The organism is Rubrivirga litoralis, assembly GCF_031846415.1.
GTDB lineage: Bacteria > Bacteroidota > Rhodothermia > Rhodothermales > Rubricoccaceae > Rubrivirga > Rubrivirga litoralis.
Window position 1 is genome coordinate 1 of the sequence record NZ_JAVRHT010000018.1, and the last position, 55,995, is coordinate 55,995.

Below are 55,995 nucleotides of genomic sequence, written 5' to 3' on the forward strand. Positions count from 1 at the left end.
CCCGTACGCGGACGCCGGGCGGGGCGGCGTTCCCCCGGTAGCTTGCCGCCGCCGGCACCCGCCCATGCTCACGCGCCTCCACCGCTCGCTGCTCAAGAGCCTGCCGCTCCCGTTCGCGGCGGCGCTCGTGACGCTGCTGTTCCTGCTGCTCATGCAGTTCCTCATCCGGTACCTCCCCGAGCTCGTCGGGCGGGGGCTGCCGTTCGGGGCGCTCGTCGAGCTCGTCGCGTACAGCCTGGCGTACATGCTCACGCTGGCCGTCCCCATGGCGTGGCTCATCGCGCTGCTGGCCGCGTTCGGGCAGCTGGGCGAGAGCCGGGCGTACCTCGTGGCCAAGAGCGCGGGCGTGTCGCTGCCGCGGCTGGCGTGGCCGGTGGCCGTGGCCGGGCTGCTGCTCACGGGCGGAATGATGGTCTTCAACAACCAGATGCTGCCCGAGGCCAACTACCGGATGAGCGGGCTGTGGCGCGACATCAAGGTGAGCCGGCCCGGGTTCGCGCTCACGCCGGGCGAGTTCTACACGGGCGTGAGCGGGTACGCCATCCGCGCCGACGCCATCCCGCCCGACTCGACGGGGCTCCTGGTCGGCGTGACCGTCTTCGAGTCGCGGTCGGCGGGCGGGGGCTCGGCGGTCCTCACGGCCGACCGCGCGCGGCTCCAGACGCAGTACGGCGGGCAGCGGCTGACGATGCTGCTCGAGGACGGCGAGGTCCACCACCGGCGCCCGGAGGGGACGGCCGACGCCTACGAGCGGCTCGCGTTCGGGCGCCACCGCATGGCGTTCGACCTCTCGTCGCTGGGCGGCTTCGAGCGCCGCGAGGCCGGCGGCGGCCGCACCGACCGCTCGATGCGCACGACCGACATGCTCGTCGTTCTCGACTCGCTGAACCGCCTCGTGGACGCCCGCCACGACTCGGTCCGCGCCGCGCTCGCACGGGGCGGGGCGGCCGCCGGCGACGTCACGCCGGACCTCCTCGTGCGGCCCACCGACCGCCCCGCCCTCGGCACGGTCGTGGTCGCGGGCGGGGCGGCGGACTCGGCCGCCGAGCGGGGCGGGGCGGCCGCGGACTCGCCGCCCGACTCGGCGGCCGTCGGCGCCGACCGCCCCGCCCTCTCCGGCCTGGGCGGGGCGGCGCGCGAGGCGGCCTACGACCTCGCGGCCGAGCGCGCCCGCGCCGTCCAGTACGCCGCCGGGGCGGCGGCGGCGGCGGCCTCGCTGGAGGGCCAGCAGGCCGACCGCTACCGGGTCGAGATCTACAAAAAGAACTCGATCGCGCTGGCGTGCCTCGTGTTCGTGCTCGTCGGCGTCCCGCTCGGGCTGTCGATCTCGCGGGCCGGCGTGGGTGTCGTGGCGGCACTCGCCGTGGGCGTGTTCCTGTTCTACTGGGTGTCGCTGGTCCTGGGCGAGAAGCTGGCCGACCGCGAGACGCTGCCGCCGGCGGTGGGGATGTGGGCGGCCAACGTCATCGTCGGCGCCCTCGGCGTCTACCTCGTGGCGCGCGAGACGCGCGACCCGGCGTGGCGCGACCCCATCCGCGCCCTGGCGGGGCGGTTCCGCCGGCGCGGCGGCTGAGCGGGCAGCGGGCGGTGCACCACCCCGCCCGCGACGCGGGGCAGATCGGACGCTGTAGGGGCGACCGGCGGCCGCCCGCGTGGGCGGCGCAGTGTGCGACGGCGGGATCGGGCGCCACGTCACGGGCGGGGCGGCGTCGTCCAGGACCGCCCCGCCCCCGCCGAGCGGCCGGCCTTACTTCTCCGCCCCGCCCGGCGCGATGAGGGAGGGCGGGGCGGCCGGGGGTGCCGAGCCGTCGCCGGAGACTGACGCCGTGCGCTTCGTCTCGCCCCGCCCGTCGCGCCGCTCCGCCCCGCCCGTGGCGAAGCGCTGCGCGAGCGCGCCCAGGTCGACGCCCGTGATGCCGCGGACGAGCTCCGGCGTCGTCGCCATGAGCTGCGCGACGGTGTCGGTCACGCGGCCGGCGCCGGCGCCCGAGCCCGTGTCCACGACCGTCAGCTTGTCGATGGACGCGAGCGGCTTCGAGACCTCGCGGGCCAGCTCGGGCATCATCTTGGCCAGCAGGTCAAGCACGGCGGCCTCGCCGTACTTCTCGAACGCGTCAGCCAGCTTTTCCTTGGCCTCGGCCTCGGCGAACCCGCGCTCGCGGATAACCTCGGCCTCGGCGAGACCCTCGGCGCGGGCGCCCTCGGCGCGGGCGCGGGCCTCGGCCTCGATCTCGAACTGGCGCGCCTCGGCCCGGCGCATCTGGCGGAGCTTGTCGGCCTCGGCCGCCTGCTCGACGGCGTAGCGGTCGGCGTCGGCCTTTTTCTTGACCTCGGAGTCGTACTGCTTTTCGCGCCGCTCGATCTCCAGCTTCTCGAGGTCCACCTCGCGCTGCTTCCGCACGAGCTCGACCTGCATCTGCTCCTCGACGACGGCCCGCTGGCTCGACGCCTCCTGGACCGAGTACGCGAGGTCGGCCGCGGCCTTGGCCGTGTCCTCGTCCTTCTTGAACGCGGCCACCTTCAGCTCGCGCTCCATCGTCGCCTCGGCCACGTTCGTGTCGCGGACGAGCTCGGCCTTCTGGCCCTCCTCGTCGGCGTTCGCCTTTTTGATGCGGGCGTCGCGCGTGGCCTCGGCCTCGGCGATGTCGGCGTCGCGCTTGATGGCCGCGATGCGCGGGCGGCCGAGCGCTTCGAGGTACCCGTTCTTGTCGCGGACGTCCTTGATCGTGAAGCTCACGATCTGGAGCCCCATCTTCTGCAGGTCGCGCGCGGCGACCGACTGGACCTCCTGGGCGAACTTGTCGCGGTTGCGGTAGACCTCCTCGACGGTCAGCGTACCGAGGATGGCGCGGAGGTGGCCTTCGAGCACCTCGCGGGCCTCGACGCGGAGCTCCTCGTCGGGCTTGCCCAGGAACTGCTCGGCGGCCGTCGCCACGTGCTCGACCGACGAGCCCACCTTGATCACGGCCACGCCGTCGGTCATGACCGGGACGCCCTCGGCCGTGTAAACCTCGGGCGTCATGACGTCGAGCTTGTGCGAGAGCAGCGAGAGGTGCTCCCGCTGCTGCACGATGGGGACGATGAACGCTCCGCCCCCACGGACGATCTTGACTTTCCGGGCGCTCTCGTCGGTCAAGACGTTTTTGCCGCCGAGCGCGGCGCCGGTGATGATCATGGCCTCGTCGGGCGAGACCGTCTTGTAGCGGCTCGCGACGAGCATCACGATGAGCACGACGGCGACGACGGGGAGGACGATCGCGAGGAGGGTCGGGTCCATGGGAGCTGGGGGTACTCGGTACGGGGTACAGGGTACGGGAGGCAGTACCGCGTACCCGGTACCCCGTACCTGCGCGTCAGCGCGTCTGGAGGCGGGGTGGAAGCGCCCGCTGCTCGGGCGACGTTTCGGTGTCAGTCCGGTCGAGCGGGGCGACGAGGAGCACGCCGTCGCGGCCCACCTCGACGACGACGACGGCCGTGCCCGACGCTATCGCGTCGCCCGAGAACGAGGCGGCCGTCTGGAACGTGGTGCTCGCCCCCATGCGGACGACGACCTCGCCGAAGCCGCCGGCCGGCACGCCCGTCGTCAGCTCGCCCGTCTTGCCGGCGTACTCGCGGACGGAGAACCCGGTCGAGTTCTCGCTCTGCTTCATCGGCCGCACGTAGGCCACGTGGAGCACGACGGCCGCGAGCACGGCGACGGCGGCGGCGGCGGCCACCTCGGGCACGGGCGCGAGGTCGGCGTAGGCGTCCAGGAGCAGGCCCGCCCCGCCGAACACGGTCACGCCGGCGACGCCCGAGAGCGGGTCGAAGGCGTCGACCGCGTCGAGCGCGTCGACGACCGCCTCCAGCGCCTCGCCGGCGAGGACGAGGAGGAGCGAGACGGCAAAGCCGCCGCCGAGGCAGTACCAGTAGAGCGTCGTCATGGACGCGCGGGCGGGGTGGCGAGTGGGGCAGCGCCGGCCTACGGGTCCGGCGTCCCCCTAGTTACGCACGCCGCCCCGCTCGGGGAACTCTTTTAGAGACCGACCTTCGGCGACCGACTGCGCGCCACCGCGCGCTACCCGTAGACCCGGTCGAGCACGTCGAGCGGGCGGGGCGGGGCGGTCCGGTGGAGGACGAGGAACGAGGCGAGGCAGGCGAGGCCGACGGCGGCGAGCGACCCCAGGCGGAGCAGGGACATGGGCGCGGAGGCGGGCGATGCACGCAGCTCCCCCAAACGTCAAGCCAAACAAGGGGAAGCGTCGCCGCCGCCGTCTTTAGCTGCCCGGACGGGGTCGCACGCGGGACAGCGGACCGCCCCGCCCGCCGAGCGGGGCGGCCACCGCCAGGGCGAGCCGGTGCGGTCGCGTTACGATCGACCCGGGCGGTCGTCGGTGTAGAACGGGTTGGCTGCGCCGCCGCCCGGGTCGGGGCGGTCCAGCCCCAGGTACATCCGGCTCATGCGGACGTAGTGCCGGGCGTTGGCGCGGTTGGCCTCCACCTCGTCGTCGGTCAGCGGCCGCACGACGCGGGCGGGGAGGCCGACGACCAGCGAGCGGGGCGGGACGACCACCCCGCCCGCTACGAGCGCCCCGGCCCCGACGATGCTCCCCGCTCCGATCACGGCGCCGTCGAGCACGACGGCGCCCATTCCGATGAGCACGCCGTCCTCGACTGTGCACCCGTGGACGACGGCGTTGTGGCCGACGGTCACGTCGGCCCCGATTCGGCACGGGTGCGTCCCGCGCGAGACGTGGACGGTCGCGTTGTCCTGGACGTTCGAGCCGGCCCCGACCTCAATCCAGTGGACGTCGCCGCGGAGCGAGGCGCCGTACCACACGCTGGCCCCGTCGCCCAGCGTGACGTCGCCGACGACGGCGGCGGTGTCGGCGACGAACACGGGCGACCCGAGGCGGGGGGAGCGGCCGAGGAAAGCGGAGGTCATGGGGACTGGGGACTGGGGACTGGGGACTGGGGACTGGGGACTGGGGACTGGGAAGGTGTGCGGCCGCCCCGCCCGGTGCAACCGGAGGAAGATCACCACCCCGCCCCGCGGCGCTGGCGTTCCGGGGGCGGGGTGGCTGCCAGAGTCAGGCGCCGACGCCGGGCCGCCCCGCCCTCGGCGCGCCGCCCTTCTCGGGGATGCCCCGACCGCGCGGACCGAACCGTGGGGGCGGGGTGGCGTACGCCCCTCCCCCTCTCCCACCCCGCCCGTCTGTGGCCGACATCGACCTGACCCGCCCGCACGACCTCGGCCTCGACGGCGCACGGCGTGCGGCCGACGCCGTCGCCGAGCGGCTCCGCCGGGAGTACGGCGTGACGGCGGAGTGGGAGGGCGACTCGATCCGCCTCGATGGACGGGGCGTCCGGGGCCGCCTCGACGCCCAGCCCACGGCCGTCCGCGTGACGGCCTCGCTCGGGCTCGCCGCCCGGCCGTTCCGCCGCGCCCTCCGGCGCGAGATCGAGCGTGAGCTCGACGCGTTCGCCCCCTCCGCCCCACCCCCGACCCCATGAACGCCACCGTCCGCCGGTTCGTCCTCGACCGCCTCTACCCGTCCGTCGTCGACGGCCTCCCGTCGCTGGGGACGCCCGCCGAGTTCGCCGCGAGCGCCCGCGCCCAAGGCGGCACGGTCGACGAGCAGGCCGACCGGCTCGTCCGCCGCCACGTCGCGCTCTCGAGCGCGGCCGGCTTCCTGAGCGGGCTCGGCGGGTGGATCACGCTCCCCGTCGTGCTCCCGGCCAACCTTGTCGGCGTGGCCTCGATCCAGATCCACATGGCCGCGTCGATCGCGGCGCTGGCCGGCCACGACCCGCGCCAGGGCGGGACCCGCCAGCGCGTGCTGGGGTGCCTCGTGGGCTCCACGCCCGCCGACCCCGCCCGCGACGCCGAGCAGGAGACGCTCGACCGCTTCGGGCTCAAGCTGGCCGAGCGCGGCCTGAACTTTGTCGTCTCGAACGCCGCGCGTGCGGCCAAGTGGGGCGCCAAAAAGGCGGCCACGCGGACCGTCCGGCGGCGGCTCCTCCGCGGCATCCCGCTCGTGGGCGGGGTGATCGGGGCGGCCTCCGACGGCTACGTGACGGCGAAGGTGGCGCAGGTGGCCCGCGAGGAGTTCCTCGGCGGCATCCCCGAGCCCAGCGGCCCCGACTTCCCCCCGTCCAGCGGCGACGGCCTCCCGGACGGCGTCGTCCCGGCGCCGACGGACCGCGAGACGACGCTCTAGCCCCTCGGGCGGGGCGGCCGCCCCGCCCCTACGAGCGCGCCGGGCGGGGCGGCTCCTTCTCCCTCTCTCTTCTCACCCCCTGATTTCTCCCTAATGGACACCATTCCCAACGAAACCGAAGCCGCTGAAGTCAGCGCCCTCGTCGACTCGCTCGAAGGCGGGCTCTTGCAGATCCCGCTGGCCAAGGCCATCAACCGGATCGACGACTGGCGGCGGAAAGTGACCGAGACGGAGCGCGAGGACCTCCAGCCGATCGCGGCCGGGCTCGGCGAACTCCACCAGTCGCTCGTCGGCGAGGGCGTCGACGGCGTCCGCATCGGCTCGATCTTGGTCCGCCTGGGCGAGCAGACCGAGGAGGCCGCTGGCAACGTGGCCCCGGCGACGACCGGCGACACCAACGAGGACCTCGTCAAGGGGCTCCAGCGGCTGGGCTCGCTCCTCCGCCACGCCGGCGCCGCCATGACCGGCGCTCCCTCCTCGACGACCAACGACCTCTAGACATGCGCGGATCGACACCCGACACCAACCGCGACACGCTCGACCAGACCGCGGCGGCCCTCGACGGGCCGATCACGAGCCTCACGCCGTCCGCCGCCCTCGGCATGGTCGACCTGTGGCGGACGGCCTGCCTGGACGCCGACGGCATGGACCTCAGCGGCGTCGCCGCCGGCCTCAGCGACCTCCGCGACCTCCTCTCGGGCGACTCGCTCGACGGCCGCGCCATCGCCGACACGCTCGCCGGCCTCGCCGACTCGACGCAGGCCGCCGCCGCGCAGGCCGACGACGACCGCCTCCGGCCCACGCTGGAGCGGCTCGCCACGAACCTCGGCCGCGCCGCGACGGCGCTCGGCGCCTAGCGCCCGCCGCCCCGCCCCGCGGCTGGACTGCGGGCGGGGCGGCCGCATCTTCTCTTCCCCCTTCTACTCTACCCTTCTCTACACTATGCCCACCGACCGACCGACCGACGACGGCATCTCGATTTTCAGCACGCTCGACGCCTTCAAGGACGGCCTCACAACGACCCTCTCCCGCTCTGCCGCCGCCGACGTGTGCCGCGGGTGGATGGAGAAGATCGAGGCCGCCGACCGCCCCGAGCTCAACGGCATCCGCGACGGGCTCCGCACGCTCGCCCGCCAGCTCGACGACCAGCAGGCCGAGGGGACGGCGACGGCCGCCGACATCGGCAACACGATGGAACGGCTCGGCGCCCACACCGCCGAGGCCGCCGGCACCGTCGACGAGGACCACCTCCGCGACCCGCTCCGCCGCCTCGGCGGCTACATCAAGGCGGCCGGCATCGCCCTCGGTGGCGGCTCGCGGCCGGACGAGATCCAGGGCATCTCGACCGAGCTCGAGCCCACGCCCGGCGACCCCGAGCTCCGCTCGGTCAACGAGGCGCCGGACCTGTCGAAGCAGGCCGCGGGCGGGGCGGGCACCAAGACGTCGAACGCCCGGCTGGCCGACGACGTCCACGACACGCGCGGCGACGAGACGCCAGGGACGGCGCTCAACCCGAAGTAGCGCTCCCCCGCCCCGCCCTCGGCGGCGGGACAGCAACGCGTGAGCGGGGCGGTCGGCGCGAGTCGGCCGCCCCGCCCGTCTGTCCGGGCTGCCCGCCGCCCCGCCCTCTACGGAGAGTCGACGTCTGGGGGCGGGGCGGCGTCCGCGCGGGCGATGGACACGACGGTCAGCGGCTCCTCCCCGCGCGGCGTCTTCAGCAGGCCCGTCTCGCCGACCGCCTTGCCGATGACGGCCCGGGCGATGGGGGCCGTGAACGCGACCGCCCCGCCCTGCGGCGAGCCGCCGCGCGCGGCCGCCTCGTCCACGCCGACGATCTCGAACGTGCGGCGGTCACCGTCGGCGCCCTCGACCTCGACGGCCGTCCCGAACCGGACGCGGTCGAGCGACACGCGCTCGGGGTCGACGATCTGGGCGGTCGCGATCCGCTCGACGAGCACTTTGAGCCGGCCCGTGACCCACTCCCGCTCGCGGGCGTCGGCGTCTTCTGTCCCCAGTGCGGCCCGCTCGGCCTCCAGGCCGGTCTTTTCGGCGCGGAGCGCGGCCAGCCCGGCCGGCGTGACGTAGTTGGGGACGCCCTGCGGGAGCGGCGGGCGGGGCGGGATGACGAGCGGCGCCTCGGGGGCGCCTTCCTTGACAAAGGCTCGGCTCATGGTGGGCGGGGTGGGTAACAACAAAAGCGGGGCGGCCCCCGAGAGGACCGCCCCGCCACGGGGTCAGACGTCTGAGCCCTACATGCTCATCCGGTTCGTCTCGTAGACGCTGTACTCGTTCTCGTCGAGCAGGCCGTCCGCGTTGGCGTCGTACGTGCCGAAGTCGGCGTCGCCGATCCCGGTGTTGTACTCGTCCTCGGAGATGAAGCCGTCCGTGTCGATGTCGTAGGTGGCGAAGCCGTCGCCGAGGACGTCGGCGTCCGGCTCACCGGGCTCGTCGATGATCTCGCCGTCGCCGATGACGTCGGCGCGGTCGCCGACCGGGGCGCCCTCCTCGTAGGCCTCCTCCGTCGGGCTGTCCGCGCAGGCGGCGAGGCCGATGGGGAGGGAAAGGGCAAGGGCTAGGGTGAATGCGCGCATGGGTGATGCGGGGGGGTGAAGAGTCCCGCTCTTACCTGAGCGTTCCCCCAGATGGTTCCCTACCCCTCTGCTGTTCGTTTTAACTCCGCGAGAGCCATGAGCGCTTCGATGGGCGTCATGCGGTCGGGGTCGAGGGCGCCGAGCCGGTCCAGGACGTCCGTCGCGATGGGGTCCGGGAGGTGGAGGGCGACCGGCGCCTCGGACGGGGCCGGCACCCCGCCGACCGCCGCTCGGGGCGGGGCGGGCACGCCGTCGCCGCCCGCGGGCGGGGCGGCGCCGCGGACGCCGACCTCGGCGGCCACGTCGTTCGCCTCGAGGTGGCGGAGCACGTCCTTGGCGCGCGCCACGACCTCGGGCGGGAGGCCCGCCATGCGCGCCACCTCGATCCCGTAGCTGTGGTCCGCCCCGCCCGGCACGAGCGTGCGCAGGAAGACGACGCGGCCGTCGTGCTCCTGAACGCGGACGCTGTAGCTCTGGACGCGCGCGAGCCGCTCCGAGAGCGCGTCGAGCTCGTGGTAGTGGGTCGCGAAGAGCGTACGCGCCGCCTTCTCCGGCGTCTCGTGGAGGTGCTCGACGATGGCCCAGGCCAGGCTCAGGCCGTCGAACGTGCTCGTGCCGCGGCCCACCTCGTCGAGCAGGATGAGCGAGCGCTCGGTCGCGTTGTTGAGGATGTTGGCCGTCTCGTTCATCTCGACGAGGAACGTCGACTCGCCGGCGGCCAGGTTGTCGGACGCGCCGACGCGCGTGAACAGCGCGTCGACCACGCCCACGCGCGCGCGCGCCGCCGGCACGAAGCACCCGACCTGGGCCAGCAGCACGACGAGCGCCGTCTGCCGCAGGACCACGCTCTTGCCGGCCATGTTCGGCCCGGTGATGAGGAGGACCTGCCCCGCCCCGCCCGCGTCTGCGCTCTTCTCGCCCGCCCCGCCCGCATCGGCCTCGACCGCCCCGCCGTCGCCCTCGGGCGGGGCGGCGTCGCTCGGGCGGGGCGGGGCGGCCAGGCGGACCGAGTTGGGGATGAACGCCTCGCCGGCCGGCAGCGCCTGCTCGACGACCGGGTGCCGCCCGTCGACGACGTCGAGCACGAGGGAGTCGTCCACCTGGGGGCGGGCGTACCCGTTCCGCTCGGCGACCTCGGCGAACGAGGCCAGCACGTCGAGGGCCGCGAGCGCGCGGGCATTTTCCTGGACCGGCTCGACGGCCTCGGCAACGGCGTCGCGGAGCTCGGTAAACAGCCGCGTCTCCAGGGCGACCGACTTTTCCTGCGCCGTCAGGATCGTCTCCTCGTACTCCTTGAGTTCGGGCGTGATGTAGCGCTCGGCGTTGACGAGCGTCTGCTTCCGCGTCCACTCGGGCGGGGCCTTGTCCTTGTGGGCGTTCGTGACTTCGAGGTAGTACCCGAACACCTTGTTGTAGCCCACCTTGAGGCTGGGGATGCCAGTCCGCTTCGACTCGCGCGCCTGGAGCGTGGTGAGGTACTCCTTGCCCGAGCCGGCCGTCTCGCGGAGCTCGTCGAGCTCGGCCGAGTAGCCGGCGCGGATCGCCCCGCCCGCGGCGAGCGTCGCCGGCGGCTCGTCGGCGAGGGCCGCCCCGATCTGGTCGGCCGTCTCGTCGCACGGCGTGAGGCGCTCGCGGAGGCGGCCCAGGAGCCCCGCGTCTTCCCCGCCCAGCGCGGCCTGGACAGCCGGCACGCGCCGGAGCGTGGCGCCCAGCGCCACGAGGTCGCGCGGCGTGGCGCGGGCCGTGCACACCTTCCCGCACAACCGCTCCAGGTCGCCCACGTGCCTCAACTCCTCGCGGACCGCCCGCCGCAGCCGGGGCGACGTGTAGAGGGCGTCGACGGCGTCCAGCCGGGCCGTGATGCGGCCGACGTCGCGGAGCGGGCGCACGAGCCACTGCCTCAAGAGCCGCCCACCCATCGGCGTGAGCGTCGCGTCGAGCACGCCGACGAGCGAGCCGTCGCGGCGGCCGTCCTGCATGGACGCCACGAGCTCCAGGTTCCGCTTGGTCGCCGGGTCGAGGGCGATGTGGTCCTCGGAGCGGTACCGCTGGAGCCGGCGGACGTGCGGGATGCGCCCCTTCTGCGTCTCGCCCAGGTAGTACAGCGCCGCGCCCGCCGCCGTCACGCCGACCGTCAGGTCGTCGACGCCGAACCCTTTGAGGCTGTGGGTCTGGAAGTGGCGGAGGAGCGTCTCGGTCGCGAAGTCGAGCCCGAACACCCAGTCCTCCTGCTTGGTGACGGCGAATGGCACCGCCCCGCCCTGGACGGCTCGGACGGCGTCGTGGAGCCGGTCCACGTGCCGCTTGTCGACGACGACCTCGGCCGGGGCCACGGTCTGCAAGAGCGAGCTCAGCCGCTCGGCGGGCGCTTCGGTCAGGTAGAACTCGCCCGTCGAGGCGTCGGCAAAGGCGAGCCCGACCGTGCCTGCGCCCTGGCCGCGCCGGCCAGACGGCTCGCCCCAGGCCACGGCGGCGAGGTAGGTCGAGCGCTTGGACTGCAAGAGCGGGTCGCGGAACGCGACGCCCGGCGTCACCACCTCGACCACGCCGCGCTTTACGATCTTGCGCGCGTACTTCGGGTCCTCCAGCTGCTCGCAGACGGCGACGCGGTGGCCGGCCTGGACCAGCTTGGGCAGGTGCTGGTCGAGCGCGTGGTGCGGGAAGCCCGCGAGCGGCGTGTCCTCGGCCGCCCCGTTCCCCCGCTTCGTCAGCGTGATCCCGAGCACGTCGGCGACGACGACGGCGTCGTCCTCGAACGTCTCGTAGAAGTCGCCCATGCGGAAGAGGAGGAGCGCGCCGGGGTGGCGGTCCTTGATCTTCCAGTACTGCCGCATGAGCGGCGTCTGCTTCTGGCGCGTCTGGTCCTTCTTGGACAGGAAGAGGTCGTTCTGCTCAGCCACGGTGCCCGGTTGTCGCGTGGGCCGCAAGCTAGCGGCGCCCGGTGCCGCCGTCGTGGCACGCCACCCCGCCCTCGCCGCACGGCGGGCGGGGCGGTCACCCAAACCGACGCCGCCCCGCCCGGAGCGGTCGGTCGGGGCGGTCGGGGCGGTCGGGGATTCTCCAACCCCTGTGCGCCCGCAGGGCTGTTAGGTTCTCCTCTGGCAACGTCCCACCCACTCCGTCATTCCCGCGCAGGCGGGAATCCAGGGGCGAGGGCGGGGCGTGGAGTACCCGCAGGACGGCTTCAGACGGGCGCGGCCGTCGGGGTTGAGATCCCCCGCTTCTCTAACGTAACGGCCCTGCCTGTGCGGCCGGGGGCGGGGCGGCTAGACGTTCTCGGTCTCCGGGATCGGGAACTGCCGGAACACATCGTCGCCCTCCCGGTCGATCGGGAGCGTGCCCAGCCGGTCGTACCGGCGGAGGTCGATCCAGCGGTGGCCCTCGGCGTAGAGCTCGTACCGCCGCTGGCGGAGAATCTCGTCGATCAGCGAGTCGCCGGCGTAGTCGCTGAGGGAGGCGTTGTTGCGGATCACGTTGACGTCCTGGACCGCCGCGGCGCGATCACCGAGTTGGGCGTTGGCCTCGGCGCGCAGCAGGACCAGTTCGGCGTTGCGGACAATCGGGATGGGCGAAACCGACGTCTCGTACACGTCTGTGTCGAACTTCGACGTGAGCCCGTCGAAGGTCCGGGCCGTCTCGCGCTCCTCGACCTTCGAGATCCGCGTGTCGCCGTCCTCGATGTCGTCGACGAACCCGGGCTGGGCGAGGACCCCCTCCCCGCCCCCGCCGAGCGCGAAGAAGAACGGGTTCTGCACGTCGCCGGCGCCGGTCGAGAACACGTGGTAGGCGCCGATCGTGAGCGGGGCCTCGCTGTCAATGAACGAGCCGTCGAGCGCGTCGAGCACGCCCTGCCAGTCCTCGCGGTAGGCGTCGACGCGGGCGGCGAGCGCCCGGTTGATCTGGCGGTACCCGGCGACCGTCTGCGGGACGTCCTGCCCGATCGTCGTCTCGAAGAAGAACTCCTCCGAGCCGGAGGCCAAGTTCTGCGCCCCCTCGTCGAAGAGCGCCGCGATCCGGTCGAGCGCCTCGTCGTACCCCACTACCTCGCCGGCCGCGTCCTCGCCCGGCTCGATAAACCGGATGCCGTTCTCGAACGTGAGGTTCAGGTTCAGGAGGTACTGGTACGCGATCCACGTCTGGGCGAACCCGCGGGCCGCCGACGTCTCGGCGTCCGGGAGCGTCTCGTTGGCGTCGAGCGCGACGAGCATCGTGTTCGCGTTCCGGATCGTCCGGTACCGCGAGATCCACGGGGTCAGGAGGTAGAACGTGTTGTTGTCGAGGACCGACGAGCCGCCGCCCAGGAGGTCCTGCGTCAGGCGCGGGTCGGACGGGCTGATCCGGTAGTACTCGCGGCCGATCACGCCGACGTCCGCCAGGTACGTCCCGAGCCCGGTCCGAGCCGAGGACTCGACGCCGACGGCGACGTTCGCGATGGCCGCCTCGGTCGGGTTGTTGAGGATGTCTTCGAGGGCCGGGCCGTTCGGGTTCGGCCGGTCGTTCACCTCGACGAGGTCGCAGCCCGAGGCCAGGACGGCGAGCGCGAGGGCGGCGGCGGCGGTGCGGGGGGAGATCATAGGACGCAGGAGGGGAGGAGAGCCGGGGGCGGGGCGGGCAACCCCAACGGGCACCTTAGAGGCCGACGCGGACGTGGACGTTGAACGTCCGCGACGACGGGAACGGGGCCACCTCGACGCCCGACGCGACCGGGCTGCTTCCGAAGTTGCTCACCTCGGGGTCGTAGCTCTTGTAAGGCGTGATCGTGAACAGGTTGTTGGCCGAGACCCCGACGCGGAGCGTCCGCAGGCCGCCGGCGAGCGGGCCGAACAGGGACGGGGCCACGTCGTAGTACAGGCCGACCTCGCGGAGCTTGAAGTACGACGCGTTCTGGACGAACCGGCGGGCGCCCGACGCGTCCAGCCGCTGGAGGCCGTCCGCCGTGCCGTCGCCGTCGTTGTCCTCGTCGAAGTCGGGGCTCGTGCCGAGGAGGTCCGAGAGGAGCTCGGTGAGGTTGATGTTGTCGCCCCCCTTTTTCCAGTGCCCAAACACAGTCAGGCGGAGGCGCCGGGCGATGGCGATGTCGTTGAAGAACGACATCTGGAAGTCTGGTGAGACGTCGCCGAGCGCGACGACCTCCCCGTCCTCGTCCGTCCCGACGATCTGGGTCGGGCTCCGGCCCTCCTCGATCCGAATCGACCCGAGCGTGTTCCCAAACCCGCCGCCGATGGCCTGGAACGGGGGCACGGTCAGCTCCGTGATCTCGGCGTCGTTGGCCCAGAAGCTGGTCCGCGAGATCCACTGGACGAGGTCGGTGCTCACGGGGACGAGGCTGAGCCCGAGCTCGACCCCGTTGTTCCGGAGCTGGCCCCCGTTGAACGTCTCGATCGTGAACCCGCTCGACGGCTCGACCTGGCGGTCGAGGATGAGGTTGTCGACGACCTTGGTGTAGGCCGTCGCTTCGAGGTTGACGCGGCCGCCGAAGAGCGTGAGGTCGAGGCCGCCCTCGAATTCCGTCGCCCGCTCAGGCTCGATGCCGGCGAACCCGCGCCGGCCCTCGAGCACGAGTCCGGCGTTGCTGGCGATCGTCGAGGTTCCGAACGTGGTGAACTTGGACCCGAACGGGGCCGTGTTCCCCGTCTGCCCGAACGCCGCGCGGAGCTTGAAGAGGTCGACCGCCCCGCCCTCGAGGACGCCCAGGTTCGTGAGGTTGAGCGCGAGCCCGGCCTTCGGGTAGGCGTAGTAATCGCTGACGTCGCCGTTGGCCGACGACCGCTCGACGCGGAGGCCCGCCGTCGCGATGACGGCGTCGCGGTAGCTGACCTCCTCCTGCGCGAAGAGCGCCCGGTCGTTCTGGAAAAAGCGGTTCTGGTTCGTCTGGATCGACGAGGCCAAGTTCAGGTTCTGCTGGTCCGGGATGAGCCCACGGGACACCGTGAGCACGTTGTCGAACTCCTGGTCGAACGCCGTGAGCCCGGCCTGCGTCGTGAACGAGAGGTCCCGGCCCTCGGGCGCGTAGGCGTGGACGGCGAGGAGTTGGACGTTCGTGTTGAGGTTCGTCGTCCGCCCCAGCGACGACGTCCCGGGCAGCTCGTCGTCGGGCTCGAACTGGAGCTGGACCGGGAACAGGTTGGCCTGGTCGAGCGCGTAGTAGTCGACGCCGCCGACGCCGATCAGCTGGAGCGACTGCGTCGCGCTCGTGAGCAGGTTCACGGTCGCCTTGCCCGACCCGAAAAAGCGGTTGTTCGTCTCCTCGATCGTCGCGAGGTCGCGGGTCTGGAGCGGGTTGGCCGCGTTGAACGGGTTGTCCGGGAACTCGCCGTCGGCGCCCGGCCGGAGGTCGACGAAGCTGGGCGTGGCGAGGAGCCCGACGCCGAACGTGGCCCCCGAGTTGTCGTTGCCGGTGATCCCGCGGTTGGCGACCGAACGGACGTAGTTGGCGTTGGCGTCGACCTCGAACAGGTCGCTCAGCCGGTGCGTCAGGTTGATCCGGCCCGACTGCTTCTCGTAGCCGGTCCCGGCGACGATCCCCTCGTCGTCCTTGACGATGCCGGAGACGTAGAACTGGGTCCGGTCGTTGCCGCCCGAGACCGAGAGGTTCGTCGTGAGGAGGAGCCCGTCGTTCCCGAACAGCTCCTCTTCGAGGTCGAAGGTCCGGCCGCCGGCGGCGTTGAACGCGGCGAGCCCGGCAGGGCCGTACGTGGCCTCGGCGGTCGCGGCGGTAAACTGGCGGCTCCCCAGCGTCCGCTGGATCGAGGCGACCCCGACCGTCTGCGAGAGCGAGACCTCCGTCCGACCCGCCGCCCCGCTCTTCGTGCGGATCACGACGACGCCGTTCGAGGCGCGGGCGCCGTAGATGGCGGCGGCCGACGGCCCTTTCAGGACCTCGATCGACTCGATGTCCTCGGCGGGGAGGTCGGCGATCCGGCTGACGGGGTTGTCCTGGCTCGAGGCGTTCCCGCCGCCCGACGCCTCCGAGACCGCGTTGGTCCCGTTCGAGACCGCGTCGTTCGACACGATCACGCCGTCGACGACGTAGAGCGGCTGGCTGTTGCCGTTGATCGTCGTGATCCCGCGGAGCCGGATGTTGATGCCGCCGCCGGGGGCGCCGGAGTTCGAGTTCACGACGGCCCCAGTGATCTTGCCGTTGAGCGCGCCGTCGAGCGTCTGCGGCGTCGTGACCTCGGAGAGCTCGCGGGCCGAGATGGTCTCGACCGAGATGGCCGAGTTCGACCGCTTCACCGACGTCCCGAGCCCGGTCACGACGACTTCGTCGAGCCCGAGGAGGTCCTCCTCGAGGGCCACGTCGACCACGGTCTGGCCGGGCTCGACGGTCACGGTCTCCGTCCGGTAGCCGACGAACGAGTACTCGAGCCGGCGCTGGCCCGGCGGCAACTCGATCTCGTACCCCCCGTCGACGTCGGTGCGGACGCCGATCGTCGAGGCGAGGACGACGACGGTCGCGCCGGGGATTGGCTGGCCGCTGGAAGCGTCGGTGACGGTCCCGCTCACGGTCTGAGCCGAGGCGAGGGCGGGGAGGAGCACGAAGGCCACCACGAGGGCGGCCCGGTTCGTAGAAAGGATCATGGAGAGTCGGCAGGTAAACCGAGAAATCAGGCGCTAGTCTACGCCATTTCTCCACGGCCGCGTCATCCGATTCCCCACCCCGCCCCGAACTGTCGAGATCGGCGGATGAATGGTCCTCCACCCCGCTCGATAGGTCGTCGCGGCCGGCGTGACCGTCACTGCACGGCCAACGGCGCTCCGGCCGCCGCCGGTGACGTTGCCGAGGTCGCCGGCTTAACGCCCGCCGTACGCGTCCGAGCCGCGGCGCGCGGCGCAGACGTCTCCCCGCCCGATTAGAAAGCCGCTCCCGCAGAGGCGCCCCCGCCTCAAGAAGCCCGATGCCGCCGCCCCGCCCCCGCGGGCGGACTCGCGCGGGCGGGGCGGAACGGAACGGCGCCCGCCGCCAAGGAAGGCAGCGGGCGCCGGTGCGCGCGGGCGGGGCGGGCGCCCGCTCTGGGCGCGCTTACAGGAAGTCCCGGGCGTCCGAGATCACGCCGCAGCCGATCCGGCCGCCCGAGTTGCCGCCGGGGTCGGTTTCGAGGTCGTCGCGGTTCGCGTGGACGACGACCGAGCGGCCCTCGACGGGACGGACGCCGTCGAGCGAGACCTCATCGGTCGCCACGATGGCCGAGACGCGACCAGCCGCGTCGGCCGTCACGTTGCCGAAGTCGCCGGCGTGCTTGTCGTCGGCGTCATCGGTCGGCGCCCCGTGGTCGTTGGTGTCGAGCGGGTCGTAGTGGCCGCCAGCCGCCCCGCCCACTTCGGCGAAGCCGTCCGCGTCGTGGTCGCCCCGCCCGCAGTCGCCGACGGTGTGGAGGTGGAAGCCGTGGACCGAGTTGGGGGCGAGGCCGGCGAGCGCGACCTCCATGCGGAGGACGTCGCCGGTTTGCCGGAACGCAACCGTCCCGGTCACGCCGGTCGTGGTGTCGGTGGGGGCCGAGATCTCGGCCGTTGCCACCCGGTCGATGATGTCGTCGTCGTCGCTGTCGCACGCGGCGAGCGCGAGGGCGGGGAGGAGGACGAGGAGGGGGGTGTATCGGGACATGTGTCGGGGAGGAGTGCGACGGCCCCTCACGCCGCCCCGCCCTCGCCAGTTCGGGCGGGGCGGCCGGTTCGGGGGTGGTCCACCCCGCTCGCCCGTACCGCGCCGGGCGGGGCGCTCAGGAGACGCCCGAGCGGGCGGGGCGGCTGCCCCTCAGCGGAGGCCGCCCGCGACGTCGACGCGGAACTCGTTCGAGACGACGGCGCGGGACTCCGCGGGCAGCCCGCCCTCGACGGCCGTCGCCACGGCGGTCACGAGCCGGTACGTACCGGGCACGGTCTCGGGCGCCGGCCCCGGCAGCCACTCCGGCGCGCAGCGGTCACCCGTGCAGCCGTGGAAGCCGGCTACGTAGTCCACCGACTCACCCGGCGCGACGGCCAGGGGCTGGCTGAGGCAGAGCAAGTAGACGGGGTTGACGGCCACGACCCATTCGCTGCCCACGCGCTTTTCCAAGACCGGCGACTCGGGCAATTGGCACCCTGTGAAGTAGACCGTCTCGTCGGACGCGTTGGTGTAGGTCAGGCCGGCCTCGAACGTGACGGCGGAGCTCGTGACCTGGGCGCGGTAGGCGCGGGCGTCCGTCAGCAGCTCGGCGTCGGACACGGGCGCCCCGTTGGAGTCGCACCCGGCGGCGACGAGGAGAACAGCGGCGAGGGCGGGGCGGCGCATGGGGGCGGAGTCAGGGCGAAGCCCGGCGAGCGTACGGCGGCCGCCCCGCCCCGTTCAAGGCACACCGACCGCCCCGCCCGGGCGGGGCGGTCAGGCCGTGCCGCCGACGACGTCGGTCTGGGCCGCGAGCGCTTCGAAGCCGACGTGGCCGGCCAGCAGCCGGGACACGTCGCGGTGGCGCTCGCGGACGTCGCGGCGGTCGGCGTCGATGGTGAGCGAGTCCGTCGCCCCCTGGAGCAGCGCGTCGGCCTGCTCGCGGAGGGCCTCGCGCTGCGAGCGGTCCGCGACGCGGCCGGCCACCTCGCCGATCGTCGTGAGGGCGTGGAGCGTCGCGTTCCGGTCGGCGACGACGTACGGGCGGAGCTGACTGTAGACGTCCTCGACGAACTCTCCGAAGGTCGTCGGCTGGGCGACCACACGGAGCGCACCGCCCTCGTCGTGGCGGGTCGGTTCGGGGAAGTCGCGGGCGGCCAGGCTCTTGAGCGCCGCGCTCAGCCAGTCGAGGCACGAGACGGCCGTGAACGGGTCGTTGACGCCGGGCGAGAGCGCGCGCGCGGCGATCTCGACTAGCTCGTCGACGAGGAAGCGCGTGTCCTGGCGGGCCGTCCGCTGCGAGCCCCACGCGAACGACGCGCGGACGTCGGCCGCGACCTCGTCCGTCACGCGGTCGGGCGGCCACGCCAGGACGAGCGCGTCGCCGGCGGCCACGAAGTCGCCCGGCCGGTGGCGCACGCGGACGACGAGGTCGTGCGCCGTCGCGAGGTCGAGGAGCGCCTCGGCGTCGACGCCGCGGACGTAGCCGGCGCCGTCGGCCGCGACCCGACGGGCCTCGTCGAAAAAGCCGTCGGGCATCGACGTCTGCGCAGTCGGGTCCCGCCCGGCCTCACGCGTCGTCCCGGCCTCCCCGATCCGCTCGGGGAACAGCGACTCGGTCCGGTCGAGGAGGTCGCGGCCCACGCCGGCCACGAGGTTCGAGACGTGGATGCTCTCGGGGACGTGGTGGATGAAGAAGATGAACACGCCGATCGAGGCCAGCGTGAGCGCGAGCGCCCCCAGGATGGCGAGGTGCGGCACGAACTCGCCCACCCCGCCCGCCTCGTCGGCCGAGCGGACCGTGCGGAGCACGAGGAGGCAGTAGAGGAAGGTGGCGATAAAGGTGCCGAGCGTGACTTGGTTGCCGCGGTCGTCCATGAAGTTGGTCAAGAGCCGCGGCCCGTACTGGCCCGTCGCGTAGACCACGCTCGCGATCGTGATCGAGAACGTGACGCCGGCCACGCCGATCATGGACCCGGCGACGGTCGACAGGAAAGCCCGGGCGCCCTCGGGCCGGGTCCCGTCCTGGAGGAACGAGACGGCCTCGACCCACCCCGCCCCGACAAGCCCGTCCGCGCGCGTGAGGCCCAGCGCGAGCGCCGCCGCCGCAACCGCCATGAGCGACGGGATGAACCAGTAGCTCGAGCGGACGGTGTCCCAGGTGTCGAGGACGCGGGCGCGGATCGGGGGCATGGGCAGGGCGTGGCGGGGCAGCGGGCGGGGCGGCCGTGAGACCGCGCCGGACGCGGGCGAAGATCCCCGCCCCGCTCAGCACCAGGGGCATGCTGAGCGGGCAGCGAGAGCAAGGCGCCCGAGCGGTGGGCGGGGCGGCCACGGGCGGGGCGGCGCCTTCTCTGGCCGCCCCGCTCGCATCGGACACGGCGAGCCGTGTCCCTACAGGTGCCTTCCGGTAGGCGGGGGGAAGCTGTCACCGCCCGCCCCGCCCCGTCTTGCGCGCGAGGCGGACGTCGCTGGGCTCGCCGGGCGACACGAACGGGCTGTCGGTGACGAAAAAGCGGTAGTCGAGGTCCGCCCCGCGCGAGATCCCGATCCGGCTCGACACCGCTACGCGCGCGTCCTCGACCGCCCCGCCCTCGCCGCGCGCGAAGTACAGGGGCGGGGTGGTCAGGTCGGCCCCGTGGAACCGGCTGGCCGTGGCGCCCGGCCCCTCGGCGATCCCCAGCGCCTGCGTCAGCTTGCCCGGGCCGTTCGTGAGGTCGCGCCGGCGGCGGACGGACGGCGGGCGGTTCCGCGTCATGGCCTCCTCGCCCTCGACCGGCTCGATGGCGCGGACGAGCACGGCGCCGGGCTCGCCCTCGGGCTCGGTCACCACGTTGAGCAGCCAATTCGTGTAGTACACGTTGTACACGTAGGCCGTGCCCGGCGCGGCGAACAGGTCGCGCGCGCGGCCCTCGGGCTGAACGCGGCCGGTCGGCCCGAACGTCGCCTTCCACCCGTGCATAGCGGGGTCGTCGGCGAGGTAGGCTTCGGTCTCGACGACGCGGCCCGCGAGGCGGCCGTCGTCGGGCGACTCGTACACGAGGAGCGCGCCCAGCAGGTCGCGCGCGACGTCGAGCGTGGGGCGGGCGAAAAAGGCGCGGTCGAGCGGTCGGGGCGGGGCGGGCACGGGGCGAACGCGGGGGCGAGCGGGCGGGGCGGTGTAACTCGGCGGGCGGCAGGCCCGTCTGCGGAGCGCACGTCCTACCCACCCCGCCCCCGCGGCGGTCCGCCCATGCCGACGCCTCCCCGCCCCCGCTTCCAGCGCCTCGCGCTCCTCGTCCTCGGCGCGCTCCTGGTCGCGCTCGGCGCCGACCGGCTCGCCGAGGCCGCCCCGCCCGCGTCGGCCGAGGCGCCAGCCGCCCCGCCCGCCCTGCTGTCGGCCGCGGCCGACGAGCTGTTCCGCGAGTCGTTCGACGTCCGCCCCGGCGACGACCTCGTGGTCGACCTCGGGTCCGAAGCCGTCGTCGTCGAGACGGGCTCCGGCGACCGGGCGCTCGTGACGGTCGAGGGCCGAGGGCGCGACGCCCGGCGCGAGTTCGAGCGCCGCCGGTTCACGGCGCGCGCCACGCGCGGCCGGCTCGACGTGCGCACCGACCCGCCCCGGCGCGGCTTCCGCATAGGCCGGACGGACGCCCAGTTCACGGTCACCGTCCGCGTGCCCGAGCGGTTCAACGTGTCTGTCGACGTCGGGTCCGGCGCCGTCCGTGTCGGTCCCAGCCTCCGCGGCGACCTCCTCGTCGACACGGGCTCCGGCGCCGTCCGCGTCGGCGACGTGACGGGCGGGCGGATCGAGATCGAGACCGGCTCGGGCGCCGTCCGCGCCGGTCGGCTCGTGGGCAACGTCTCGATCGACACCGGTTCGGGCGCCGTCGCCGTTGGATCTGTCGACGGGCCGGCGTCCATCGACACGGGCTCCGGCGCCGTCTCGCTGACGCTCGCGTCCGCGGCGGAGACCGAGGTGGACACGGGCTCGGGCTCCGTCTCGATCGTGCTCGCCCGGGGCGCCGGGTTCGACGTCGAGCTCGACGGCGGCCGCGTCTCCATCGACGACGCGCTCGACTTCCGCGGCCGCCGCGAGCGCCGCGAGGTCGAGGGCACGGTCGCAGGGGGCGGCCCCCGCCTCACGGTCGACACCGGGAGCGGCGCGGTCCGCCTCCGCGCGCAGTAGCCCGCGCGGGCGGGGCGGACCAGGAGGGCGGACCCAAAGGGCGGAGCGATCTTGCGGCCTTCGCCCCGCCCTCTGCTCCACCCCGCCCCACCCTTTGGGTCCGCCATGCTCACGCTCGGTATCGAGACCGCCGCCGACGTCTGCGCCGTCGCCCTGCTCGACGGCGACGACCTCCTCGTGCGCTCGGCCGTCCACGTGCCGCGGGCGCACGGGCGGCGGCTGGCCCCGCTCGTCGCCGAGGCGCTGGCCCACGCCGGGCGCGACGCCGCCGACCTCGACCTCGTCGCCGTCTCGGCCGGACCGGGCTCCTACACCGGCCTCCGCATCGGGATGTCGACGGCCAAGGGCCTGTGCCTGTCGACCGGCGCCGGCCTCGCGGCCGTCCCCACGCTCCGCGCCCTCGCCGACGGCGTGGGCGGGGCGGTCGTCGTGGCGCTCCCGTCGCGGCGCGGCGAGGTCTACGCGGCGCTCTACGACGGCGACGCCGAGGTCCGCGAGCCGACGGCGCTCGCCCTCGACGACCTCGCCGGCTGGCTCCCCCCCGCCCCGCCCGGCGGCTTCGCCCTCGGCGGCCCGGGGGCGGGGCGGATCGCGGACGCCGACCCCGAGCGCCCGTGGCGGCGCCTCGCGCTCGTGCCCGACGCCGTCGCCGTCGCCCGCCGCGGGCAGGCCGAGGCGCGGGCGGGGCGGCTGGCCGACCTCGCCGCCGCCGAGCCGGCCTACCTCAAGCCGGTCGCGGCCGTCCGCCCCCGGGGTATCTTCCCCGGCTGAGTCCACCCCGCCCCCTGCGGCCCCCTTCCCATGGCATGGTTTAAGCGCCAGTCGGCCGGCATCCAGACCCCGCGCCGCGACCGGAACGAGACGCCCGAGGGCTACTGGCAAAAGTGCCCCGAGTGCGGGACGGTCACGAGCCAGCACGAGCTGGAGGAGAACGTGCTCGTGTGCCCGTCGTGCGGCCACCACTTCCCGATGGCTGGGCTAGGCTACCTCCGCCTCCTCTTCGACCAGGGCGCGTTCACGCGCTGGGACGCCGACCTCCACTCGATCGACCCGCTCGACTTCGTCGACCGCAAGGCGTACCCCGAGCGGATCGCGGCGGCCGAGGAGAAGACCGGCCTCAACGACGCCGTCGTGAGCGGCACCGGGACCGTCGGCGGGCACCCCATGTCGATCGCGGCCATGGACTTCTCGTTTATCGGCGGCTCGATGGGCTCGGTCGTCGGCGAGATCATCACGCGCGCCATCCGCCGGGCCGTGGACGAAGACCGCGGGTGCCTCGTGATCAGCCAGTCGGGCGGGGCGCGCATGATGGAGGGCGCGCTCTCGCTCATGCAGATGGCGAAGACGAGCGCCAACCTCGCGGTCCTCGCCGAGCGCGGGCTCCCCTACGTCTCGCTCCTCACGCACCCGACGACGGGCGGGGTGACAGCCTCGTTCGCCATGCTGGGCGACCTCAACCTGGCCGAGCCCGGCGCGCTCATCGGCTTTGCCGGCCCGCGCGTGATCCGTGAGACGATCGGGCGCGACCTCCCGCGCGGCTTCCAGACGGCCGAGTTCCTCGTCGACGAGGGCTTCGTCGACCGGATCGTCCCGCGCACCGAGCTCCGCGACACGCTCGTCCACCTCCTCGACCTCATCCGCGAGGACGAGAGCGTGGCCGACCGCCCCGCCCCGGCGTTCGCGGCGAACGGGCAGGAGGCCCCCTCAGGGTAGGTACAGGGTACGAGGTACGACTCTCGTGCAGGATCGGACGATCTTCTGAGTGTTCAGCGTCCAGACCGAGCGGGGCGGGGTGGGACGAGTCCCCCTCCTGGATAGGAGGGGACACCGCGCAGCGTCGGCGCAGCCAGGGGTGGTGGACGGGCGGGGCGGCTCGGGTGAGGCATAAACGTCCAGAGCTGGTACAAGCCTCTCGGGCCGTGTACCCTGCACCTCGTACCCCGTACCCCCCTCAAACGTGCTGGAAGAGCGGGGCGGCCGGCGCTACAAGAACCGCCCCGCCCAGACGCCCCGCTACGCGGGCGGGGCGGGCACGCGGGCGTCCGACGGGCCGGCGCTGGCGCGCGCCTCGCGCTCGGCCTCGGCGAGGTCGTGGGCCACCATCTCGGCCGCCAGCTCCTCGACCGTCGTCGTGGGCCGCCAGCCCAGCTCTCGCTCGGCCTTCGAGGCGTCGCCCAGGAGCAGGTCCACTTCGGTCGGCCGGTAGTAGGCCGGGTCGACGCGGACGACGGCGGCGCCGGTGTCCGTCCGCCGGCCGACCTCGCCCTCGCCCGCCCCGCCCCACTCGATCCCCACGTCGCGCCCGACGGCGGCGAAGGCGGCGGCGAACGCCCACTCGCAAAAGGCGCGGACCGTCGTCGTGCGGCCGGTCGCGAGCACCCAGTCGCCCGGCGCGTCGTGGCGGACGATCCTCCACATGCCCTCGACGTAGTCGCGCGCGTGGCCCCAGTCGCGGCGGGCGTCGAGGTTGCCCAGGTAGACGGTCTCCCTGGTGCCCAGCGCGATCCGGGCCGCGGCCCGCGTGATCTTGCGCGTCACGAACGTCTCGCCGCGGCGCGGGCTCTCGTGGTTGAACAGGATGCCGTTCGAGGCGTGCATGCCGTACGCCTCGCGGTAGTTGACCGTCATCCAGTAGGCGTAGAGCTTGGCCGCGGCGTACGGTGAGCGCGGGTAGAACGGCGTCGTCTCCGACTGCGGCGTCTCGACAGCCTTCCCGTAGAGCTCGCTCGTCGACGCCTGGTAGAACCGCGTCGTGCCGCCCAGCCCCAGGATGCGGATGGCGTCGAGCAGGCGGAGCGCGCCCACGCCGTCGGCGTTGGCCGTGTACTCGGGCGTCTCGAACGAGACGGCCACGTGGCTCTGCGCGGCCAGGTTGTAGACCTCGTCCGGGCGGACGTCCTGGACCAACCGGATGAGGTTGGTCGAGTCGGTCATGTCGCCGTAGTGGAGCCGGAACCGGACGTCGTCCTCGTGGGGGTCCTGGTAGAGGTGATCCACGCGGTCCGTGTTGAACGAGCTCGCGCGCCGCTTGAGCCCGTGGACCTCGTACCCCTTGGCGAGCAGGAGCTCGGCGAGGTACGACCCGTCCTGGCCCGTGACGCCGGTGACGAGCGCGCGCGGACGCGCCGAGCGCGCGGGCGGGGCGGCGCCGTTGGCGGTTCCGGTCGGGGCGGGGCGGTCGGTCATCGGTCGGGGCCGCCCCGTCCCCGGCAGAGGCCCGTGGTGGGCGGGGCGGCGGCGGGCGGGGTGGCGTCAGGCGTCGGCGAGCGCCTCGCGGTACCACGCGTAGGTCTGTGCGATGCCGTCGCGGAGGGCGGTCTCGGCGGTCCACCCGAGGCCGTGGAGGCGCGAGACGTCGAGGAGCTTGCGCGGCGTGCCGTCGGGCTTGGACGGGTCGAGCACGATCCGCCCCGCCCCGCCCACGACGTCCTGCACGGTCTGGGCCAGCTCCAGGATGGAGAGGTCCTCGCCCACGCCCGCGTTGAGGAGCCCGTCCGGCGCCGCCTCGCGCAGCCGGTCTTGAGGCGTCTCCAGCACGAAGCGGACGGCCGCGGCGAGGTCGTCGGCGTGCAGGAACTCGCGGCGCGGCGTGCCCGAGCCCCAGAGCTCCAGGTCGGCGTCCGCCCCGCCCGGCCCGGCGCCGCGCGCCTCGTGCGCCTTGCGGATGAGGGCGGGGAGGACGTGGCTGGACTCCGGGTCGAAGCTGTCGCCCGGCCCGTAGAGGTTGGTCGGCATGAGGCTCACCATGTCGTCACCGTGCTGGCGGTGGAACACCTCGGCGAGTTCGAGCCCGGCGATCTTGGCGACGGCGTAGGCCCGGTTCGTCGGCTCGAGCGGCCCGGTCAGCAGGTGCTCCTCGCGCATGGGCTGCGGGGCCAGCTTCGGGTAGATGCACGACGAGCCCAGGAACAGGAGCCGCCCGCGCTGCCCCACCCCGCTCTCGTGGGCCGCCTCGATCACGTTGAGGGCAATCGCGAGGTTGTCGGCCAGAAAGTCGGCCGGGCGCGTGCTGTTGGCGAGGATGCCGCCGACGGTCGCCGCGGCGACGACGACGTGGTCCGGCCGCTCCTCCTCGAACAAGGCGTCGACGGCGGCCCGGTCGCGGAGGTCGGTCTCGGCCCGCGTCCGCACGACGAGGTCGTCGTACCCGGCGGCCTCCAGATTGCGCACGACGGCGGAGCCGACGAGCCCGCGGTGGCCGGCCACGTAGATCCGGGCGTCGGGGCGGGACAGGTGCATGGGCGGGGCGGTTCTGAAGGCGGGGCGCAGGATAGGGGCCGCCCCGCCCGAGCGGGGCGGCCGGCGGGACGCTAGTCGGTCGAGGAGTCGGCCGGTGCGTCCGTCGAGGATTCAGTCGAGGAGTCGGCCGGCGCGTCGGCGAACCGGAGGACCTCGTCGGCCGGCTGGTACGACTCGCCGTAGAACTCCCGGTCGCGCCACGTGTGGACGTGCTCGTAGATCGCCCGCATGTGGTCGTAGACGTCGGCGTCGGACGTCGACGGGTCGGGCGACCAGTAGAGGATCTCCAGGTCGTTCTCCTCGCCCGTCGCGAGCGACCGGCGGCGGTAGGTGAACGACTCGGCCCGGCGGAACCCCTCGCGCTCGTAGAACCGATGGCGCTTGACGGTGTCGGTGTCCTCGTACGAGGCCGGCTCGACCTCGAGGAGGATCGGCTTGCCGATCGCCTTGAGCCGGTCCAGGAGCGTCCGCCCGAGCCCTTGCCCCCGCGCCCCGGCCGTCACGAGGAGGTAGTCGACGAACGTAAAGTCTGTGCCCTCGACGTAGAGCAGGACGTGGTTCGGGCCTTGGTCGATCCGGTACACGTCGGACCGCTCGGCGAGCAGCGCCTCGACGTGCTGCTTCGACTTCATCTCCTCGACGGGAAAGTATTCGTTGAGTTTGTCGTACCAGCTCATACGGGCGGGGTGGTGGGGTCTTTCACAGGGATACGCTGCCGCGCGTGCCGCGACGTGCCCCCCGTGTGAGCGCTCCGCCAACAGCCCGCGAAAGGCCGCGGGCGGCCCCACGCGCCGACGAGCCTCTGCAGGCGGGGCCTGCGCGGGCTCTCGGGATGGCCGGGGCACAGCGAGAGCGGGCAGGGGCGGGAGTCCCGAAAGGTACGCGCCGCCTTTTCTGCGACGGCACCACCCCGCCCTACGCGCCCGGCGGGCGGGGCGGCGGCGTCTGTCTGAGGGCGGGGTGGCGCCACATGGCCGCGGCGGCGAGCACGCCGGCCAGTGCCAGAGCGCCGGGCGCCAGGAGGGGGCTCGCGCCCCGCGCCGCCTCCCACAGCGCGCCGCCGAGCGGGGCGGCCGGGTGGATTTCGCGCTCGAACGCGAAGTTGCCGCGGACGTGGAGCCCGACGCCGACCACGCTGCCCGCGACGACGAGCGCCGACGTCAGGCGGACGGCGAGGAGCGCCCGCCGCCCCGCCCCAGCGGTCTGCGCCCCGCCGGGTTGCGCCCCGCCCGCACGGCTCCCGATATGCGCCCACAGCACGGCCCCGAGGCCGAGCGCGATGAGGACGAACGGGACGACCTGCGTCCACCCCTCGTAGTGGCCCACGAGCGCCAGTTCGGCCGCCGCGCCGACGTAGATGGCGACGGCGGTCCCCAGCAGGAACCGCCGGTACTGCGACGCGACGGCCGCGTCCGCGGCAACCTCCCCGCCCCGCCCTGCACGCGGGGCGGCCTCGTGGGGCGGGGCGGCCGGCGCGGGCGTCACGAGCCGCCGTCGAGGTACAACGCGGCCCGCTCGCGGTCCGCGCCCGGGGCGACGTCGGCGTAGCGGTCGAGGAAGGCGGCGTCCGAGGCGTAGGGCCGCCCCGCCGCGAGCGCCTCGGCCTCCTGCGGGCCGACGCCCGGGAGCTGCGCGAGCGTCTCGGCGTCGCTCTCGTTCGGCCGCACCGGCACGAACACGTACGGTTCGTAGCTCGCGACCGTCGCCTCATCGACGTACTTCCCGATCTCGCGGCGGAACTCCTGGATGCTCACGTACGGCCGGTACTCTTCGAACTCGTGGGCCATCCGCTCGCCCACGCCGGGGACCTGCTGGAAGTCCTCCTCGGCCGTCGTGTTCAGGTTGAGGAGTACCGCCCCGCCCTGTCCGACGGCGTCGGCGACGGGCTCGGGCGGGGCGGGGGCCGGACCGGCGAGGGCCGGGACCTCGTCGGGGACGGCCTCCTCGGACTCGCAGGCGGCGAGCGGGAGCGTGAGGGCGAGGGCGGTGAGGGCGAGGGCGCGCATGGAGCGGGGAGGGGTGAGGTCTTGGAAGCTAGGACCGCCCCGCCCACGAACGACGCGGGCGGGGTGGCCGGTTGGTCAGCCGTTGGCGGCCTCGAAGCGGCCCATAAAGTCCACGAGCGCGGTGACGGACGCGGGCTCGATGGCGTTGTAGATCGACGCGCGGACGCCGCCGACCGAGCGGTGGCCCTTGAGGGCGAGGAGCCCTGCCCCCTTCGCCTCCTTTACGAACCGGGCCTCCAGCTCTTCCGACGGCAGCCGGAAGCACACGTTCATCTGCGACCGGCTGTCGGGGCGGACCGTTCCCCGGTAAAAGTCGCTCGCGTCGATCGCGCCGTAGAGCGCGTCCGCCTTGCCCTGGTTCCGCTCGACCATGCCGGCGAGGCCGCCATTCGCCTCGATCCACCCGAGCACCTTGTCGACGAGGTAGACGGCGAACACGGGCGGGGTGTTGAAGATCTTGGCCGCGTGCGTCCCGTAGTCCAGCATCGTCGGCAGGTCGGCGTGGCGCCGCTCCAAAAAGTCGTCGCGGACGAGGACGGCCGTCACGCCGGCCGGGCCGATGTTCTTCTGCGCGCCGGCGTAGATCAGCCCGTAGCGGTCGACGTCGAGCGGGCGGCTCAGGAAGTCGCTCGACGCGTCGCACACGAGCGGGGCGGCGGCCTCGGGCTCCGCGGCGAACTGGGTCCCGTAGATCGTGTTGTTGCTCGTAAAGTGGAGGTAGGCCGCGCCGTCGTTGAGGTCCCACGCGTCGGCGCCCGGGATGTACGTGTAGTCGTCGTCGCGGCTCGACGCGGCCACGCGCGGGCCGGCGTTCCGCCCCGCCCCGACGATCTCGGCCTCCTTGATGGCCTTGGCGCTCCACGCGCCCGTGTCGATGTAGTCGGCCGAGCCGTCGTCCGGCAGGAAGTTGAGCGGGACCTGGTGGAACTGCATCGACGCCCCGCCCTGGAGGAACAGCACGTGCCAGTCGTCGCCCATGCCGAGGAGCCCCCTCATCCGCGACGCCGCCCGCTCGTGGATCTCGGAGTAGGCCGGCGAACGGTGGCTGATCTCCATGACCGACGCGCCGACGCCGGGGTACACGGGCAACTCAGCGCGGACTTCCTCTAGAACCTCGGTGGGGAGCGCGCCGGGGCCGGCGGAAAAGTTGTGCTGGCGCTGGTCGAGGTCGGCGGGCGCGTCCTCGTAGGAGACGGGCTGCATCATGGCGGGGCGGGGTGGTGAACGGGGAGCAAGGGACAGGTGGGAAAGCCCGTTCGTTCCAGGCAAAGGCCCAACGCGAGAACGCCTGCGACGCGCCGCCGCCGCGCCCGCTACTCGCAGCCCTCGGTCCGCCGCGTGTCGATGACCTGGACGATCCGCCACCCCGCCCCGCCCGGCGAGTCGGCGTACACGAGCTGCACGGCGTTGACGCCGCAGTGGCTAAAGCGGTCGCCGGCGTAGAAGCGGTACGGCATCCAGGCGGTCGCGAGGGCGCCGTCGGTGCGGACTTCGACCTTGCCGACGCGCTCGTCGAACGGTACCGGCGCGTCCGCGACGGCGGCGAGGAACGAGCCGATGCCCGTGGGCACCAGGGCTTCCGCCCCGCCCGCGGCCGTGAACAGGCGGGCCTCGGGGTGGAGCACGGCGCGAATCGCTGTCGTGTCGGCCGCGCGCATCCCGTCGAACAGCTGGTCGACCGCGGCGCGGACGCCGTCGGCGTCCTGGGCCGACGCGTCTTGGGCCGAGGCCGGCGCGGCGAGCGCGCACAGCAGCGCGAGCGCACCGAGGCGGGCGGGGCGGAGCGTGGGGCGCAGCGTCATCCGGGCGGGGCGGCGTCGGGGACGGGCACGTCGTCGGGCGGGGCGGCGGGCTCGACGGTCTCGCGCGGCGGGGCCGCCCCGCCCGCGGCGCGCGCGGCCAGCTCCTCGCGGACGAACCGCTGCATCCGCTCGCACGCCGAGCGCGCAAACTGGAGCTGGAGCCGCCGCCCGAACAGCTTGAAGCCGATCCGGTAGAACGGGTTGCGGATGCGGTCGGGCTTCGAGAACGCGTCGATGTGGAACCGGACGCGGCCCGTCGCCTCCTCCTTGCGGACCTCGAACGTGATCCGCCCCCGCTCGAAGTGGCCTTCGAGCGTGGCGTAGTCGTAGCCCCACGCCCAGACGCGGCCGACGCCGGCGTCCGTCGCCTCGCGGACCTCGTCGACCTCGTCGCCGACGCGGACGCCGAACCAGAACGTGAAAAAGAGGAACCGCGCGCGGAGCAGCATGGGCCGCCCCGGCAGCGGGTCGTCCGGCGAGAAGATGCCGGTGATGAGCTTGGGGTCGGGGAACGCGTAGTCGCGCACGAGCCGGCAGGCGACGGCCCACGACGCGCCGGCGTCGCCGGCCGGCAGCGGCGGCCCGGGCGGCTCGGGCACGAGGTCGACGTCGTACGTGTCGAGGTGCCACCCCGCCGCCTCGGTCACCTCGTGGTCGGGCTCGAAGTTGAGCCGCCCCGCCCGGATGGCGTCGAGGCGGTCGGCGTAGCGGGTCCAGTCGGGGCGGCCGGGGACGTAGCGGGCGACGAGGCCGCCGCTTTCCGAGCCGTCGCGGGCGGGGCGGGGCGGGGCGTCGGGCGTCTCGGCCTCGGAGTCCGTCTCCTCCCGCTCGGTCGTCACGCGGACCTCGCCGGCCCGGCGCCCGCCGCAGTCCTCGGCCACGCGCTCGCAGAAGAACGTCCACATCGCCGTCTGGCCGGCCTTCGCCACGCCCAGCCGGTCGTAGGCGAGGTCCACGACGCCGTTCGCACTCCGCGCCCACGACTCGATGGCGAACCGGAGCGCGCCGGGCCGGGCGGGGTGGTCGGCGGCCTCGAACCGGATGAGCCCGGCCTCCATGTGGCCCTCGAGCGTGGCGAGCGTGAACCGCGTCGGCTCGGCCTCGACCACGCGGACCGGCCCGTTCCACGGCGACCGAATCTCGATGTCGAACTCGTCGCCGACGGCCAGCCGCCCGGGCTCCCCGACCGTCTTGTCGAACACGGCGATCTCGTCGGGCACGTAGTCCTGGATATCGGCGCCGATGCAGGCGACGAGCTCCTCGGGCGTCTTCGTCGTCGCCTCCACGTCGACCTCGTAACGGCGGTGGAAGCGTGGGCCTTCGCCGTCCTCCTCGTGCAGGATTCGCCGGTGCCCCTCGGGCTCGACGTCGGGCACGTCGGGGGCGGCCGGCGCGCGCGCCACGTCGCGGACCTCCTCGCGGACGGGGATCGCCCACCGCCGCCACACGGCGACGGCGAGGGCCGCCCCGCCCACGGCGGCGGCGGACGTGAGGAAGATGGGTCCGAGGCGGCGCATGGGGGGCATACGCGGCCGGTCGCCCGCGGCTCCCGCAGGTGGGGCACGAGGGGGCGCCGGACCGCCCGCCCGAGCACTCGCCTCAAACGAGACCGCCCCGCCCGGACGACGCCGGGCGGGGCGGACAGAAGCCATGGGCGGGGCGGGCGAAGCTGTGGGCCTCGCCTCCGCGTTACCGCCGGCTCATGAACAGCCGGAGGACGTACCAGAACATGAGCGCGACCGACGCGAAGAGCGTGAGCGCCGCGGCCACGTAGCGGTCCTCGGGGTACTCGTTGAGGACCTTCGAGGTGTCGTACAGGATGGCCGCGCCGGCCAGCCCGATCATGGCGACCGAGAACCACGTGCCCAGGTTGAACCCGGTGAGCACGCCGACCACAATCGCCACGAGCGCGAGGCCCATCCCCCACTTGACGAGGCCGCCGAGGAACGAGAAGTCCTTGCCGGTAAAGAACACGATGGCCGTGAGCACCGAGAACCCGATGAGCGTGGTCCAGGCGGCAGCGCCGATCACGCTCGGGCCGACGTTGATGGCCGCGAGCACCAGGAGCGGGACGAAGATGATGGCCTCGGCGAGCACGAACGCGCCGAGCGCGGCGTACTGGGCCGCCTTCGACTCAGCGCGCACGGCGGCCGACGAGGCGAACCAGCTCACGATGACGAACCCGCCGAGCACGAGGAGCCAGTTGACCCCGAGCATGGCCTGCGCCATCGGGATCGCGAGGCCCGACGTGAAGAAGAAGATCTCGATGCCGGCGAACAGGAGGATGGCGCCGAGCAGGTGCGTGTAGGTCCGCACCAGGAAGGCGGCGCGGGCGTCGTCGCCGAGCGCGGCGACGGGCGGGGCAAACGTGGTGTTCATGTGCGGGGTGGGTGAGGGTCCGGGAGGATAACGGCCGTCAACGAACGGCAGTGTATCCAGTTCGGCCGCCCCGCCCGCAGGGTGCAGGGGCGGGGCGGCGTCGTAGGGGCGACCGGCGGCCGCCCGTAGGCAGGGCACGATGGGCGGGGCGGGCACGACGGCCCGGGTTCGTAGAGACGCCACGCGTGTGTGTCCGCTCGGGCGCGTACCGCCCCGCCCACGCCGTGGCGGGGTGACGCCGGGCGGGATGGCGCTCGTCCCGACCGCCCCGCCCGCCCGGCAACCACCCCTAGCCCCTCCTGGCTGCGCCGACGCTGCGCGGTGTCCAGGAGGGGGACTGCCGCCGCCTCGGGTCGACCACTGCGCTGGTCGTGGCCGCCCCGCCCGCGCCTGGGCGAGGCGGAACAAAACGGACGCCGCCCCGCCCACGCCCTCCCGTACCCCGTACCCCGTACCCCGTACCCCGTACCCCGTACCCCGTACCCCGTACCCCGAACCTCCCGCCCCGCCCGGTCATTCACCCCGCCCCTCCCACCCCGCCCCCGCCATGAAGCCCTCCCTGTTCGTCCTCTTCGGCGCCACCGGCGACCTCGCCAAAGTCAAGCTGTTCCCCGCCCTCTACCGGACCACGACGCGGGACGACGCGCCCGAGACCGCGACCGTCCTCGGCGTCGGCCGCTCCGACTGGGACGACGGGCGGCTCCAGGACGCCGCCGTCGACGCGATCACCGAGGGCGGGGTGGACGAATCGGACGCCCGCGCGTGGGCCGAGAAAACGCTCCGGTTCGCGCGCGTCGAGGGGTACGACCAGCTCGACCCGGTCTTCGAGGCAGCCCGGACGCTCGAGGACGAGCGCGGGCTGGACGGCGACCGCGTCTACTACCTCGCGCTCCCGCCCGACGCGTTCCCCGACACGATCACGGCGCTCGGCGAGCACGAGGCCGAGCGCGGCACCGTCGGCGAGCACCTCGACGACGACGCCCCGTGGGTCCGCCTCGTCATCGAGAAGCCGTTTGGGACCGACCTCGCGAGTGCCGAGGCGCTGAACGCGGTCGTCCACGAGCACTTTACCGAGGGGCAGGTGTACCGGATCGACCACTTTCTGGGCAAAGGGACCGTCCAGAACCTGCTCGTCGTCCGGTTCGCCAACACACTTTTCGAGTCGGTCTGGAATCGGGACCACGTCGAGCGCGTCGAGATCCTGGTGGCCGAGACGAACGACGCCGAGGGCCGCGCGGGGTATTTCGACGAGGCCGGGACGGTCCGCGACATGATCCAGAACCACCTCATGCAGATCTTCGCGTTCACGGCCATGGAGCCGCCGGCGCGGCTCGACGCCGAGGGCCTGCGCGCGGAGCGCGTGAAGGTGCTCCGCTCGACGCGCCAGGCCGAGCCCGACGACGCCGCGCTGGGCCAGTACGGCGCCGGCGACGGCAAGGAGGCGTACCGCGACCACGAGGGCGTGGCCGAGGGCTCGACGACCGACACGTTCGCGGCCGTCCGCCTCCACGTCGACAACTGGCGCTGGAAGGGCGTCCCGTTCGTGCTGCGGACCGGCAAGCGGATGCCGGAGAAGCTGACCGAGGTGGCTGTCGTGTTCCGCCAGCCGCCGGTCGCCCTGTTCCAGCCGACCGACGCGGCCCCGGTCCGCAACGTGCTCCGCATCCGGCTCCAGCCGCACGAGGCGTTCCAGATCACGTTCGACGTCAAGACGCCGGGCGAGGGGTTCGGCGTGGCGACGCAGGCGCTCACGTTCAACTACGAGGAGGCATTCGGCGACTTTCCCGAGGCCTACGACACGCTCCTCCGCGACATCGCCGAGGGCGACCCGTCGCTGTTCGTCGAGGCCGAGGAGGCCGAGGAGGCGTGGCGCATCGTGGCCCCTCTCCTCGACCACGGCGACGTCCCCGTCTACGCCTCGGGCACGTGGGGGCCGGAGGCCGCCGACCGCTTCGTCCAGGCGACGCCGCCGGCCGAGGAAGCGGTGTAGCGGCGCAGGCGCCCCGCCCCGTCCCGCCCGGGCCGTGGGCGGGGTGGAACCGTAGGGGCGACCGGCGGTCGCCCGTGCGGGCGGAGCGGTTGCCGAGTCGAGCGCACGGGCGGCCGCCCCGCCCCCGATCCAAACGGGCGCCTGGATCGTATGCGCCTTCTGCCCCCCGTCCCGACCACCCCGCCGCCATGAACGCCGAGATCGTCGTCCTCCCCTCCCCCGCCGCCGTCGCCGAGGCCCTGGCCGACCGGACGGCCCGCGCCCTCCGCGCCGCGCTCGACGCCCAGCCGCGCGTGACGCTTTGCCTTACCGGCGGCTCGACGCCCGCCCCCGCCTACGAGCGCCTGGGCGGGGCGGAGGACGTTGACTGGGGCCGCGTCCACGTGTTCTGGGGCGACGAGCGGTGCGTGCCGAAGGACCACCCCGAGAGCAACTACGCGCTCGCCAAGCGGACGCTCCTCGACCGCGCCGGCATCCCCGACTCCAACGTGCACCGGATGCCGGGCGAGTGCCCGCCGGACGAAGGAGCCGTCATCTACGAGCAGGCGCTCGCGCAGTTTTTCGGGGACGAGGTCCGGTTCGACGTCCTCCACCTGGGGATGGGCGACGACGGGCACACGGCGTCGCTCTTCCCCGGCAGCCCCGCCCTCAGCGAGACCGGCCGCCGCGTGGTCCACACGACGGCGCCGGCGAGCGCCGCCGTCCGCGACCGGCTCACGCTGACGTTCCCGGTCCTCGACGGCGCCCGGCTGTGCCTCGTGGCCGCCCACGGCGAGGCCAAGCGGCCCGCCTTCGGCGACGTCCTCGACGCCTACGACGGCGAGACTGACGGCCCGCCTATCGCCTACGTCGCGCCCAAGGGCGCCCTCGTCTGGCTCGTCGACCGCACGCTCTCGCAGGGCACCGCCGACGACGAGGGGTAGATCGGGCGGGGCGGCGGGTCTAGCGGCCATGCCCGACCCGCCGCCCCGCCCCGCCCAGACGCCGCGCGCTGCCGGCGCCGTCCACGAGCCGCCCGTGGGCGGGGCGGCCGAGGTCGCGGCCCGCGTCCCCGAGGCCCTGATCCAGGACGCCTGGGTCCGTGGCCTGTTCGACGCCCGCGCGCTGCGGACGACCGATGGCGAGGTCGTCCGCGTGATCGACCGGGGCCGCCTCAACCGGGACTCGGGGCCGGACGTGGCCGGCGCTCGCGTCGAGATCGGCGGGCTCGTCTGGGCCGGCGACGTCGAGATCCACCGCACGAGTGCGGAGTGGGAGAGCCACGGCCACGACGCCGACCCGGCCTACCGCCGCGTGGTCCTGCACGTCGTCCTCGCGGCCGACCGCCGGACGGGCACGCTCCGACGCAGCGACGGGTCGGCGCTCCCCGAGCTCGTCCTGCTCCCCCACCTCGACCGCTCGCTCCGGTCGCTGCTCCGCGCGTTCTACGTCGAGCCGCGCGAGGCCCCGCACTGCGCCGCCCGGTGGCCCGACGTGGACGCGGGCGTCGTGCGGGCGTGGGTCCGGGCGCTGGGCGTGCAGCGGCTCCGCGAGCGGACGCGGGCGCTGGGCCGCGCCTACGGGCACCGGCCCGACCTCGACCGGCTCCTGGTCGCCCGCGTGTTCCGCGCGCTGGGCTACGCCGCGAACGCCGACGCGATGGAGGAGCTCGCCCGCCGCTTTGCGCTCTCCGCCCCGCCCGAGAGCGAGGTCGAGGTCCGCGACCGGCTCCTCGCGCTCTCGGGCCTGGACGCGCCCGACCTGTTCGACGCGGGCGGGGCGGCGGCCGGCGTGGAGCCCGCGCTGGGCGGGGCGGCCATGCGGCCTGAGGCGTGGCGTCGCGGCGGGCGGCCGGCGAACGCGCCGCGGACGCGCATCGTCCAGGCGGCGGCGCTCCTCGGGCGGGGCGGCCTCCTCCGCGACGAGCCCGTGGCGCGCCTCGCCGAGGCGCTCGGGCGCGGCCTCGACGGCGCTCTCGACCTGGTCCGCCCCGCCCCCGCCGCGCGCGGCCCGCGGCTGGGCGCCGACCGCGCGCGGACGGTCTGGGTCGACGCCGTGCTCCCGGTCCTGCTCCTGGACGCTGAGCAGCGCGAGAGCCCGGCGGCCGAGGACGCCGTCGCGCAGGCGCTCGACGCGCTCCCGGCGGCGTCGGACCGCGTCGCACGCCGGTTCCGCGACGCCGGGTTCCGGCCGGGTGGGGCGCTCGAATCGCAGGGGCTCCACCAGCTCGCGCGGGCCTACTGCGACGAGGGACGCTGCGCGCGGTGCGCCGTCGGCCTGGCGCTGTACCCGGGGCTGGCGGGCGGGGTGGAGGGATAGGGGATTGAGGGATAGAGGAGGGATGAGCAGATAAAGCGGGCACGAGGCATGCTCCCTGTGGCACCGTCCTGTAGCGGCGTTGCATGCAACGCCGTCGGGCGGGGCGCATGGGCGGGGCGGGGTGGTGCCTGTTCAGACCGCCCCGCCCGCCCCGGACACGGTGCGCTGTGTCCCTACGGGCGCCGCCACCGGGCGGGGCGGCTCCTGCCCAGGCCGCGTCGACAACCACCCCGCCCCTTGGGTCCGCCCATCGGGTCCTATCCCGTCCTGGCATGCGGGGCTGCTACGTTCTGCTACCACTTGTCATCCTGAGCGGAGCGACCCCGTGGGGACGGCGTCTCGCCAAGAGTCTCGATGACGACGCCCGAGTTGCCGTCCAGGCGGAGCCGGCCGCCCCGCCCGCCCTTCCTGGATTCCCGCCTGCGCGGGAATGACGTTCACTTTGAAGGTCTATACGTCACGAGGGTCTAGAGCGTAACGGCCCTGTCTCCTGTCCAGGCCGCCCCGCCCGCGCCGGCAACCACCCCGCCCTCTGGGTCGGCCTTCCTGGCCAGGAGCGGGGCGGCTTGTCCCTCTGCCCATTTCTCATCCCTCCATTCCCCATCCCTCCGCCCCGCCCATTCCTCTCCGCTCCTGCAACTTGCCGTCGGTCGGGGAGTACCGGCTTTCACCCGAGACTGAAAGTTCGCTGATGCCTCCCCCGCCCGACACGCTCGCCGCCCTGCCCGACATGCCGCACGGCGACGGCTCGACCGGCCCCGCCCCGCCCGCCGCCGTCGCGAACGCCGTGCCCGTGGGGCTCGACGCGCTCCGGGCGCCGGTCGACGAGCACCTCCGCGTGTTCCGCCGCCAGTTCCGCGACGCCATGCGCTCGCGCGTCGGGCTGCTCGACGCCGTCGTGCAGTACCTGCTCAAGCGGAAGGGGAAGCAGATCCGGCCCACGCTCGTGCTCCTCTCGGCCGAGCTCGCCGGCGGCATCACCGAGCGGACGTACCGGGCGGCCACGCTCGTCGAGCTGCTCCACACGGCCACGCTCGTCCACGACGATGTGGTCGACGAGTCGGACGAGCGGCGGGGCGTGCCGTCGGTGAAGGCGCTCTGGAAAAACAAGGTGGGCGTGCTGCTCGGCGACTACCTGCTGTCGCGCGGGCTCCTCCTGGCCCTCGACGACCGCGACTACGACCTGCTCCACGTGGTCTCCGACGCCGTCCGGCGGATGTCCGAGGGCGAGCTGCTCCAGATCGAGACGGCCCGGCGGCTCGACATGACCGAGGAGCGGTACTTCCAGATCATCGCCGACAAAACGGGCTCGCTTATCGCCGCCTGCCTCGCGGCCGGCGCCGCGAGCGCCGGGGCCGACGACGAGACCGTGGCGCGCGCCAAGGCCATCGGCGAGACGATCGGGCTCGCGTTCCAGATCCGCGACGACCTGTTCGACTACGACGGCGCGGCGAGCGTGGGCAAGCCGGCCGGGCTCGACCTCCAGGACCGCAAGATGACGCTCCCGCTCATCGCCGCGCTGGACGCCGCCCCGCCCGCCGAGGCGCGGCGCGTGCGCCGGATCGTCCGCAAGCGGCGGAAGAGCCGGGCCGAGGTCCGCGACGTGCTCGCGTTCGTCGAGCGCACCGGCGGGACGGCGGCGGCCCGGGCGCGGATGGAGGCGCTGGCGGCCGACGCCGCCGACGCGCTGCTCGCCTTCCCGCCGTCGCCGGCCCGCGACGCGCTCGTCGGGCTGTGCGCGTATGTCGTCGAGCGGAAGCGGTAGGAAAAGGGCGACGCGCTTCCGCCTCGGCCTGTTCGTCTCGACGTGGGCGGGGTGGTCGGGCGGCGGTCCGCTTCCTCTTCCGGGCGGGGCGGACCGTCCTCTTCTCGTCCCCGCCTCTTCTCCCCGCTCTCTTTCTCCCTGCCCTCTCCCGCGGGCGGGGCGGTATCCTGAGCGACACGTCCCCGGAGCCGCCCCGCCCCTGCCCCATGACCGTCCACCTTCTCGGCACCGGCTCCGCCGACGGCGGCCCCGACCGCACCACGACTATGCTCACCGTCGAGCACGGTCCGACGACCGTCCTCGTCGACTGCGGAGGCGACGCGGGCCAACGGATGCTGTCGGCGGGGTTGGCGCCGGAGGACCTGACCGCCGTGGTCCTCACGCACGAGCACCCGGACCACCTCGCAGGCTTCCCGCTGCTCGTCGAGAAGATGTGGCTCCGAGGGCGGACTGCCCCCATCGACGTCTACGGCCTAGCGCCGACGCTGGCCAAGGCGCGCGCGCTCTTCGCCGTCTTCAGCACGGACGGCTGGGAGGGCCTGCCTGAGATCCGCTACCACGACGTCGAGGCTGCCCCCGGCGCCCACGTCGTGGACCTGGGCGGGGTGGAAATCACGGCGACGCCGGTTGACCACCCGGTCCCGACGATCGGCCTGTGCTTCGCGGCCGACGGCATGCGCGTCGCCTACTCGTGCGACACCGCGCCAACAGACGCTGTCGCTGACCTCGCGCGCGGCGCCGACCTCCTGATCCACGAGGCTACCGGGTCGACGCCGGGCGTCCACAGTTCGCCCAAGGAGGCAGCGCAGGTCGCGGCCGACGCCGGGGCGGGGCGGCTCGTCCTCGTCCACGCCCCGCCCGACGCGTCCGACGACGGGCTCGCGGCGGCGCGGGCCGTGTTCGCGGAGACGTCGTGGGGCTGGGACGGCGCGCAGATCGAGGTGGGCGGGGCGTAAGGGACGACAGTCCACCCCGCTCAAGCCGTTTGGGCGGGGCGGTCGACCACCCCGCCCTACCCGCCCACCGTCACCCGGTCGGCCACCAGGAATGCCTCGGGGAACTCGTCGCGGACGAGCCGGAGCGCAGCATCGGCCTGCTCGCGCGTCGCGAAGGCGCCGAGGCGGACGCGGTAGTACGGCTGGAGGTACACGACGCTGGCCTTGAGCGAGGCCGGCGCGCCGGCCTGCGACTTGGCCCCCTGCCACCACGCGAGCGCCTGCGCGCGGACGCGCTCGGCCGCCCCCCGGCTGTTGCTCGAAAACACCTGGACGCGGTACCCGTCCACCTCCACCTCGCGCGCGCCGGCCGGCGGCGGCGGGGCGGGCGTCGGGGCCGCCCCGCCCGGGACGACGACGCGGCCGGCCATGACGCTCTCCGGCACGTCGTGCTCGACGTCGGTGCGGCGCTCCGGCTCGGCGTCGTAGCCCGACGGGTCGAACGTCTCATACGCCGGGTAGCCCGGCGCGGGCGCCTCGTCGTCGGGCGGGGCGGGGCCGCCGGGCGGGGCGGTCGTGGCGCACGCCGAGAGCGTGAGGGCGGCGGCGAGGACGAGGAGCGGGCGCATGGCGGGGAGGAGTCGAGGGGCAGAGGGACGCGGGACCAGGCGCTTCTGCCCGTCCCTCACATCCCCCACCCCGCCCGACTAGTACGAGTCGGTCGAGGTGAGCCCCTTCAAAATAGCGACGCCCGCCGACGCCCCGAGCCGCGTAGCCCCGGCCTCGACCATGACGCGCGCGTCCTCGGCCGACCGCACCCCGCCCGACGCCTTGACGCCCATCGTGTCGCCGACGACGCGGCGCATGAGGGCCACGTCCTGCGGGCTCGCCCCCGACGACGCGAAGCCGGTCGAGGTCTTGACAAAGTCGGCGTGGGCGTTCTGGGCGAGCACGCACGCGATCACCTTTTCCTCGTCGGTCAGGAGCGCCGTCTCCAGGATGACCTTGACCGTCCGCCCCGCGGCGGCCTCGACGACCGCGCGGATGTCGGCCTCGACGTCGTCGTAGCGCTCGGACTTGAGGAGCGCGATGGCCAGGACCATGTCGATCTCCTCGGCCCCGTCGCGGACGGCCTGCTCGGTCTCGAACGCCTTGGTCGCCGTCCGGTTGGCGCCGTGGGGAAACCCGACCACCGTGCACACGAGCGGCGACCGCCCCGCCAGCTCTTCGGCGGCCACGGGCACCCAGACGGGGCTGATGCAGACGCTCGCGAAGCAATGCTCGCGGGCCTCGGCGCACAGGGCGCGGACGTCGGCCTCGGTGGTGTCGGGCTTGAGCGCCGTGTGGTCGATCATCCGCGCGAGCGTCGGGGCGAGCGCGCAGGCGTCGCCCGGCCCCGTGCGGTCGGCCTTGAGCCCGAACCGGGCGGCTCCAGCGCCGACCATCCGTTCGAGCGCCCCGGACAGCCCGTCCCCGCCCCGCCCCGGCCGCTCGGGCGGGGAGGCCTCCGCCCCGCCCTCGCCGTTCGGGCGGGGCGGCCCCGAGGAGCGCGGACCCGCGGCGGGCGGGGCGGCGAGGCGGTCGGCGAGGGCGGTCTTTTGCTGGTCGGTCATCGGTGGGGAGGAATGCGGGACGGAGGGATACGAGGGACGAGCAGAGGGAGCCGCCCGCCCCTCCCTCTTCATCCCCTATCCCTCCATCCCTCCACTCTACGCCGTCATCTCCTCGATCTCCTCGTCCAGGTTGTACCGCTTGCGCTTTTCCCAGAGCGTCTTTTTCGAGATCCCGAGGAGCTTGGCGACGTCGGCGTAGGACGACGAGCGGTTGTTGGCGAGCGTGTGCTTGATGTACTCGTACTCCAGGTCTTCGAGCGAGGCCCCGGCGCGGAAGCGGAACGTGTCGGCGTCTGACTCGGCGCCGTCGAAGGCATCCGTCTGGAGCAGCACGAGGTCGCCCGCGTCCAGCGTCGGCGTCTGGGCGAAGATCATGGCCCGCTCCAGGACGTTCCGCAGCTCGCGCACGTTGCCCGGCCACTCGTGGCCCGTGAGCTTGGCGCGGGCGGCGTCGGTGAAGCCCTCGAACGGCTTCCCGAACTCGTCGGCGAACCCGCTGGCCACCTTTTCGGCGATCGCGAGCACGTCGTTGCCCATGCGACGCAGCGGCGGGAGGTCGACCGACACCACGTTGATGCGGAACAGGAGGTCCTTGCGGAACTCCTTCTCGGCCACCTTCTCCTGGAGGTTTGCGTTCGTCGCGCACACGATCCGCGTCGTCACCTTGATCTCGTCGGTGCCGCCGAGGCGCCGGAACTGGCGGCTCTCGAGGAAGCTGAGGAGCTTGGCCTGGAGCCCGAGGCTCATCGAGTCGATCTCGTCCAGGAACAGCGTGCCGCCGTCGGCCACCTCCAGGAGGCCGGGCTTGGCGGCGCGGGCGTCGGTGAAGGCGCCCTTTTCGTACCCGAACAGCTCGCTCTCCAGGAGGTTGTCCGGCAGCGCGGCGCAGTTGATCTCCATGAACCGGCCGCCGGCCCACTTCGAGGCGTAGTGGAGCGTCTGGGCCACGAGGTTCTTGCCCGTGCCCGTCTCGCCGCGCACGAGGACCGTCGTGTTGGGGATGTCCTTGAGCGTCTCGATCGTGTCGCGGACGGCCTGGACCGGCCCGCTCGTCCCGATGATGCGGCCGACTGAGTGCTTCTTCTTGCGGACCTTCTTGATCTCCTGGAGCTCCTTTTTGTCCTCATACAGGTCGAGCGCCTTGGCCAAGAGCGCCCGCATCTCCTCCAGGTTGACCGGCTTCTGGAGGTAGTGGAACGCCCCCAGCCGCATGGCCTCGACGGCCGTCTGGACCGACGAGTGCGCGGTCATGACGATGACCGGGATCGTAAGCCCCCGCTTGCGGAGCGCCTCGATCAGCTGCATGCCCGAGACGTCGGGCATCATGAGGTCCGTGAGCACGAGGTCCGGGGCCGTCCCGTCGTCGACGGCCTGGAGCAGCGGCTCGGCGGACGTGAACCCCTGGGTGGCGTAGCCGTCGCGGGTGAGGACCTTGGCGAAAAGCTCGCCGATCTTGGGGTCGTCGTCGACGACGAAGATGCGCTTTTGACTCATGCTCCGAGGGGAAAGAGGCGGACGCGGGTTTGCACCAGGTTACGAATCGTACTCCCCCGCCGCCATAAGGAGTTGCCCCCGCCCCGCCCCGCCCGCGAGCGCCGGGGCGACGACCCGGAGGGCGCCCGGGAGCACGTCAGCGCGGACGCGGCGGGCGTCGAGCGCGAGCACCTCGCCGTCGGCGTGGAGCGTGAGGGGGCCCGCGGTGGCCTCGACCTCGACGCGCCGGCCCCGCCCCGTCACGACCTCGGGGGCCGCCGTGTGGGCGCCCGTGAGTGACCGGGGCAGGAGGCGGACCGCCCGGGTCGGTGTGAGGTGGCCGGCGAGGCACACGTCCAGGAGGCCGTCGTCGAGCACAGCGTCAGGCGTGAGCCGGAACCCGCCGCCGACGGACGGCCCGTTGCCCACCTCGCACAGGAACAGCGGCCCGTCGAACACGACCGCCCCGCCCACGGACACGCGCGCAGACACGGTGGGCCGTCGCCACGCCCACAGCGCGCGGGGCACGGCGGCAAGGTAGGCGGCCCGGCCGCCCAGCCACTTTGTCTCCGCCACGAGCCACGCGACGTGGGCGTCGAACCCGGCGCCGAGGGCGTTGGCAAACCGGCGGACGTGGGCGCCGGCGACGTCGTCCCACGTCACCTCGCCCAGGTCGAGCGGGCGGGGCGGGGTGGCGGTCAGCACCCGCGCCGCGTCGTCCAGCCGGGGCGGCACGCCGAGCGCCGACGCGAAGTCGTCGCCGGTGCCGAGCGGGAGCACGCCGAGCGCCGGGCCGCCCCGCCCGTGGGCTGTCAGGCCGTTGACGACCTCGTAGACCGTCCCGTCGCCGCCCGCGGCCACGACGAGGGCGGCGCGGCCGGCCCCGCGAGCGAGGCGCTCGGCGTCGCCCGGCCCGCGCGTCGCGACGACGTCGGCGTCGAGGCCGGCCGCGGCGAGGGCGGCCACGAGGGCGGGGCGGCGGCGGCCGGCGCGGCCGTCGGCGGCGGCGGGGTTGAGGAGGACGAGGGCGGACATGGGCGGCCGGTAACTTAGCCGGCTCCGCCCCGCCCCCGAGCGGCCCCGCCTCCGACAGCCCCGCCCATGCGCCCGCCCCGCCCCGCCCTCCTCGTGCTCGCCGCGCTCGTGGCCGTCGCCGGCTGCCGCGCCGACGCGCCGGGCGGGGTGGCCGACGACCTGGGCCGGGCCGTCGACCTGGACGCGACGCCGCGGAGCGTGCTCCCGCTCGCCCCCAACGTCACCGAGCTCGTCGTGGCCGCCGCAGGCGCCGACCGGCTCGCGGGCGTGGCCGTCGCCGACGACTTCCCGCCGGCCGTGACCGGGCTCCCGCGGTTCCAGTCGTACCCGCTGGACACCGAGGCCGTCGTCGCGCTCGACCCCGACCTCGCAGTCGGCTCCGACGACGTGAACCCGACCGACCAGGCCGACGGGCTGGCCGCGCTCGGCGTGCCGACCTACCTGTTCGCCTTCGACGAGGTGGCCGACGTGCCGCGCGCGCTCCGCACGCTCGACACGCTGCTCGCGTCGTCGGGCGGGGCGGCAGCGGCGGCGGCGTTCGAGGACCGCGTCCGCGCCGTCGAGCGGGCCGTGCGCTCGTACAGCCGCCCGCGCGTCCTGCTCCTGGTCGGAGACGAGTCGCTGTACGCGTTCGGCCGCGACTCGCACGCGAGCGAGCTCGTGCGGCTGGCCGGCGGCGACAACGTGACCGACGCGTTCCCCGGCCGCGCGGCGCAGCCCAGCGAGGAGGCGATCCTGGAGGCGGCCCCCGAGGTCGTCGTCGTGCTCGGGGGGGCGGACTACGACGCCGAGCGGCTGTTCGAGAAACACCCGGCGTTCCTCGACCTCCCGGCCGTCCGCAGCGGGCGCGTCTACGGGCTCGACGCGGACCTCGTGAGCCGGGCGGGGCCGCGCCTCGCCGAGGGCCTGGAGCGGCTGGCCCGGCTCCTGCACCCGGAGGCGTTCGCCGCCGGCGCCGCGTGAGCCGCCCCGCCCCGCCTGGCCGGGCACGGCGCGTCCGCGAGCGGGGCGGGGCGGGGCTGCCGCCGGACCGCCCCGCCCGCACCGAGCGGCGGCGGCGGCCTCCCAAACCACCCCGCTCGACGTTCGCCGCGCACGGCACGCCCCTCGTCGCGCTCGGGCTGGGGGCCGCCGTCGCGCTCGCCGTCGTGGCGAGCGTGGTCTGGGGGAGCGCGGACCTGGGGGCGGGGCGGGTCTGGGCCGCGCTCGTCGGCGGCGGCACGGCGACCGACCGGACGATCGTGTGGTCGCTCCGGCTCCCGCGCGTGGTCCTCGCGCTCTCGGTCGGCGGCGGCCTCGCCGTCGTGGGCGTGGCGATGCAGGCGCTCGTGCGCAACCCGCTCGCCGAGCCGTACATCCTGGGCGCGTCGAGCGGGGCGAGCGCCGGGGCCGCCCTCTTCTTTCTCGGCTTCCTGCCGCCCGTCGTCTCGCGCGCCGTGTCGATGCCGGTCGCGGCCGTCGCCGGCGCGTGGCTGGCCGTGGCCGCCGTGTTCGCCGTCGCCCGGCGCGGACCGACGCTCTCGACGACGCGGCTGCTGCTGGCCGGCGTGGCGATGTCGGCGCTCCTGGGGTCGGTGACGGCCTTCGTGACCTACGCCTCGCCCGAGCCGGACAAGCTTCGGACCGTCCTGTTCTGGCTGCTCGGCTCGCTCACGCGCGCCCGGTGGTCGGAGGTGTGGGCGCCGCTGGCCGTCTCGCTCGGGGCGGGCGGGGCGCTGTGGGCGCTCGCGCGTCCGCTCGACCTGCTGACGATGGGCGAGGAGCCGGCGGCGGCGCTGGGCGTCCCGGTCGAGGCGCTGAAGCGGACGCTCGTGGCCGTCGCCGCCGTAGCGACGGGCGTGCTGGTCGCGTCGGCCGGGGTCATCGGGTTCGTCGGGCTCATCGTGCCCCACGCCGCCCGCCTCCTCATCGGCGCCACGCACCGGCGGCTCGTCCCGCTCGCGTTCGCCGGCGGCGCCCTGTTCCTGCTCCTCGCCGACCTCGCCGCGCGGACGGTGCTGCCCGGCCAGGAGGTGCCCGTCGGCGTGCTGACGGCGATCTGCGGCGTCCCGTTTTTCCTCGCGCTCCTGCGCGGGTTCGGGCGCGGCCTGGGCTGAGGCGGGCAGCGGGCAGCGGGCAGCGGGCAGCGGGCAGCGGGCAGCGGGCAGCGGGCAGCGAAGATGCGCCACCCCGCCCGCGATGCCATCCGAGACCGCCCCGCCGCCGGCGGGGGCGGGGTGGCAATGGGCGGGGTGGGGCGGTGACGGGCCGCGGCGTCCAGAACCGCCCCGCTCGCCCTGGACACGACACGTCGTGTCCCTACGGGTGCCCCTCGCTGGGCGGGGCGGCGTCGTAGGGGCGACCGGCGGTCGCCCGTAGTCAGGGCACGATGGGCGAGGCGGCGCCGGGTCAGACCGCCCCGCCTGCCCAACGACCACCCCTAGCCCTCTTGGCTTCGCCGACGCTGCGCGGTGTCCAAGAGGGGAACTGCCGCCGCCTCCAGTTGATGGCAGTCTCGCCTCCGACCACCCCGCCCTCGCCAATCGCCCGAGCGGGGCGGGGTGGAACAAAACCGGCGCCACCCCGCCCACTTCCCACTTCCCACTTCCCACTTCCCTTTCAACTCGCGCTGAAACCACACGCGGCGGCCCCGTGTCCGACGGTCGCCCCTCTATCTTTGGCTACCCGCCCCTGGGTCTGCCCCCAGCGTCTATGTCCGAGGCCGTCCCGCCCCTCACGCCCGGCCCCCTCCTCGCCACCATCGAGCGCCCCGCGGACGTCCGCGCGCTGCCCGTCGAGCGGCTGCCCCAGCTCTGCGACGAGCTCCGCGCGCACATCATCGACATCGTGTCGGTCCACGGCGGGCACTTTGGGGCGTCGCTGGGCGTCGTCGAGCTGACGGTCGCGCTCCACTGGGCGTACGACACGCCGGACGACCAGCTCGTGTGGGACGTCGGGCACCAGGCGTACGGGCATAAGATCCTGACCGGCCGCCGCGACGCGTTCCCGACGAACCGGACGTACGGCGGCGTCAGCGGCTTCCCCAAACGCTCCGAGAGCGAGTACGACACGTTCGGCGTGGGCCACGCCTCGACGTCGATCTCGGCCGCCCTCGGCATGGCCAAGGCCCGCGACCTGAAGCGGACCGACCAGCGCGTCGTCGCCGTCATCGGCGACGGGTCGATGACGGGCGGGCTCGCCTTCGAGGGGCTCAACAACGCGGGCGCGGCCCACACCGACCTCCTCGTCGTCCTCAACGACAACCGGATCTCGATCGACCCCAACGTCGGCGCCCTCCACGAGTACCTCGCCGGGCTCTCGGCGTCGGGCGGGTGGAACGCGCTCAAGGGCGGCGTCTGGAGCGCGCTCGACGAGCTCAAAGGCATGGGCGGGGGGACGCTCCAGCGCCTAGCCTCGCGGCTCGAGGACGGCGTCAAGGCCGTGCTCACGCCGGGCATGCTGTTCGAAGCCTTCGGGTTCCGCTACATCGGCCCCACCGACGGCCACGACGTGGTCACGCTCGCCCGGCGCCTCAAGGAGCTCCGCGGGCTCTCCGGCCCGATCCTCCTCCACACGCTGACGGTCAAGGGCAAGGGATTCGCGCCGGCCGAGGCCGACCAGGTCAAGTGGCACGCGCAGTCGAGCCCGTTCGACAAGGTGACGGGCAAGAGCCTGGCCGTCCCGACGGCGGCCGGGACCAAGCCGCCCAAGTGGCAGGACGTGTTCGGCGACGCCCTCGTCGAGCTCGCCGAACTGGACGAGCGCGTCGTCGGCATCACGGCGGCCATGCCGTCGGGGACGAGCCTGGGCACCATGATGGAGGCCATGCCGGACCGGGCGTTCGACGTCGGCATCGCCGAGATGCACGCGGTCGTGTTCGCAGCCGGCCTCGCGACGCAGGGGATGCGCCCGTTCTGCGCCATCTACTCGACGTTCCTCCAGCGGGCGTACGACGGCGTCGTCCACGACGTGGCGCTCCAGCACCTGCCCGTCGTGTTCTGCATGGACCGCGCCGGCGTCGTCGGCGCCGACGGGCCGACCCACCACGGGACGCTCGACGTGCCGATCATGAGGGCCGTCCAGGGCATGGTCGTCGCCGCCCCGCTCGACGAGCAGGACCTCCGCGACCTGATGTTCACGGCGCTCGGCCACGACGACGGCCCGTTCGCGATCCGCTACCCGCGCGGCGCGGCGACGGGCATGGCGCTCCGCGACGGGTTCGAGGCGCTCCCCATCGGCAAGGGCCGCCGCGTCGCCGACGGCGACGACGTGGCGATCGTGACCTACGGGGCCATCGGCACCTACGTCCCCGAAGTCCGCGAGCGCCTGGCTGCGCGGGGCGTCTCGGCGGCCCACTACGACCTCCGGTTCGCCAAGCCCATCGACGGCGCGCTCCTCACCGAAGTGTTCGGCCGGTTCCGGCGCGTGGTCACGGTCGAGGACGGCGTCCGCGAGGGCGGGGCGGGCTCGGCCGTCCTCGAATGGGCGGCCGACGCGGGCGCGCTGGACGGCGTGGAGGTGGTCCGGCTCGGGCTGCCCGACCGGTTCGTCGAGCACGGGACGCAGCGGCAGCTCCACGACGAGGTCGGCATCGGGCCGGACGGGATCGAGCGGGCCGCGCTCGCGCTCGTGGGCGCCGAGGCGGAGGCCGCGTAGGGCAGCGGGCAGCGGGCAGCGGGCAGCGGGCAGCGGGCAGCGGGCAGCGGGCAGCGGGCAGCGGGCAGCGGGCAGCGGGCAAAATGCACCACCCCGCCCGCGACGCCATCCGGGACCGCCCCGCCCCCGCCGTGGGCGGGGTGGCGTAGGGGCGACCGGCGGTCGCCCGTGGTCAGAGATCGCCCTCGGCGTGGGCGGGGTGGGCAGACGCCGCCCCGCCCGCGGCGCGTTCCCTATTCTGACGACCGCCCCGCCCCCGGACCCATGCCCGACGCCGTCCTCCAGCCGCTCCTCGACTCGCCCGCGCTGCCCCGGCACGTCGAGGCGCTCCGGGCCGCGCTCCGGGCGGAGGGCGAAGCGCGTGAGCGGTTCCGGGACCAGCTCACGCCGTCCACGAAGGCCGAGTTCATCAACGGAGAGATCGTCATGCACTCGCCCGCCCGAGACGCCCACAACCAAGTCGTTGGCCGTCTGTCGTCCCTTCTCCGCGCCTACAACGACGCGAACGCGGTGGGCGGGGTGGTCGCCGCCGAGAAGGCGCTCGTCGGGCTGACGCGGAACGACTACGAGCCGGACGTGGCGTTCTGGGGGGCGGGCAAGGCGGAGCAGATCGGGCGCGACACGCTCGTCTACCCCGCCCCCGACCTCGTCGCCGAGGCCCTCAGCGCGAGCACGGCCGGGCGCGACCGCGGCGTCAAGCGCGAAGACTACGAGGCCCACGAGGTCGCCGAGTACTGGATCGTCGACGCCGACGACGAGACGGTCGTCGCCCACCGGATGGAGGGCGGCCGCTACCGCAACGAGGAGGTGGGGACGCTCCTCGCGAGCGCGACCGTGCCCGGATTCTCCGTCCCCACGCGCGCGCTGTTCTGACGACGCGGCGCACCTCGCCGCGCTCCGCGCCGTCCTCCTCTAGCCGCCCCGCCCCGCCCGACGGCGGGCCTCACCCCGCCCGCTCCTTCAGCAGGTCGAGCACGGCCGCCTCGCTCGGGCGGAGGCCCCTCGGCGTGTTGCCGGCGTTCCGGCGCCGGAGCCGCCCCGCCAGGTCGCGCTCGCGGAAGGCGTCGAGGACGTCGGGGTGGACGTAGTACTGGCGGCACACGGCGGGCGTGTTGCCCAGCCGCTCGGCCGTGTCCTTGACGGCCTGCACGATGGCGCCGTCGAGCTCGTCGTCCGGGAGGTCGTCGCCGCGCTCGGCGAGGCGCTCGGCGGCCGTGACCGTGCCGCCCCAGGTGCGGAAGTCCTTGGCCGAAAAGTCCTCGCCGGTCGTCTCCTGGAGGTAGCCGTTGACGTGGCCGCTCTCGACGTCCTGCTTGTCGCCGGCCTCGTCGTAGAACTGGAACAGGTCATAGCCCGGGATGTCGCGGCACGCCTTGACGAGCTCGGCGAGGCGCGGGTCGCGGACGGCCAGCGCCCGCGTCTTTCCGCTCTTGCCGGTAAACTCCAGCCGGACCCCTTTCTCCTCGAACGTGGCGTGTTTGTCGCGGATCGTGGTCAGCCCGTAGGACCCGTTCTGGGCCGCGTACTGCTCGTTCCCCACGCGAATTAGCGTCTCGTCGAGGAGCCGGACGCAGAGCGCGAGCACGGTCTCGCGGTCGGTGCCGCCGTCCGCCAGGTCGGCCTCGACGCGGGCGCGGAGGGCGGGGAGCGCCTCGGCGAACCCGACCATCCGGTCGAACTTGAGCCGGTTCCGGTGGGCCTCCCAGTCCGGGTGGTAGCGGTACTGCTTGCGGCCCTTGGCGTCGCGGCCGGTCGCCTGGAGGTGGCCGTTGGGAAGGGGGCAGATCCAGACGTCGTCGTAGGCGGGCGGGATGGCGAGCGCCTCGATCCGCTCGCGGACCTCCGGCGACACGAGCTCGCCGTCGGGCCGGTGGTACGAGAACCCGGTCCCGCGGCGGACGCGGGTGATGCCGGGGCGGGAGTCGTCGGCGTAGCGGAGGCCGGGCGGGGTGGCGGGCACGGGCGGCGGGTCGGGTGGTGGGCAGCGGGCTCCTCGCCCGCCGCGCGGTGCAAGCCCGCCCCGCCCCGCCCGGTTCCAGCGCGCCGCCGGCTCAGGAGGCACCTGGGCGGGGCGGCCGCGCCGCCCTACGCGCGTCTGGTCCGAAAGGACCACCCCGCCCCGTCCGCGCGGACCAACGGGCGGGGCGGGCCGGGACCGACGTTGGGACCTCACGCTCCCCGACCGCCATGTTGCCCGCCCCGCTCGCCGCCCTCGTCTTGCTCGTCATGTTGGCGCCGGCCGCGCAGGCGCAGGTCGGGCCGCACCGCCAGAGCGGCCCGCGCGTCGGCGTGACGTACCTCGCGCCGGGCGTCGTCGCGCGGATCAACGAAGCGACGCGCGAGGGCGGCACGGGCGACCGGATCGACCCCTCGTTCCCGGTCGTGACGCAGTTCGGGTGGCAGTTCGAGTTCCAGACGTTCCAGACCGCGAGCGGGGCGACGGGCGTGGCCGAGGTCGTCCCGCTCCTCAGCGGGCTCGACCGCGGGCTCCTCCTCCCCAGCCTCACCTTCGTCTCCGGTCTGCGGACGCGGGGCGGCGTCGAGGTCGGCGCCGGGCCGAACGTGTCGGTGAGCGTCCACGAGAGGCCCGACCGCCGGGGCGACCAGGACGTCGTGGGCGCCGACGTCCGCCTGGGGCTCGCGCTCGTAGCCGGCGTGAACGCCCGTCTCGACGGCGTGAGCGTGCCCGTGAACGCGGCCGTCGTGCTCGGCGCAGGCGGGGCGCGGCTGAGCCTGCTCGTCGGGCTCAACACGTCGTCGGCGCGGTATTGAGGACTGTGTGGTAGAGCGTGGCGGAGCGGTCCTCTCCTGGACATCGCACAGCCTCGGCGCAGCCAGGGGGAATCCAGGGCGGCCGCCCCGCCCGACCGCAGCGCCGTCGGAGGTGACCGCGCTACCCGGCGGCGCAGCGGCCACGGGGAACGGCCAAGCCTCGGCGAACCGGGGCACGGATGCGGGCGGGGCGGGTAGGTTGGCCGCCCCGCCCTCCGGGTCCGCCCCCGCCCATGTCCGAGACCACCCCGCCCCTCCGCCTCCACGACACGCTCACGCGGCGCGTCGAGACCGTCGAGCCCGCCGCGTTCACCGACGACGGCCGGCCGCTCCTCCGGTTCTACTCGTGCGGGCCGACCGTCTACAGCTACGCCCACATCGGCAACTTCCGCACGTTCCTGACCGCCGACCTCGTGGTCCGCACGGCCGAGGCGCTGGGGTGGGCCGTCCGCTACGTCTCGAACGTGACCGACGTGGGGCACCTGACCGAAGACGACGTGGCCGACAGCGAGGGCGAGGACAAGATGGCGAAGGCCCTCGCGTCGAAAGAGGGCGAGCGGTTCGAGACCGTCTGGGACCTCGCCCGCCACTACACGGCGGCGCTCGAGGCGGACTGGCAGGCCCTCAACCTCCGCGAGCCCGACCTGCGGCCGCGCGCGACCGAGCACGTCCGCGAGCAGATCGAGGCGGCCCAGGCGCTCGTCGAGTCCGGCCACGCCTACGAGACCGACGACGGCGTCTACTTCCACGTCCCCTCGTTCCCCGACTACGGCAAGCTCTCCGGCAACACCGACGCCGAGACGCTGGAGGGCACGCGCGACGTCGTCCGCGACGACGACAAGCGGGACCCCCGCGACTTCGCGCTCTGGAAAAAGGACCCCGGCCACCTGATGCAGTGGTTCAGCCCGTTCACCGACGGACCGGCGGCGGGGTGGGGCTTTCCCGGGTGGCACCTCGAGTGCTCGGTGATGGCGCAGAAGTACCTGGGCGAGACGATCGACCTCCACGGCGGCGGCGAGGACCTCCGGTTCCCCCACCACGAGTGCGAGATCGCGCAGGCCGAGGCGCTGACCGGCGAGCCGTTCTCGCGCTACTGGATCCACACGCGGTTCCTCCAGGTCGAGGGCGAGAAGATGTCGAAGTCGAAGGGCAACTTCCTCACCGTCCGCGACCTGACCGCCCCGCCCCCGACGGGCCGCGCGGACTGGGGCGCGCCGGTCGACCCGCTCGCGCTCCGGCTCGTCCTGATCTCGGGCCACTACGCCCGCCCGTTCAACCTCACGCAGAAGGCGCTCGCCGACGCCCAGAAAAACGTCGCCCGCTACCGCGAGGCCGACGACGCCGCACGCGACGCGCTCGAAGCGGGGCGGGGCGGGGCGGACGTCCTGGCCGACGACCTCGACGCGGCCTGGGCCGAGGCGCTCGCGGCGATGGCCGACGACCTCAACACGCCGGTCGCCCTCGCGGCGGCCTACCGGGGCGCGAACGCGGTCCTCGCCGCGCACCGGGCCGCCCCGCTCTCGGCGGCGAGCGCGGCCTCGGCGGCGGCGTTCCTCGACCGCGTGAACGCGCTGCTCGGCGTCGTCCGCTCCGAATACGGCGAGCCCGCGGGCGGGGCGGACGCGGGCGCGGACGATGACAAGTTACGCAAGCAGGTCGAGGACCTCTTAGTTGAACGCATGGTCGCACGTGAGCAGAAAGACTGGGCGAGCGCCGACGCTGTCCGCGACGAGCTCGACCGCCTCGGCGTCAAGGTCATGGACACGCCGGCCGGCCCCGAGTGGCGCCGAGCCTGAGGGCGGGGCGGCGCCTCTCCCCCGCCCCGCCCCCGTCGCGCGCCGGGCGCACCACCCCGCCCGACGACGACTGCTCGACAGAGCGCTAGCGCCGTACCTCGCACCGGGTACCCCGTACCTGCCCGAAGCTCTTAAGCGTCGTCACCCAGGACGAGGTCGGCCCAGACGCCGGCGTGGTCGCTCGGCCAGAGGTCGCCGATCCGGTCCGCGGGCTCGTCGAGGACGGTCTCGAACGCCTCGACCTGGAACCCGCGCGTGAGGACGAGGTCGATCCGCGTGGACAGGTCGGACGCGTCGTTGCGGAGATCGGCGTCCTGGCAGCACGTGGGCGTGCCTGCGCCTGCCCCCGCCGCGTCGTCGAGGACGCGCGTGACGATCCCGTAGGTCGCGGTGCCGGTCCCGCCCGCGTCCGAGTTCAGGTCGCCGACGAGGACGAGCGGACTCGGGACGCGCGCGACGGCCGCGGCCAGCTCAGCGCCCTGAGCCTCCTGGACCGGACCGGCGGGGCCGCCCACTTCGAGGTGCGTGTTGAAAAACGCGAACGTGGCGCCGTCGACCGTCGCCCGGACCGACTGGTAGGACCGGACGAACGCCTGCTCGACGCCGCCCACCGGCACCGTGAGGATGGCCTGGAACACGGTGGCCGTCGCGCCCGAGGTCTCGACGCCCGACCGGGCGAGGATTACGTCGGCGTCGCGGTAGCGGACGTCGAAGAAGGTCCGTCCGTCGGCCGTCGCCGGGAACTCGACGTCGGCGTTGTCGCTGCGGGCGGCGACGGTGTAGCTCGCGCCCTCGGCGGCGAGCGCGTCGAGGAGGAGGTCGAGGAGGTCGTAGGTCACGTCCGTGGCCGCGGTCGCCGCCCCGCCCGGCAGGTTGTCCGCCGGCGTTTGGACGGCGTAGGTCGCGACCTCCTGGAGCCCGACGAGGTCAGGCTCGATGTCGGCGATCTCGGCGGCGATGGCCGCCATCCGCGCGGCGGGGTCCGAGGCCTCGATCGTGGCGTAGAGCTCGGCCACGCGGAGCGGGACGCGCTGGGCGTCGGTCTCGGCGGTGACCGTGAACAGGTCGCCGCCGAGGTAGAGGTTCTGGCTCATCACGCGGACCTCGGCGCCGCTCGCGTCGTCGTCGCCGCTGTCGCACCCGGTGACGAGGAGCGGGGCGGCCAGGAGGGCAGCGAAGACCGAGGCGCGGAGCCGCGCGGACCGTGAGGCGAGCGGGGCGGTCGGGAGCGTGGGCATGGCGGGGCGGGGCGGGTGAGGAGGCACGGCCAGGATAGGGACGGGCCGCCCCGCCCTCGGCACCGTCCCGGCGCGGGCCGTAGACTCTCGCCCGCTCGGCCTGGCTGCGCCGCCGCTCACGCCGAGGGCGAGGCGCCCCTCACGCAGAGGGCGAGCGCGAGCGGAGTGGTCGGCCGCCCCGCCCGTGACCACCGACCTACCGACTCACCGACTCTACCGCCCCGCCCGTGATCGACGCCTCCGACTACTCCTCGCTCGAAGGCGGCCTCGTCCGCATGCTCGACCGGCTCCAGGCCGAGGGCACGGCGACGAAGGACCGCGACGCCGACCAACTCCTCCGCGACGACCCCAACGCCGTCCTCCTCGGGCTCCTCTACGACCAGCGCGTGCTCGCCGAGACCGCGTTCACTGGGCCACTCAAGCTGAAGCAGCGGCTCGGCCACCTCGACATGCGCCGGATCGCGGAGATGGACCGCGACGCCTTCGCCGCCGTCTTTACCGAGTCCCCGGCCGTCCACCGCTTCACGAACAAGATGGTCGACCTTACGCAAGACGTGGCCCGCCGCCTGGCCGACGACTACGGCGGCGACGCCGCGCAGATCTGGGCCGAGGGCGGGGCGGCCGACGTCCAGCGCCGGGTCCGCGCGCTGCCCGGGTTCGGGCCGATGAAGGCGAAGAAGCTCGCGTTCTGCCTGTACTACTTCGGGCACCGCGACCTCAGCGGGTAGCCGCCCCGCCCCAGGCTTTACCGCCGGGGCCGTGCGGGGAGGCGCCGTAGGAACGTTCCGGGAAACGCCGAACCGGCCGGCAGAGGCCGCGTTCACGGACGACTGATCGCTACGTGCCTGTGTCCCCTACGACTCACCTCGACGTTCCCGCCTGGGCCTGGCTGGCGCTGAACGCCTACATCATCGGGCTCCTCCTAGTGGACCTGTTCGGGTTCAATAAGGAGGCCCACAAGATCGAGTGGAAGGAGGCCGCCTGGCTCTCGGCCTTTTTCGTGGCCGCCTCGCTGGCCGTGAACGCGGCCATCTGGATCGGCTTTGGGCATGAACCCGCGCTCACGTTCTTCACGGCCTACATCGTCGAGAAGTCGCTCTCGGTCGACAACCTGTTCGTGATCGCGGTCCTGTTCGGGTACTTCGGGGTCCCGGCCCAGTACCAGCACCGCGTCCTGTTCTGGGGGATCTTCGGGGCCATCCTGATGCGGGGGTTCATGATCCTCGTCGGCGTCGCGCTCATCGACCGCTTCCACTGGCTGCTCTACGTGTTCGGGGCGTTCCTCGTGCTCACCGGGCTCCGCATGTTCCGGGACAACGACGACGCCGCCGACGTGTCGCAGAACAAGCTGCTCGTGTTCCTCCGCCGCAAGCTGCCGGTCACGGAGTCGTACCACGAGGAGCACTTCTTCGTCCGCCTGAAGGGGAAGCTGTGGGCGACCCCGCTGTTCCTGGTCCTCATCATGATCGAGCTGACGGACGTCGTGTTCGCGGTCGACTCGATTCCGGCCATCCTCGGCATCACGACCGACCCGTTCATCGCCTACAGCTCGAACATCATGGCCGTCGTGGGCCTGCGCGCGCTGTACTTCCTGCTGGCCGGGATCATCGAGCGCGTCCGCTACCTCCACTACGGGCTCGGGTTCGTGCTCGTGTTCATCGGCGGGAAGATGCTGGCCGAGCCGTTCATCGACGGCCACCTCCCGACGTGGGTCTCGCTCACGGTCATCGCGGTCTCGATCGGGACGGCGTCCGTGGCGTCGTGGATCGCCACGCGCCGCGAGGAGCGGGCCGCCCCGCCCGGCGCGCCCACCCCGCCCGGCGAGGCCGACGTCCCCGACGTGGCCCGGTCCGGCGACGGGGCGGCCGCCGAGCCGCCGGTGATCAAGAACCAGGGGTAGGGGCGAGCGCGGGCGGGGTGGCGAGCGCGGGCTCCCCCAGCCGTCCGCAACCGCCACCCGAGCGGCACGTACGCGCGGCGCCTCCTCCAGCCCGCCCCGCCCGTGCAGATCCAGACGCAGATCGACATCGACGCCCCGCCCGAGCGCGTGTGGGCCGTGCTCACGGACTTTGAGCGCCAGGACTGGAACCCGTTCATCCACGAGATCCGCGGCGAGGTCCGCGAGGGCGCCCGGCTCTTTGCCCGCCTCGGACCGCCGGGCAAAAAGCCGATGACGTTCAAGCCCGTCGTGACGCGCGCCGAGCCGGGGCGCGCGCTCTCGTGGCGGGGCACGCTGGGGGCGGGGTGGCTCTTCCGCGGCGAGCACGCGTTCCGCCTGGAGCCGCTCGGGGCGGGGCGGACGCGGTTCCACCACGGCGAAGCGTTCGGCGGGCTCCTCGTCCCGCTCCTGCGCCGGAGCCTCGACACCGACACGCGCGGCGGGTTCGAGGCCATGAACCGGGCGATCAAGGCGGAGGCCGAGCGGGACACGGCGTAGGGGCGACCGCTCCGCCGCCTGCGCACGGCGGCGCGGCGC

Annotated in this window: 51 protein-coding genes; 23 read left to right on the forward strand and 28 right to left on the reverse strand. The window is 73.9% G+C overall.

The genetic code is table 11. From position 1 onward, the window contains the following. Positions 1-64 precede the first annotated feature (64 nt). The gene (locus RM540_RS08825) at positions 65-1,573 is read left to right on the forward strand and encodes an LptF/LptG family permease (protein ID WP_311663216.1); all 1,509 of its coding nucleotides are present in this window, start codon (positions 65-67) and stop codon (positions 1,571-1,573) included. A 174-nt stretch (positions 1,574-1,747) separates the two neighbouring features. Here RM540_RS08825 and floT read toward each other — a convergent pair whose 3' ends face one another. The 4 genes from floT to RM540_RS08845 all read right to left on the reverse strand — a co-directional run bounded on the left by floT (position 1,748) and on the right by RM540_RS08845 (position 4,924). Further along, entirely contained in the window at positions 1,748-3,277 is a 1,530-nt protein-coding gene (gene floT, locus RM540_RS08830; protein ID WP_311663218.1) for a flotillin lipid rafts scaffold protein FloT, read from the reverse strand. A 76-nt stretch (positions 3,278-3,353) separates the two neighbouring features. After that, positions 3,354-3,923 (reverse strand): NfeD family membrane protein, encoded by a 570-nt coding sequence (locus RM540_RS08835; protein ID WP_311663220.1) that lies wholly within the window; start codon positions 3,921-3,923, stop codon positions 3,354-3,356. Between the two features lie 134 nt (positions 3,924-4,057). After that, a complete protein-coding gene (locus RM540_RS08840) occupies positions 4,058-4,180 on the reverse strand; it encodes a hypothetical protein (protein WP_311663222.1) in 123 nt (40 codons plus the stop codon). Positions 4,181-4,348: 168 nt separating this feature from the next. Then, complete coding sequence (locus RM540_RS08845) at positions 4,349-4,924, reverse strand: gamma carbonic anhydrase family protein (RefSeq protein WP_311663224.1); 576 nt, start codon at positions 4,922-4,924, stop codon at positions 4,349-4,351. A gap of 272 nt (positions 4,925-5,196) precedes the next feature. Between RM540_RS08845 and RM540_RS08850 the strand changes: the two genes are divergently transcribed. From RM540_RS08850 to RM540_RS08870, 5 genes are all read left to right on the forward strand, one after another. Beyond that, the gene (locus RM540_RS08850; protein ID WP_311663226.1) at positions 5,197-5,493 is read left to right on the forward strand and encodes a polyhydroxyalkanoic acid system family protein; all 297 of its coding nucleotides are present in this window, start codon (positions 5,197-5,199) and stop codon (positions 5,491-5,493) included. Further along, positions 5,490-6,200, forward strand: a complete 711-nt coding sequence (locus RM540_RS08855) for an EcsC family protein (protein WP_311663228.1) — start codon at positions 5,490-5,492, stop codon at positions 6,198-6,200. The genes RM540_RS08850 and RM540_RS08855 overlap by 4 nt, the downstream gene beginning before the upstream one ends. 93 nt (positions 6,201-6,293) lie before the next feature. Beyond that, positions 6,294-6,698: a hypothetical protein gene (locus RM540_RS08860; protein ID WP_311663230.1), complete on the forward strand. Its 405-nt coding sequence runs from the start codon at positions 6,294-6,296 to the stop codon at positions 6,696-6,698. A gap of 2 nt (positions 6,699-6,700) precedes the next feature. Then, entirely contained in the window at positions 6,701-7,057 is a 357-nt protein-coding gene (locus tag RM540_RS08865) for a hypothetical protein (RefSeq protein ID WP_311663232.1), read from the forward strand. An 85-nt stretch (positions 7,058-7,142) separates the two neighbouring features. Continuing rightward, the gene (locus RM540_RS08870) at positions 7,143-7,721 is read left to right on the forward strand and encodes a hypothetical protein (RefSeq protein ID WP_311663234.1); all 579 of its coding nucleotides are present in this window, start codon (positions 7,143-7,145) and stop codon (positions 7,719-7,721) included. Between the two features lie 107 nt (positions 7,722-7,828). Here RM540_RS08870 and RM540_RS08875 read toward each other — a convergent pair whose 3' ends face one another. The 9 genes from RM540_RS08875 to RM540_RS08915 all read right to left on the reverse strand — a co-directional run bounded on the left by RM540_RS08875 (position 7,829) and on the right by RM540_RS08915 (position 20,502). Continuing rightward, entirely contained in the window at positions 7,829-8,371 is a 543-nt protein-coding gene (locus RM540_RS08875) for a GreA/GreB family elongation factor (protein WP_311663236.1), read from the reverse strand. 78 nt (positions 8,372-8,449) lie between these two features. Beyond that, entirely contained in the window at positions 8,450-8,791 is a 342-nt protein-coding gene (locus tag RM540_RS08880) for a hypothetical protein (RefSeq protein WP_311663238.1), read from the reverse strand. A 59-nt stretch (positions 8,792-8,850) separates the two neighbouring features. Next, positions 8,851-11,691 carry a DNA mismatch repair protein MutS gene (gene mutS / locus RM540_RS08885; protein WP_311663240.1) on the reverse strand — a complete coding sequence of 947 codons (2,841 nt, stop codon included), beginning with the start codon at positions 11,689-11,691 and terminating at the stop codon, positions 8,851-8,853. 366 nt (positions 11,692-12,057) lie between these two features. Further along, entirely contained in the window at positions 12,058-13,365 is a 1,308-nt protein-coding gene (locus tag RM540_RS08890) for a RagB/SusD family nutrient uptake outer membrane protein (protein ID WP_311663242.1), read from the reverse strand. Between the two features lie 55 nt (positions 13,366-13,420). Then, positions 13,421-16,372 carry a SusC/RagA family TonB-linked outer membrane protein gene (locus RM540_RS08895; protein WP_311663245.1) on the reverse strand — a complete coding sequence of 984 codons (2,952 nt, stop codon included), beginning with the start codon at positions 16,370-16,372 and terminating at the stop codon, positions 13,421-13,423. A 442-nt stretch (positions 16,373-16,814) separates the two neighbouring features. Then, the gene (locus tag RM540_RS08900) at positions 16,815-17,396 is read right to left on the reverse strand and encodes a superoxide dismutase family protein (protein ID WP_311663247.1); all 582 of its coding nucleotides are present in this window, start codon (positions 17,394-17,396) and stop codon (positions 16,815-16,817) included. Positions 17,397-17,546: 150 nt separating this feature from the next. Then, positions 17,547-18,062 carry a hypothetical protein gene (locus tag RM540_RS08905; protein WP_311663249.1) on the reverse strand — a complete coding sequence of 172 codons (516 nt, stop codon included), beginning with the start codon at positions 18,060-18,062 and terminating at the stop codon, positions 17,547-17,549. Between the two features lie 90 nt (positions 18,063-18,152). Further along, positions 18,153-19,568 carry a DUF2254 domain-containing protein gene (locus tag RM540_RS08910; RefSeq protein ID WP_311663251.1) on the reverse strand — a complete coding sequence of 472 codons (1,416 nt, stop codon included), beginning with the start codon at positions 19,566-19,568 and terminating at the stop codon, positions 18,153-18,155. 235 nt (positions 19,569-19,803) lie between these two features. After that, entirely contained in the window at positions 19,804-20,502 is a 699-nt protein-coding gene (locus RM540_RS08915; protein ID WP_311663253.1) for a DNA-3-methyladenine glycosylase, read from the reverse strand. A 105-nt stretch (positions 20,503-20,607) separates the two neighbouring features. On the opposite strand from RM540_RS08915, the gene RM540_RS08920 reads away from it, so the two are divergent. From RM540_RS08920 to accD, 3 genes are all read left to right on the forward strand, one after another. Then, positions 20,608-21,543, forward strand: a complete 936-nt coding sequence (locus RM540_RS08920; protein ID WP_311663255.1) for a DUF4097 family beta strand repeat-containing protein — start codon at positions 20,608-20,610, stop codon at positions 21,541-21,543. A gap of 105 nt (positions 21,544-21,648) precedes the next feature. Beyond that, a complete protein-coding gene (tsaB, locus tag RM540_RS08925; RefSeq protein WP_311663257.1) occupies positions 21,649-22,314 on the forward strand; it encodes a tRNA (adenosine(37)-N6)-threonylcarbamoyltransferase complex dimerization subunit type 1 TsaB in 666 nt (221 codons plus the stop codon). Between the two features lie 30 nt (positions 22,315-22,344). Then, complete coding sequence (accD, locus tag RM540_RS08930; protein WP_311663259.1) at positions 22,345-23,256, forward strand: acetyl-CoA carboxylase, carboxyltransferase subunit beta; 912 nt, start codon at positions 22,345-22,347, stop codon at positions 23,254-23,256. A gap of 300 nt (positions 23,257-23,556) precedes the next feature. Here the strand turns inward: accD and gmd are convergent, their stop codons facing one another. The 9 genes from gmd to RM540_RS08975 all read right to left on the reverse strand — a co-directional run bounded on the left by gmd (position 23,557) and on the right by RM540_RS08975 (position 31,969). Continuing rightward, complete coding sequence (gene gmd / locus RM540_RS08935; RefSeq protein WP_311663261.1) at positions 23,557-24,729, reverse strand: GDP-mannose 4,6-dehydratase; 1,173 nt, start codon at positions 24,727-24,729, stop codon at positions 23,557-23,559. 66 nt (positions 24,730-24,795) lie between these two features. Next, the gene (locus RM540_RS08940) at positions 24,796-25,782 is read right to left on the reverse strand and encodes a GDP-L-fucose synthase family protein (protein ID WP_311663263.1); all 987 of its coding nucleotides are present in this window, start codon (positions 25,780-25,782) and stop codon (positions 24,796-24,798) included. A gap of 71 nt (positions 25,783-25,853) precedes the next feature. Continuing rightward, on the reverse strand, positions 25,854-26,459 hold the full coding sequence (locus tag RM540_RS08945; RefSeq protein ID WP_311663265.1) for a GNAT family N-acetyltransferase: 606 nt from the start codon (positions 26,457-26,459) through the stop codon (positions 25,854-25,856). Positions 26,460-26,697: 238 nt separating this feature from the next. Continuing rightward, on the reverse strand, positions 26,698-27,267 hold the full coding sequence (locus RM540_RS08950; protein WP_311663267.1) for a hypothetical protein: 570 nt from the start codon (positions 27,265-27,267) through the stop codon (positions 26,698-26,700). After that, positions 27,264-27,788, reverse strand: a complete 525-nt coding sequence (locus RM540_RS08955; RefSeq protein WP_311663269.1) for a helix-hairpin-helix domain-containing protein — start codon at positions 27,786-27,788, stop codon at positions 27,264-27,266. Before RM540_RS08955 ends, RM540_RS08950 begins: the two co-directional genes overlap by 4 nt. Positions 27,789-27,863: 75 nt before the next feature. Continuing rightward, complete coding sequence (gene serC, locus RM540_RS08960) at positions 27,864-28,994, reverse strand: 3-phosphoserine/phosphohydroxythreonine transaminase (RefSeq protein WP_311663271.1); 1,131 nt, start codon at positions 28,992-28,994, stop codon at positions 27,864-27,866. Between the two features lie 107 nt (positions 28,995-29,101). Next, complete coding sequence (locus RM540_RS08965) at positions 29,102-29,590, reverse strand: nuclear transport factor 2 family protein (RefSeq protein WP_311663273.1); 489 nt, start codon at positions 29,588-29,590, stop codon at positions 29,102-29,104. Continuing rightward, positions 29,587-31,107 (reverse strand): DUF1990 family protein, encoded by a 1,521-nt coding sequence (locus RM540_RS08970; RefSeq protein WP_311663275.1) that lies wholly within the window; start codon positions 31,105-31,107, stop codon positions 29,587-29,589. The genes RM540_RS08965 and RM540_RS08970 overlap by 4 nt, the downstream gene beginning before the upstream one ends. A 172-nt stretch (positions 31,108-31,279) precedes the next feature. Continuing rightward, positions 31,280-31,969 (reverse strand): Bax inhibitor-1/YccA family protein, encoded by a 690-nt coding sequence (locus RM540_RS08975; RefSeq protein WP_311663276.1) that lies wholly within the window; start codon positions 31,967-31,969, stop codon positions 31,280-31,282. Positions 31,970-32,516: 547 nt separating this feature from the next. Between RM540_RS08975 and zwf the strand changes: the two genes are divergently transcribed. The 5 genes from zwf to RM540_RS09000 all read left to right on the forward strand — a co-directional run bounded on the left by zwf (position 32,517) and on the right by RM540_RS09000 (position 38,978). After that, a complete protein-coding gene (gene zwf, locus RM540_RS08980) occupies positions 32,517-33,959 on the forward strand; it encodes a glucose-6-phosphate dehydrogenase (protein WP_311663278.1) in 1,443 nt (480 codons plus the stop codon). Between the two features lie 188 nt (positions 33,960-34,147). After that, the gene (gene pgl / locus RM540_RS08985) at positions 34,148-34,882 is read left to right on the forward strand and encodes a 6-phosphogluconolactonase (RefSeq protein WP_311663280.1); all 735 of its coding nucleotides are present in this window, start codon (positions 34,148-34,150) and stop codon (positions 34,880-34,882) included. A 28-nt stretch (positions 34,883-34,910) separates the two neighbouring features. Then, the gene (locus tag RM540_RS08990) at positions 34,911-36,257 is read left to right on the forward strand and encodes a DUF2851 family protein (protein ID WP_311663282.1); all 1,347 of its coding nucleotides are present in this window, start codon (positions 34,911-34,913) and stop codon (positions 36,255-36,257) included. 691 nt (positions 36,258-36,948) lie between these two features. Continuing rightward, positions 36,949-38,022, forward strand: a complete 1,074-nt coding sequence (locus RM540_RS08995) for a polyprenyl synthetase family protein (protein ID WP_311663284.1) — start codon at positions 36,949-36,951, stop codon at positions 38,020-38,022. A gap of 206 nt (positions 38,023-38,228) precedes the next feature. Beyond that, on the forward strand, positions 38,229-38,978 hold the full coding sequence (locus tag RM540_RS09000) for an MBL fold metallo-hydrolase (protein ID WP_311663286.1): 750 nt from the start codon (positions 38,229-38,231) through the stop codon (positions 38,976-38,978). Between the two features lie 56 nt (positions 38,979-39,034). Here RM540_RS09000 and RM540_RS09005 read toward each other — a convergent pair whose 3' ends face one another. The 4 genes from RM540_RS09005 to RM540_RS09020 form a co-directional block, all read right to left on the reverse strand. After that, entirely contained in the window at positions 39,035-39,586 is a 552-nt protein-coding gene (locus RM540_RS09005) for an SPOR domain-containing protein (RefSeq protein ID WP_311663287.1), read from the reverse strand. Between the two features lie 78 nt (positions 39,587-39,664). Next, positions 39,665-40,312 carry a deoxyribose-phosphate aldolase gene (gene deoC, locus RM540_RS09010; RefSeq protein WP_349256311.1) on the reverse strand — a complete coding sequence of 216 codons (648 nt, stop codon included), beginning with the start codon at positions 40,310-40,312 and terminating at the stop codon, positions 39,665-39,667. A 354-nt stretch (positions 40,313-40,666) separates the two neighbouring features. Further along, entirely contained in the window at positions 40,667-42,064 is a 1,398-nt protein-coding gene (locus RM540_RS09015; RefSeq protein ID WP_311663291.1) for a sigma-54-dependent transcriptional regulator, read from the reverse strand. A gap of 39 nt (positions 42,065-42,103) precedes the next feature. Further along, a complete protein-coding gene (locus RM540_RS09020; RefSeq protein WP_311663293.1) occupies positions 42,104-43,078 on the reverse strand; it encodes a diacylglycerol/lipid kinase family protein in 975 nt (324 codons plus the stop codon). 66 nt (positions 43,079-43,144) lie between these two features. Between RM540_RS09020 and RM540_RS09025 the strand changes: the two genes are divergently transcribed. The 4 genes from RM540_RS09025 to RM540_RS09040 all read left to right on the forward strand — a co-directional run bounded on the left by RM540_RS09025 (position 43,145) and on the right by RM540_RS09040 (position 48,586). After that, complete coding sequence (locus RM540_RS09025) at positions 43,145-44,041, forward strand: ABC transporter substrate-binding protein (RefSeq protein ID WP_311663295.1); 897 nt, start codon at positions 43,145-43,147, stop codon at positions 44,039-44,041. Continuing rightward, positions 44,038-45,174: a FecCD family ABC transporter permease gene (locus tag RM540_RS09030; protein WP_311663296.1), complete on the forward strand. Its 1,137-nt coding sequence runs from the start codon at positions 44,038-44,040 to the stop codon at positions 45,172-45,174. Before RM540_RS09025 ends, RM540_RS09030 begins: the two co-directional genes overlap by 4 nt. 595 nt (positions 45,175-45,769) lie before the next feature. Further along, positions 45,770-47,713: a 1-deoxy-D-xylulose-5-phosphate synthase gene (dxs, locus tag RM540_RS09035; RefSeq protein WP_311663297.1), complete on the forward strand. Its 1,944-nt coding sequence runs from the start codon at positions 45,770-45,772 to the stop codon at positions 47,711-47,713. A 264-nt stretch (positions 47,714-47,977) separates the two neighbouring features. Then, positions 47,978-48,586 (forward strand): Uma2 family endonuclease, encoded by a 609-nt coding sequence (locus tag RM540_RS09040; RefSeq protein ID WP_311663298.1) that lies wholly within the window; start codon positions 47,978-47,980, stop codon positions 48,584-48,586. Positions 48,587-48,656: 70 nt separating this feature from the next. On the opposite strand, the gene RM540_RS09045 is transcribed toward RM540_RS09040, so the two are convergent. Continuing rightward, positions 48,657-49,673 carry a DNA topoisomerase IB gene (locus RM540_RS09045; protein WP_311663299.1) on the reverse strand — a complete coding sequence of 339 codons (1,017 nt, stop codon included), beginning with the start codon at positions 49,671-49,673 and terminating at the stop codon, positions 48,657-48,659. 227 nt (positions 49,674-49,900) lie between these two features. Here RM540_RS09045 and RM540_RS09050 point away from each other — a divergent pair, with 227 nt between their 5' ends. Together RM540_RS09050 and cysS are read left to right on the forward strand one after the other, a co-directional pair. Next, entirely contained in the window at positions 49,901-50,485 is a 585-nt protein-coding gene (locus RM540_RS09050) for a hypothetical protein (protein WP_311663301.1), read from the forward strand. 233 nt (positions 50,486-50,718) lie between these two features. Then, the gene (cysS, locus tag RM540_RS09055) at positions 50,719-52,281 is read left to right on the forward strand and encodes a cysteine--tRNA ligase (protein WP_311663302.1); all 1,563 of its coding nucleotides are present in this window, start codon (positions 50,719-50,721) and stop codon (positions 52,279-52,281) included. Positions 52,282-52,412: 131 nt separating this feature from the next. On the opposite strand, the gene RM540_RS09060 is transcribed toward cysS, so the two are convergent. After that, complete coding sequence (locus RM540_RS09060) at positions 52,413-53,519, reverse strand: endonuclease/exonuclease/phosphatase family protein (protein WP_311663303.1); 1,107 nt, start codon at positions 53,517-53,519, stop codon at positions 52,413-52,415. Between the two features lie 227 nt (positions 53,520-53,746). Here RM540_RS09060 and RM540_RS09065 point away from each other — a divergent pair, with 227 nt between their 5' ends. The 3 genes from RM540_RS09065 (at position 53,747) to RM540_RS09075 (ending at position 55,956) form a co-directional block, all read left to right on the forward strand. Next, entirely contained in the window at positions 53,747-54,247 is a 501-nt protein-coding gene (locus tag RM540_RS09065; RefSeq protein WP_311663304.1) for an HhH-GDP family DNA glycosylase, read from the forward strand. Between the two features lie 119 nt (positions 54,248-54,366). Continuing rightward, positions 54,367-55,419 (forward strand): TerC family protein, encoded by a 1,053-nt coding sequence (locus tag RM540_RS09070; protein ID WP_311663305.1) that lies wholly within the window; start codon positions 54,367-54,369, stop codon positions 55,417-55,419. Between the two features lie 102 nt (positions 55,420-55,521). Beyond that, complete coding sequence (locus tag RM540_RS09075; protein WP_311663306.1) at positions 55,522-55,956, forward strand: SRPBCC domain-containing protein; 435 nt, start codon at positions 55,522-55,524, stop codon at positions 55,954-55,956. Positions 55,957-55,995 lie beyond the last annotated feature (39 nt).

Excerpts from the sequence above, each read along its gene's own strand:
- RM540_RS08825 (WP_311663216.1), top strand. The coding sequence starts at position 65 with ATGCTCACGCGCCTCCACCGCTCGCTGCTCAAGAGCCTGCCGCTCCCG.
- floT (WP_311663218.1), bottom strand. The coding sequence starts at position 3,277 with ATGGACCCGACCCTCCTCGCGATCGTCCTCCCCGTCGTCGCCGTCGTG.
- RM540_RS08835 (WP_311663220.1), bottom strand. The coding sequence starts at position 3,923 with ATGACGACGCTCTACTGGTACTGCCTCGGCGGCGGCTTTGCCGTCTCG.
- RM540_RS08840 (WP_311663222.1), bottom strand. The coding sequence starts at position 4,180 with ATGTCCCTGCTCCGCCTGGGGTCGCTCGCCGCCGTCGGCCTCGCCTGC.
- RM540_RS08845 (WP_311663224.1), bottom strand. The coding sequence starts at position 4,924 with ATGACCTCCGCTTTCCTCGGCCGCTCCCCCCGCCTCGGGTCGCCCGTG.
- RM540_RS08855 (WP_311663228.1), top strand. The coding sequence starts at position 5,490 with ATGAACGCCACCGTCCGCCGGTTCGTCCTCGACCGCCTCTACCCGTCC.
- RM540_RS08860 (WP_311663230.1), top strand. The coding sequence starts at position 6,294 with ATGGACACCATTCCCAACGAAACCGAAGCCGCTGAAGTCAGCGCCCTC.
- RM540_RS08865 (WP_311663232.1), top strand. The coding sequence starts at position 6,701 with ATGCGCGGATCGACACCCGACACCAACCGCGACACGCTCGACCAGACC.
- RM540_RS08870 (WP_311663234.1), top strand. The coding sequence starts at position 7,143 with ATGCCCACCGACCGACCGACCGACGACGGCATCTCGATTTTCAGCACG.
- RM540_RS08875 (WP_311663236.1), bottom strand. The coding sequence starts at position 8,371 with ATGAGCCGAGCCTTTGTCAAGGAAGGCGCCCCCGAGGCGCCGCTCGTC.
- RM540_RS08880 (WP_311663238.1), bottom strand. The coding sequence starts at position 8,791 with ATGCGCGCATTCACCCTAGCCCTTGCCCTTTCCCTCCCCATCGGCCTC.
- RM540_RS08890 (WP_311663242.1), bottom strand. The coding sequence starts at position 13,365 with ATGATCTCCCCCCGCACCGCCGCCGCCGCCCTCGCGCTCGCCGTCCTG.
- RM540_RS08895 (WP_311663245.1), bottom strand. The coding sequence starts at position 16,372 with ATGATCCTTTCTACGAACCGGGCCGCCCTCGTGGTGGCCTTCGTGCTC.
- RM540_RS08900 (WP_311663247.1), bottom strand. The coding sequence starts at position 17,396 with ATGTCCCGATACACCCCCCTCCTCGTCCTCCTCCCCGCCCTCGCGCTC.
- RM540_RS08905 (WP_311663249.1), bottom strand. The coding sequence starts at position 18,062 with ATGCGCCGCCCCGCCCTCGCCGCTGTTCTCCTCGTCGCCGCCGGGTGC.
- RM540_RS08910 (WP_311663251.1), bottom strand. The coding sequence starts at position 19,568 with ATGCCCCCGATCCGCGCCCGCGTCCTCGACACCTGGGACACCGTCCGC.
- RM540_RS08920 (WP_311663255.1), top strand. The coding sequence starts at position 20,608 with ATGCCGACGCCTCCCCGCCCCCGCTTCCAGCGCCTCGCGCTCCTCGTC.
- tsaB (WP_311663257.1), top strand. The coding sequence starts at position 21,649 with ATGCTCACGCTCGGTATCGAGACCGCCGCCGACGTCTGCGCCGTCGCC.
- accD (WP_311663259.1), top strand. The coding sequence starts at position 22,345 with ATGGCATGGTTTAAGCGCCAGTCGGCCGGCATCCAGACCCCGCGCCGC.
- gmd (WP_311663261.1), bottom strand. The coding sequence starts at position 24,729 with ATGACCGACCGCCCCGCCCCGACCGGAACCGCCAACGGCGCCGCCCCG.
- RM540_RS08940 (WP_311663263.1), bottom strand. The coding sequence starts at position 25,782 with ATGCACCTGTCCCGCCCCGACGCCCGGATCTACGTGGCCGGCCACCGC.
- RM540_RS08945 (WP_311663265.1), bottom strand. The coding sequence starts at position 26,459 with ATGAGCTGGTACGACAAACTCAACGAATACTTTCCCGTCGAGGAGATG.
- RM540_RS08955 (WP_311663269.1), bottom strand. The coding sequence starts at position 27,788 with ATGCGCGCCCTCGCCCTCACCGCCCTCGCCCTCACGCTCCCGCTCGCC.
- serC (WP_311663271.1), bottom strand. The coding sequence starts at position 28,994 with ATGATGCAGCCCGTCTCCTACGAGGACGCGCCCGCCGACCTCGACCAG.
- RM540_RS08965 (WP_311663273.1), bottom strand. The coding sequence starts at position 29,590 with ATGACGCTGCGCCCCACGCTCCGCCCCGCCCGCCTCGGTGCGCTCGCG.
- RM540_RS08970 (WP_311663275.1), bottom strand. The coding sequence starts at position 31,107 with ATGCGCCGCCTCGGACCCATCTTCCTCACGTCCGCCGCCGCCGTGGGC.
- RM540_RS08975 (WP_311663276.1), bottom strand. The coding sequence starts at position 31,969 with ATGAACACCACGTTTGCCCCGCCCGTCGCCGCGCTCGGCGACGACGCC.
- zwf (WP_311663278.1), top strand. The coding sequence starts at position 32,517 with ATGAAGCCCTCCCTGTTCGTCCTCTTCGGCGCCACCGGCGACCTCGCC.
- pgl (WP_311663280.1), top strand. The coding sequence starts at position 34,148 with ATGAACGCCGAGATCGTCGTCCTCCCCTCCCCCGCCGCCGTCGCCGAG.
- RM540_RS08990 (WP_311663282.1), top strand. The coding sequence starts at position 34,911 with ATGCCCGACCCGCCGCCCCGCCCCGCCCAGACGCCGCGCGCTGCCGGC.
- RM540_RS08995 (WP_311663284.1), top strand. The coding sequence starts at position 36,949 with ATGCCTCCCCCGCCCGACACGCTCGCCGCCCTGCCCGACATGCCGCAC.
- RM540_RS09000 (WP_311663286.1), top strand. The coding sequence starts at position 38,229 with ATGACCGTCCACCTTCTCGGCACCGGCTCCGCCGACGGCGGCCCCGAC.
- RM540_RS09005 (WP_311663287.1), bottom strand. The coding sequence starts at position 39,586 with ATGCGCCCGCTCCTCGTCCTCGCCGCCGCCCTCACGCTCTCGGCGTGC.
- deoC (WP_349256311.1), bottom strand. The coding sequence starts at position 40,312 with ATGATCGACCACACGGCGCTCAAGCCCGACACCACCGAGGCCGACGTC.
- RM540_RS09015 (WP_311663291.1), bottom strand. The coding sequence starts at position 42,064 with ATGAGTCAAAAGCGCATCTTCGTCGTCGACGACGACCCCAAGATCGGC.
- RM540_RS09020 (WP_311663293.1), bottom strand. The coding sequence starts at position 43,078 with ATGTCCGCCCTCGTCCTCCTCAACCCCGCCGCCGCCGACGGCCGCGCC.
- RM540_RS09025 (WP_311663295.1), top strand. The coding sequence starts at position 43,145 with ATGCGCCCGCCCCGCCCCGCCCTCCTCGTGCTCGCCGCGCTCGTGGCC.
- dxs (WP_311663297.1), top strand. The coding sequence starts at position 45,770 with ATGTCCGAGGCCGTCCCGCCCCTCACGCCCGGCCCCCTCCTCGCCACC.
- RM540_RS09040 (WP_311663298.1), top strand. The coding sequence starts at position 47,978 with ATGCCCGACGCCGTCCTCCAGCCGCTCCTCGACTCGCCCGCGCTGCCC.
- RM540_RS09050 (WP_311663301.1), top strand. The coding sequence starts at position 49,901 with ATGTTGCCCGCCCCGCTCGCCGCCCTCGTCTTGCTCGTCATGTTGGCG.
- cysS (WP_311663302.1), top strand. The coding sequence starts at position 50,719 with ATGTCCGAGACCACCCCGCCCCTCCGCCTCCACGACACGCTCACGCGG.
- RM540_RS09060 (WP_311663303.1), bottom strand. The coding sequence starts at position 53,519 with ATGCCCACGCTCCCGACCGCCCCGCTCGCCTCACGGTCCGCGCGGCTC.